Source organism: Pseudoalteromonas sp. UCD-33C (assembly GCF_001306895.1).
In the GTDB taxonomy this organism is placed as follows: domain Bacteria; phylum Pseudomonadota; class Gammaproteobacteria; order Enterobacterales; family Alteromonadaceae; genus Pseudoalteromonas.
Map to the genome: position 1 here is coordinate 1 of NZ_LJTB01000004.1, position 57,671 is coordinate 57,671.

The window sequence follows — 57,671 nt, forward strand, 5'->3', positions numbered from 1 at the left end:
CTGGTTCTTCACATTGATATAGCAAAAGCTAAGCGTCTAAATAATAAAGCGATTCTTATTAGATGGCACAAATTATTCAAAAGTACATTCCTTTGCCAACGGTTCTTAAATGGCGAATTACTAACACAAGCAGAGCTTTCTGCGGTTAATACCAGGGTAAATTTATATCGTGAGAGGCTCAGCAGTATTAGTTGGTTTATGCGAGTCCTTAACGAGGGTATTGCACGAAAAGCGAATCAAGAAGATGAGTGCAAAGGACGGTTTTGGGAAGGTCGCTTTAAATCACAAGCTTTACTTGATGAAGCTGCACTTGCTGCATGCCTTGCTTATGTAGATTTAAATCCTGTTAGAGCAAAAGCGGCTGATTTACCTAAGCAATCTGACTACACCAGTATTAAATCTAGAATTAATGCAGCTCAAAATAATAAGCAACCAAAACCGCTTATGCGCTTTGCAGGTAGACCTCGTAAACATATGCCTAAGGGACTACCATTTGAGCTCAAAACATACCTGCAACTTGTTGATTGGACAGGCCGCTCAATACGAGAAAATAAGCCTGGGAAAATCCCAGATAATACGTTACCAATACTTGAAAGATTAAACATTTGTGCAGAAAACTGGCTCACACTTACTACTTCCTTTACTCGCTCATTTAAAAATACTGCAGGTAAAGAACAAGCAATCACAGCTTATACAAATCACATGAAGCGAAAACGAAGAAGCTCTATAGCTAATAGCTTAGCCTTATTTACTTAGTTACACATTCGACACTAGAAATCAATTTTACAAATCCAATCCTTTTAATTCTAGAAGCATAACAACTATTGCAACTAGCACTGACCAGTGTGTAAAACTAAAAAAATAACTCAGCACATAAGACTGAAATTTAATTAATGACAATGAAAAATCACTATTTTTATAGCAATTCAACTTGTTCTGAATAATTCACATCTATCTTTAGCTGATTCTTATTAAAAATAAGTTGGGTGTCTGGTTAAATATTTAAGTTGGCTGTCTTTTTAAAAATTAACCAAACCTTATTGTAGCGAGGTGTTAAGATGGGTGTCTAATTATAAAAAGAAACCTATTCTGATAGTAGCTAAGTTATGCAAGGCAGTAACGTAAATGCATTATCTATTGGTATAGTTAGCAATTTGCCACACGAACAATTCAATGCATAGTTCCACCCAAAAACAATAACAATTAAGCATGTGGGTGCAACAAAAATATCAAAAAACTTAAATACTGAAAAATTAATGCAAAAAGCCACATTTGCGGTTGACATCAGTTTCCAAAACGCTTAAAAATACTCCTAACATTTTTTAAACAGCAGCCATCTAGTCGGCTGTGCATTTTTTAGAAGAAAATTAAAAAATAATGAATATTCGCCGTCACCTTTTAGTCGTCAACGTCCTCGTACTGGTCTTAGTTACAAGCCCAGCGGGAGGCTATTAAAAGGTGAAAGCACGCTTTTTAAAAAACCCCCGCCATATGCGGGGGTTTTTTTATGCATTTATGCTTGCACACACAGAGGAATGAGGATGAGTACAACTGAATATAATGGATCCGAACTAGTTGTTCGGGCACTTAAAGAATTGAATGTTAAGTATATTTTTGGCTACCCTGGCGGGTCTGTTCTTGATTTATATGACGCGTTATTTCAACAAGAAGATATTGAACATATCTTAGTACGTCACGAACAAGCCGCAACTCATATGGCTGATGGTTATGCCCGGGCTACTGGTGAAGTCGGTGTGGTGCTAGCCACTTCTGGCCCTGGCGCTACAAACTGTGTAACAGGTATCGCGACAGCGTACATGGATTCTATCCCAATGGTGGTGTTATCTGGCCAAGTTCCTACTGGTTTAATTGGTGATGATGCATTCCAAGAAACTGATATTGTTGGTTGTTCTCGCCCTATCGTAAAGCACAGCTATAACTGTCGTAGCGCAAAAGATATTCCAACAATCTTAGCTAAAGCATTCTACTTAGCCAGCACAGGCCGCCCTGGCCCGGTTGTGGTTGAATTACCTAAAGATATGCTTAACCCTGAGCTAAAGTTTCCATTCGAATTTCCAAAAACAACTGAGCTTCGAACTTATAACCCGAACACTAAAGGCCACTCAAAACAAATTCGCAAAGCAGTTAGCGCAATTTTAGAAGCTAAAAAACTGGTTATTTACTCAGGTGGCGGCATTATTCTATCAAATACCTCTGAGCAACTAACTCACTTGGTTGAATCATTAAATGCGCCAATCACTAACACCTTAATGGGCCTAGGTGGTATCAGCGGTACTCACCCTAACTTTATTGGTATGTTAGGTATGCATGGCAGCCTTGAGGCAAATAAAGCCATGGCAAATGCAGATGTTATTTTGGCTTTAGGCGCTCGATTCGATGATCGGGTAACGAATAACGTTAAAAAATTCTGCCCTAATGCCACGATTGTTCATGTTGATGTTGACCCAACCTCTATTTCTAAAACAATTAAAGCGCACATCCCGGTTGTTGGCTGCTTGAAAACAGTGCTTGAGCAGTTACAAACGGCGATTGATAAGAGCCCTATTTCAATTGATCGTTCGGCACAAGAAGACTGGTGGCGTCAAATTATTAGCTGGCGTGAACAAAAATGCCTAAGCTACAGCACTGATGGCGATAAAATCAAACCACAAGCCGTTATCGAGGCAATTTACAAAGCAACCGATGGAGATGCTTACATTAGCTCTGATGTAGGTCAGCATCAAATGTTTGCAGCTCAGTATTATCCGTTTAAACACCCTCGCCAATGGATCAACTCTGGTGGCTTAGGCACCATGGGCTTTGGATTACCTGCAGCAATGGGCGTTAAGCTTGCCTTCCCTGATAAAGAGTCTATCTGTGTAACGGGTGATGGTTCTATCCAAATGAACATTCAAGAGCTATCAACATGTTTACAATACAATTTAGCTGTGAAAGTTGTGTCGTTGAATAACCGCTCACTGGGCATGGTACGTCAATGGCAAGATATGATGTATTCAGGTCGTCACTCATCTTCTTACATGGAATCACTTCCTGATTTCGTAAAATTAGTAGAGAGCTATGGCCACGTAGGTATTCGCGTTGATCATATTGATGAATTACAGCCTGCTATTGAAAAAGCCATGTCTATTAACGACAGACTGGTATTTTTAGACATCTGTGTAGATGAAAAAGAACATGTTTACCCTATGCAAATCAAGCTAGGGGCAGTCGATGATATGTGGTTACGTAAAGGAGTAAAAGCATAATGCGCCGTATTTTATCAATCTTATTAGAAAACGAACCTGGCTCGTTATCCCGCATTGTAGGCTTATTTTCACAGCGTGCTTACAACATCGATAGTCTGACTGTTGGCACAACTGACGATCATTCTCTTTCGCGTATTACCATTACAACCATGGGTGATGATCGCATCGTTGAGCAAATCACCAAACAAGTGAACAAGCTTGTAGATGTTCTAAAGATTATTGACTTAACCGAAATGGCACATATCGAGCGTGAGCTGTTATTAGTGAAAGTTTTTGCCCAAGATGAAACCACTCGAGCAGCAGTAACGCGTGTTGCTGATGTGTTCCAAGGTGCTATTTTAGATATGGGGCGCCACAGCTACACACTACAACTTGTAGCGAGCACAGAAAAGATTGAATCTTTCCTTGATACCCTGCGTCATGAATCAGACATTATTGAAGTTGTACGTTCAGGTGCTGTTGGTATTGGTCGTGGTGATAAAGCGTTAAAGGCATAAGTCTTTTTCGCTATCGCAACAAAACGCCAGTTACAAAAAAAGGGCTATAAGCCCTTTTTTCAATAATTAGTAAGTTACCCTATTAAGGATTAACTTGGTCTTTAAGACCTTTACCCGCTTTAAAGCTTGGGATAGTTGCTGCTGCGATTTGGATTTCTGCACCAGTTTGTGGGTTACGGCCAGTACGCGCTGCGCGCTCTTTTACTGAGAAAGTACCGAAACCAACTAATGCTACTGAGTTACCTTCTTTAAGAGAGCTAGTAACTGCGCCAGTGAATGCATCTAGTGCACGAGTTGCTGCCGCTTTTGAGATTTCTGCATCAGTAGCAATTTTTTCAACTAATTGAGCTTTATTCATTGTTAGATTCCTATTCGTTATTATTTTGCCTTCGCAAAACCTATCTTTATGCATTTTTGAGAAGTTAGCAACAGCAAATTGCTATTTTTACGTAATTTATTCAAAAATGACTACTATTTAACTATCAATCACAAGGTTAGTGACATCAGTATTAATAAAGACTTAATTTAACTTCCATCACAAAATTTTATGATAGCTAAACCATCATTCAATTTTCTCGATAACCAAGGTAACTTCCCCGACCTCAAAGCCAAACTTATCAATAGCGGTACGGTTTATCAAGCGTGATTGTGTTACCAAGTACATCCAATCATCGAAATTTACCACTAAAGTACTACCATCATATGGAAGCTCGACAGAATATGTCCAATGGAACACGCTTCCATTGCTCTCACCCTTTGCTTCGCCAATCACATCTGATGCTGTCCCTGTGATACTGCCATCATCATTAATGGTGATATACCAAACACGGGTTTGCGTTTCGCCATCATCATAAACAAATTGCTCGTCAATCACTCCCTGATTGCCGTTCCAAGATGCTTGCATGTCAACTACCAGCTTACGTGTTAACTCGCCCTTGTGGTCTTGCACAACGCCGTAGGCTTTGAGCTCACCACTAAAAAACTGCTTAAAGTCAAACTTAGGCTCTGTTCCTTGATAATAATCAACATCAGGCGCAGAGCAGCTGGTAATTAACAGTACCATAGCGAAAATAAAGAGTGCTTTGAGCTTAATCATGTTTCCCTCCAATAAGCTGTTTACGAAGTGATGGTTCAGACGTGTCGGCGCTTAACCAAATTGCTAAGAAGTTGTCAGCGAATCTTTTATCATCGATTTGCCCTAGCTCTTTGTCATTAAAGTAAAAAGTACCAATTCCTTGTTCGTTTGTTTGAAAAGACAACGAATCGTTTTTTTTGATATCAGGCCAAAGAGCTAGTAACTGTTTGTCATAAACACCTACCATGTCATTGAGCTTTAAATGTTGCCATTGCTCGTTGGTTGCTTTGACGATGTCTTTCGCATCGAAATCCCGCAAATAAGTGAGTGTAAGTTTGCTGGGGTGTTGGCCAAACTGATACGAGCCCGATGGAGTCTCTAATTTAGCGTTATAAACATCCCAAAACAGATACTCCATTTTCGCTTGGCCCACCGTTTTAAAGCCATTTGCATACACTCCCGCAGAGAACAATAACGCAGCAAATAAACTTAAATTAAGTGACTGTTTCATCAAATAATCCTTAAAGTTGTGTTATCAAACACTACGAAAAACCACCTAAAACTGATCATTTAGCCGCTAAAAATCGCCTATTAATAGCGATTATAGCCATAAACATACTTGCCCAACCCAAACCATAAACCAGCCAAAACTGCCAAAGAACGAGCTCAGTATTAAGCACTTCAAAGCGCATTCCAGCGTAGTAACTAGCAGGAGCGAATAACGCGCAAACACCCCAAGCAATATACCAAGGCAGTTTTTGTAGAAACTGCATCGAAGTATTAATGGTTAAAAGCAGTGCAGCCCAAAGTACAACAAGCCATAAAGGAAAGGGGCTTACTTTAAAGGCAAGTAAATTAAAGCTGCTGGCGAGCCATTCATAGCCCAGAGCGAGAGGCAAGCCACATAAAAGTAGCCAACTATCTTGCTGGCGTTGCTTTGATAGGTAAATCATCAAAGCGACAACAGCTAAAGCGGGTATCAGAGAATTATGCTCAAGGAGTAAGGCCATAAACCAGACTCCTTGAAACAAAGCAAAATTAATAATCGAGCGCGATATCATCGCCAGAATGGCCAAAACGAGGTTTACGGGCAACTAAATGAACTGTACTGATAGCACGGGTTCTAAACGCACCTTCACAGTAAGCTAAATAAAATAACCATAAACGATAGAATCGCTGGTCAAATTTGACTTTATCTATTTCAGGCCAGCTAGCGACAAAGCGCTCGCGCCAATCAGCCAGTGTTCTTGCATAGTGAACACCAATATCTTTTACACTATGCACAACCATGTCTGTTTGCTGCTTTATTTGCTTATTCATTTCGTCTAAGCAAGGCAAACAACCACCCGGGAAGATGTACTGCTGAATGAAATCGGAATTTTTAAGGTAGTGGCTGTAACGCTGATCAGCTATGGTGATTGCTTGAATAAGCATGGCACCACTGTCTTTTAGTAAAGACTGACATTTTGCAAAAAAGCCAGGCAAATACTCATGACCGACAGCTTCAATCATTTCGATTGATACAAGCTTATCGTACTTGCCCTCTAAGAGGCGGTAATCCTGCTTTAATAAAGTAATTTTATGCTCAAGGTTAAGCTCTTTAACCTTTTGTTCAACATAGGCATATTGCTCATCAGAAATGGTGGTCGTTGTTACATGGCAATCAAAATGTGTTGCTGCATAAATCGCAAAGGCGCCCCACCCTGTGCCAATCTCAATCACCGAATCACCTGGTTGTAAATCAACCTGCTCACAAATCAATGCTAGTTTGTGCTCTTGGGCCTGTTCAAGGCTAGCTTGTTTTGAAGGGTAAACAGCACATGAATACAACATTTCGTCACTTAAAAATGCACTATATAAGTCGTTGCCTAAATCATAGTGCGCCGCAATGTTCTTTTTTGAACCACTTGCTGAGTTTTTATTTTTAATGTGATTAACTCGGTGCACAATGCCACTCAAAAAGGCGAATTTTTTCTCGAATGCATCTAGCTGATCTTGATTAAGAGCAAATATTTCAATAAGTTTAGTGAGGTTGTCACAATCCCAATAGCCAAGAATATAAGCCTCTCCGGCCCCCACACTGCCAGATAACGCAAATGACTTATACATAGCAGCATCATTTACCGTGACCGTTGCATGTAAATCACTTGTAATGTCACCGAATTGCTCTTTTTGGTTACCCTCTTTTAGGGTAATGCAACCTACATTGATACTGTTGAATGCACCTATTACCAGTTTTTTATAAAGCTTTGTCATCCAGCCGGTCGTTTGGGCTTGTGTTAAATTTGATACTTTTTCCATCACATCACCTAGTTGAATTCTCTTGTTTGCCCGAGTGGCCAATAAATGGCACACGTTTGCAAAACAACTTCAAAGCATGAAGGTAAATACCTTTAAAAATACTTAACGTCATAGCCGGAAACTGTTTAAGCACGGCGCTAACCTGCTCTTTCGTGAGAGGCTGCTTTTGCAAACGCAGGGTTGCATCAAACAAAAGAGTGTCGTCTTTTTTATTTTCAATATGAATCATGGTGTTATCAGAATTCATTCTAATATGCCAATGATAGTTCATATCTAAGTTCATGAAAGGTGATACGGAGAAAACCTTTTTAAAGTTCACTTTTTTTTCAAGGGGTACGACATAATAATGACGCTCATTCCAAGGCGTATTGCTCACTTCAGCAAGCATGTGAGTGAAATCGCCATGACCAGTTTGAAAGAAGAAAAAATTAACCGGGCTAAAATAAATTCCTAAACAGCGCACCTGTCCGAGCATAAAAACATGGGTAAATTCATCGTCAATCCCAAGCTCTTTAATTTTATTGAGTGCACGCTGCTTGAGTGGCAGCTGCATATCGGTTTGATAATTAAAATAGTCGCTCTGATTAAATTTAAGCGCCTTAAAACCACTTAAGCCAAGCCAAGGATGAACACCATTAAGTTCATAAGGCTTAGCTAAATCGACCCACATCATATAAAGCGGGTACTTAAAGTGATGCTCTTTGACGGCAAAGCGCCTGTGGCGAACATCACCTACATATATGGCGCTATTCAAACTCGACTCCGAGTTGCTTTGCCACATTCACAGCACTTCTTACACCGTCTTCGTGGAAGCCGTTGTACCAGTACGCACCGCAAAAATAGCTATTATTTTTACCGTCTATAAGAGGCTTTTGCTGCTGAGCGGCAATCGACTGTTTATTAAATACCGGATGATGATAGGTAAACTCGCGTAAAATTTTGTCTTTTTTAATGCCATCAAGGTGGTTAAGCGTGACACAAAATTGCGTGTCGCTCTTAATGCCTTGCAAAATATTCATCTGATAAGTCACAACAGCAGCTTTGTCTGTGTTGTTATTTAACAGATAATTCCAGCTCGCCCATGCGGCTTTGCGTTTAGGTAGCAGTGTAGTATCAGTGTGTAGTACCACTGAATTAGCCGTATAAGGTATAGCTGCGAGAACGCTTTTTTCGTCTTCGCTAGGGTCTAATAACAGCTTTAAAGCTTGATCTGAGTGACAAGCAAACACAACTTTGTCGAATGTTTCACTATGACCATCATCGAAATGGACATGCACACTATCATCTTTTCGAGATACCGAGCTGATATTACTATTTAAACGAATTTTATCAGCAAAACCTTGGATCATAGGTTTAATGTATTCGCGAGAGCCACCCGGAATAACATACCACTGCGGGCGATTAGTGATATCCAACAAACCGTGGTTATAAAAAAACTTAACAAAAAACTCTACGCCAACTTGTGCCATTTCTTTAATGCTTGTAGACCAAATAGCAGCGCCCATCGGCAAGATATAATGAAAACGAAAGAACTCGTTAAAGTCATGCTCGTCTAAAAACTCGCCTAGAGTTTGATTTTCTTTATAATTTTTTTCAGCATGTAATGATTTACACACATCATTAAAGCGCACAATGTCTTTTAAAAGTTTCCAGAATTTAGGGCGAAAGATATTGCGCTTTTGTGCGAACAAACTCCAAAAAGTATGGCCGTTATATTCAAAGCCGGTTTGTTCGTTATGCACACTAAAGCTCATTTGCGTTTTCTGACGCTCAACACCCAAGCGCTTAAGTAGTTTTTCAAAATATGGGTAAGTTCGGTCGTTAAAGACAATAAAGCCTGTATCAACAGCGTACTCAACGCCATCAACTTTTACGTCTATGGTTGCAGTATGGCCACCTATGTAGTCGTTTTTCTCAAATACGGTTACATCGTAGTGCTTATGCAATAGGTGCGCACAGCTTAAACCCGCTATGCCAGATCCAATAACAGCCACTTTTTTCAACGTGATAATCCTTTTGCAAGCTTCAGCCAAAGTGGCGTAGGAAGCATTCTTAAAAATTTTAAAATGAAGGTAAAACGGTGCGGAAAGTGCACTTCTTTGCGCCTTTTCGCGACCCCTTTATAAATATAATTTGCCGCTTTTTCTGCACTCACCGCCATTGGCATTGGAAAGTCATTTTTGTCTGTAAGCGGCGTTTTAACAAAACCTGGGTGAACTAAAGTGACATCGATATCTTTTAAATCAACCGCCAAGCTATTGGCTAAATAACTTACACCGGCTTTAGACGCACCATATGCTTGGCTGCGTGGTAACGGTAAATAAGTCACACTAGAGCTTACGATTACAAGCTGACCACCGGGCTTTATTTTTGGTAATAACGCCTCCAGGCAATAGCCCATACTGAGTAAGTTGGTCGTGATCACCCGCTCAAACAAACTGCTGTCAAAATTGCGAGCATCATCAATGTATTCACAATTGCCAGCATTGAGAATAACCCGGTCAAATTGTGTATAAGCCACTGTGCTCGAACGAATATCTTGAAGGTCGGTTGCGTCAAACTGGCAAGACTCTATATTTTGATGCTGGCTCAATTTAGCAAGCTTTTCTGTATTTCTACCGCATGCAATGACCTGTTCATTATTGTCTGCATAAAGCTTTGCTAATGACTCGCCAATACCTGAGGTAGCACCTGTAATTAATGTCGTCATTATGCACTCGCTCTTTTATCGATGTATTTCACAGCCGAGCCAAGCACTGGAATATGCCTATAAAGCATAGCGCCTACATCAAAATAATCGCGGTGATTAATTATTTTATTGCTAGCAAATTTTAAACGGCTATGACCCGCAACCGAGATTGCTTTGCCTTTGTTTAGCTTTGGATGGCGATAATACATGGTCCAATAGATAAAAGCGGTGTCGTCTTTGCTCTGAATATTTTCAGTAACATAGCTGTCTTCGATAGCGAATTCACAAGAAAGCACATTGGCGTAGAGGTTTTTGAAATAGTCACGCAGCTCCCCAAGACCATTTACTGCATGCAAAGGATCTGCAAACTGGATATCTGGGTGATAAATTTCATCCAGTAACTGTAAATTGTCTTTATTGAGTGATTGATAAACATCAATAAACCTATCAAGGATCGCCTTGTCCATGTCACACCTTAAATGCGTTTAGCGCTCGCTCTCGCGCGGCTTTATGATCAACAATTGCTGGCCAATAACTGCTCGACTTACCCTGTTTCGCTAAATAATCATGCGGAAAATGGATTTGTTTAGCAGGTATTTTTTCCAGCTCTGGTAAATATTTACGGATAAATTCACCATCTGGATCAAATCGCTCGCTTTGGGTGATAGGATTAAAAATTCGAAAATACGGCTGAGCATCACACCCCGTACTTGCAGCCCATTGCCAGCCACCGTTGTTAGATGCAAGGTCGCCGTCTATGAGATGCTGCATAAAAAAGCGTTCGCCTTTACGCCAATCAATTAATAAGTGCTTAGTTAAAAAGCTCGCGACCACCATGCGTAAACGGTTATGCATCCAGCCAGTTTGCAGTAGCTGCCTCATTGCAGCATCGACTAACGGGTAGCCTGTTTTACCTTCGCACCATGCTTTAAAGTCGCTTTCATCATCACGCCACTTCACGGCGTTGTATTTCTCATTAAAGTTATCGTATTTATTTAGATTTGGATAGATAGCGATAAGATGACGGTAAAACTCACGCCAAATCAGTTCGTTAACCCAACAAAACAAGTTACTTTTACTACTTCGCAGTACATCTGGGTGGCGCTGCTGGATCAGTGCCAATAGTTGATGAACGCTAATAATGCCAAGTGCTAAGTAAGGGCTTAAACCTGAAGTGCCTTTAATGCTTGGGATATCACGCTGGTCTTGATATGTTGCTAGCTTCTCTTCAATAAAGCGCGCGCAAACGTGGCTGAGCGTTTCATCATCGACAGGCCACTTTTCTGAGTTGCCGTCTGAGGCTAATAACTCACTTGGCTGCCACTCAATGGGCTCGAACATCTCTGGCGGCTCAGCAAAATAAAAGTGGGTGTCTTGATAAACTTTTAGCCATGCATTTTTAAATGGCGTGAATACTTTAAACATTTCGCCGCTTTGATTCTTGATACTCCCTGGCGGCGCAATTACATCGCCGTCGTATGCGCAAAAAGCAATCCCTTTACTATCAGCGTACTGTAAAAAGGCATTATCTCGGTTTACTTCATTAAGCTCATATTCGTTGTTAGCGTATACATTTTTTACTTGGTGTTGCTCGCAAAATGACGCTAATTTTTCAACACAACCGGCGTAATCAGCTGCATCAATAATATGTAATTCAATACCTTTACTTGCTAAAAGCTTCCCCAAGAAGCTAAGCCTACGCTTTAATAAATCTAGCTGAATATCAGCCACATCATGCTTTTGCCATTGCTTTTCAGTAATAAAAAATACCGCATTTCTGCAACCATTTTCGATTGCCTGATACAAAGCGTCGTTATTAAAAAGGCGCAGATCGCGCCTAAACCAAAATAATGTATTCATTAAATTCCGTAGCGTAGTTTTAATTCGTTCGGATAGGGGTCAAGATACACTTGCTTAGCAAGATACTCGTTTGGGTGCACTTTTAAATGATGCTTAATTAACGTAAGAGGTACGTAAAGTGGCACTAACCCTTGGCGATATTCATCGATGGCATCACGTAGTTCTTGCTTTTCAATCTTAGAAAGCGATTTTTTAAAATAACCTTGCAAGTGCATTAATGTATTAGCGTTATTTTTACGTGAAGCTGGTTTTTTAAGGGCTGTCATTAACCCCAAAATATATTCATCAGCCAAAGTTTGGATATCTTCGCCATCAAAAGTACCAAGCAGATTTCCTAAGCTACGGTAAGCTTCGTAGTTATGAGCCATCAATAAGTACTTATATTGGGCATGAAACTGAGTCAATCTATGTACTGTGAGTGGTTGTTCGCTTAATGTTTGCCAGTGCTTATAGGTATAAACACGCATTACAAAGTTTTCGCGAAGGTGCATATCATTTAAACGACCGTTTTCTTCGCAAGGTAACAATGGGTTATGTGCCATTATTTGCTCTGCAAAAAAGCCGATACCTTCTGAGGTATTTCCCGTTCCCGCTTCGTTGTAGATTTTAATACGTTCCATTCCGCAACTAGGGCTTTTGGCACAAAATACAAAGCCGCTTAAATCTGCAGTTTGCTCTGTCGCAACACGTTTACCGTATTCTGTTAATTTAGGGCCAACATCGCCAGTGCCATCTGGGCGGCACACTTTAATAGTATCGCCAACACGCACTTGACGAATAGTTGGTCGAGGGATTGGCAGGCCTACCGCTACTTCAGGACAAAACTTTTTATACTCAACATGGTTAGCCAACTCATCCATGCAAAAATTAGATTTTTTGTGCCCGCTGTCAAAGCGAACTTTGTCGCCTGCTAAGCAGGCGCTTAAACCAATTTTAATTGTCGATTGCTGCATATAAACTCTACTAATAGATAAGATTACCAATTGGGTTCAGTAATTTACTAATACCTTTATTGAAGTGTAGGGCACTACTAACAACTGTAAAGCACAAGCACCCTTCAATCGTTTTAGGTGTGTGATTGTGACGACCATCTAACATCATAAAGTCACCCGGTACATAGTGTCCGTCTTCATCACTAAACTCCCCATCTAATAATAAAGTGAGCTCAAATCCAGTATGAGTGTGCTCAGGTATTTCACCACCCGCATCAATATGAAGCAGGCTTGCTCGTAATGGGCCATCTTCTAAATCAATACGAGAGCGGGCAAGTTTGCCTATTTGCATAAAATTGCTGTGGCCAATGCGTGTAAGTGCTCTAGGTAAAGTGTAGGTTTTATCTTTAACATCAACTGACACCTGTTCTTGCTCGTACACTTCATCAATTGATTCATCAGCGGTGATGGCATCAAAAAGTGTTTTATCGAACATATCATCCAAGTCGGTAGCTGATTCAGTAAAAACATTATCAGCATTTTTCGCTTCAAGCGCAGCGAGTTCGTTTTGACACACAGGGCACATTTCAACATGAATAGCGACTGCAACACTCAAAGTGGCAGGTAGATTACCTTCACTGAACTTGGCAAGCAATTCGTTGCTAGGATGGTGCTTAATCATGGTGATCTCCCATTTCATTGCGTAACTTCTGCAAGGCTAAGCGAAGACGAGATTTCACTGTGCCTACGGGAATATTTAAATGCTCAGCAAGCTGCTCTTGCGACATATCTTGAAAGTACACCCCGCGCACAACTTCACGTTGCGCAAGCGGTAGTTTATCAAGGTACTGTTTGATCTGTTTATCTTCTAAGTGGTCACTGAATTCGTGCTGGCCCGGCTCGGCTTCATCTATCAATGGCCAGATATCTTCACTAATGCACTCTTCTTTGCTGCTCTTCATTTTTCTTAGCATATCGAAAGAGGCATTACGCATTACTGTGTATACCCAAGTTGTCGCTGCACCTTTTTCTTTGTGGTAAAGGTGTGCTTTACGCCAAACTGAGGTTAGTGTTTCTTGAACTAATTCCATCGCTTGTGCTTCAGAACCGAACTGCTTTATTCCAAAACGTTTAATTTTTGGTGAGAAATATTGGAAAAGTATTGCAAACGCACGTTTATCACGGTGCTCAGCAACAGCAAATAAAGCATCAGCAAGCTCTTTGCTTGGAGTATCTGGCATGGCAGAGTATTGACCTGTGTTAGGTTTACAACCTGTTTGAAGTTGTTGACTTACCATCTTTATGTCATCCAATTATTGTCGTTTAAAGTAATACGGCAAATAGTTGATGTTAGATCACATTAATCAGTAAATTCGTTGTTGATTAGAGTATGGAGGAAACTTAGCAAGTTTTCAAAGTTAGATTTATAAGCAAGTTGTTGTTTTTTAACTAACGATATTGGCAAAATTTCAAGCCAACGGGCAACAACCCAAGCAAGGTTATCGAATTGTGGGGCTTTATATAGGCCTGCTAAATCCGGCTGATTTGCAAATACAGCACGAAGTGTGTCACTCAATAAAGTGTTTTCGTCATTAATTGGCGTGCTTACGTACCATGAAGGTGACGTAATTATTTCGATGTCAGCATGTCGAAGTTGCTGCTTATCCTGAAAAGCGTTATGCATAGACACTGCATGCTCAGCATAAACATCAATTAATAATCGACCATTATCATCTTGATTGAAGTCGGTTATTTGCACTAAACAACCAATTTCGGGCAAGTTAAGATCTGTATCGTGTTGGTAAGTGCACAGCACAAAACCAGTGTTATCTTGTACAGCTTCTTTGACCATCGTTAAGTAACGCTGCTCAAAAATTCTTAGCTTGGTGAACCCTTCAGGTAAAATAAAAACCGGTAAAGGAAAAATCGCACGCTTCATAAAGTCTACTATTCTAAAACCACATGCCTTTAATTACGTGCGCTTTTAATCCGCCGATCAATATTTCATGAAATCTTAATATCTACTTTGTACCTTAGAAGTTGAACCATTGTGCAACGTTACGAAATAATTCGATAGATGCATATGCACTGAGTAAACTCAAAACCGGTGCAACCATAAGTAAAAATAAGCTGATTTCACTACTCATTGTCTTGTTTCCTTACTGCTTGTTTGTTGCTTTCGGAGCTTGAGCAACTTTTAACTCTTCTTCTTTCGAAGCAATTGCATCTTCACTCATGTAAGTATCTAGTAACTTTTGAGCATCAAACTCAATGCTGTTCATTACACTTTCCTTCAGCTCGTTACTCGCTTGTTGAACATAGCTTTTAACAGATTGTGTAATTGTGTTGCTGATATCTAATTCAAAGTCAGTAGCACTTGCTTGAGTTGACCCTAATACAAGTAACGCAGCAGTAGTTAATTTAAGTGAGTTATTCATAGTGGTATTCCTTGTCTCTTTAAGTAATTAGTCGTAATTACTTAATCAAAGGTTGTGCCACCCTGAAAATAAATTTTAAACCATTGATTTTTAATAGATTAAAAATTAATTTATTTTTTAAGCTTATTCAGTATTGGTTAATAAAACCAACGAATTTAAATGTTTTGACCAATATTTAGCGAAAAAATAAGCATTGCCATTTTCAGCGCACACTTGTACACTGAAAATGTTTTATTCACTCATTTTTAGTAGATAAGTATGACAGAGCAACTCCCTTATTCACGCCAAGAAGAACAACTTAACGTGCTTACTCACGGCATGGGAGTCCTGTTTGCAGTATATGTACTGTGGGACTTAGTTTCACAATCTAAAGCTGTGTCAGCTACGGTAAGTGCCATCGTGTATGGCTCAAGCCTACTGGTATTATTTTTAGCCTCGACCTTATATCACGCCAGTACCAGAGAGCGTATACGAGCCATTTATAAAAAATGTGACCACTGTGCGATTTACTTGCTTATTGCAGGTACCTACACGCCTTATTTGGTTATTTCGTTATCTGGGGCTTGGGCAATTGCTGCTTTGGTGTTTATTTGGACTTTAGCGCTTGGTGGTGTTGCATATAAATTACTGGTCAAAAACACGAATAAAAAGGTCTCACTCGCTACCTATTTATTAATGGGCTGGTTTGCATTAGCACTTGTTTATCCACTTTATTTGAACCTTGATTTAAGCGCTTTATGGTGGCTGCTAGCTGGCGGGATTGCCTACAGTTTAGGCACTGTGTTTTACAGCGCTAAAACCCGCCATTACAGCCATGCAATTTGGCATGTATTTGTGCTAGTTGGATGTGTTTGTCACTACTTATCAATTAGTTTGTATGTTTATTAGTCCCATTGATGCAGGCGCATATTAATTTTAGCCTTATTAAAAGTAACACCTTCACTGAGTAGTTTTTGTCGTTGCTCAAGGTGTTTATTGCTGCCTTCTGGAAACGATATTTTACCTTGGCTATTAACCACCCGATGCCATGGAATGCTTGAGCCCTCGGGCATCACTTTTAATAACCGCCCCACTAACCTTGAGTTATTAGGATATCCCGCAAGCTTTGCTACTTGCCCATAACTGGCAACTTTCCCCTCAGGAATGGCACAAATAATGGTATAAATTAAATCTTCTTTAGTTGCCTGCTGCACGACTCGACTCCAAATACTGTTTACTGACCTCGCTAAAATCCTGCCAAATGGCTCTTGCAACAGGGCCATGATGAACCGAGTGCTGTCTAAATACACGAATTTCTGCACCAAACTGGTGTTCACGATCGATAATTTTAATTTGTTGTAATAAACCAGCATCGATTTCTGCTTGGCAATGTTGCAAACTGATCATTGCCCAGCCCGCACCAGAGAGCAAAAACGACTTAACACTGGTTATATCGTCAATTTTCATTAATGCAGAGCCTAGCGTATAAGAAAGCCTATCACTGTCAAAACTCAAGTCGCTTTCAAACATGGCCAAACACGGGTAGTTTTGAATATCAGCAAAGCTGATTTCACTTGGCACTACATCAGGCGCGCTAACAATACCTATATCAAATTTACCAATCGGTAAACTTTCGAGATCCCCTGTTGCATGAAACAAATCAAACCAAGGGCCAATTCCTAAATCAGCCTGATGGCTATTAACCTGCTCTAGAGATACAAAGCGCTTACCTGAAGAAATACTAAACTCAGTACTAGCAAAACGTTTGAAGGTTTGGCTGATCACTTGGTTATAACTATTTTGATGGCAAAGTTGCTCGTAGCATATTTTGTAATTGGCTTCATTACCTAGTGCCAGCTCTTTAGCAAGTGAGCTTAACTCACTGTTTGCATTAAGTAATTGCTTGGCTTCACGATAAAAAATACGGCCCTTCTCAGTTAAATGTAACCTGTATTGGCTTCGGTCTAGTAGCTCAAACCCTAGCTCTGATTCTAGCTTCTTAATAGCTAACGTGAGCGCAGGTTGAGTCTTATGTAATTTAAGTGCGGCTTGGCTCAAACTAGTGCTTTGCACAATAGCATCTAGAATGATTAATTGATTTAAATTCATTAATGGCAAACTATATAAATAAAATTTATGCTGTTTCTAAAATTTAATAATTTTTATTTTATATCTTTGCAGCGTATCCTGCAGCAAATTTATGCTTTCTTATCTATGGAGAAGACAATGAGATTGGCAACCGCCGCGTTAATGAGCAGCATGTTTTTGCTTCTTGCGGCATGTTCAGAGCAAGCACAGCAAGATGAAGCAGAGCCGGTAGTACGTCCTGTTAAACTTTTTAATATTGGCAATAATTCAGAACAAAGCATTCGCAGCTTTCCTGCTGAAGTTGTTGCTAACCAAGGTTCTTATCTCGCTTTTAGAGTAAATGGTGAGTTACTTGAGTTCCCTGCTCTTGCGGGCCAACACGTTGAAAAAGGAGAGCTTTTAGCAAAACTGGATCCTGAAGATTTTCAACTGCAGTATGAAGAGCGTAAAGCACGTTTTGAACTTGCAGCGTCTCAACTTGAGCGGGTGCAAAAGCTTTTTAATCGCTCCATTGCCAGTCAATCTGAGTTAGACCAAGCCCTTGCCAATAAACAGGTTGCTGAGTCAGCGCTAAAAATTGCCAAAACCAACCTAGATAATAGTGAATTACGCGCGCCGTTCGCTGGTACTGTGGCAAAGGTGTTTGTGAAAAACTTTGAAAATATTCAAGCAAAACAAAACATTCTTCGCCTTGAAACCCGCGACCTGATGGATGTGGTTATTCAAGTACCTGAAAAGCTCATTGCACGTATCGATAAAGACGTACATTACCAACCAGAAGTTGTATTTGATGGTTACCCAAACAAGTCATATCAATTAACCATTAAAGAGTTTGATACCCAAGCCGACCCAATTACTTTAACGTATAAAGTTGTGTTTTCATTACCTGTGCCAGAAGATTTTAATCTACTTGCCGGTATGACTGGCCGCGTTGATATAGACTTAAGCAAAATCACCAGCTCACAGTCACCTTATACATTACTGCCTGTTGAGGCGGTATTCTCAGAACCTACTGAGTCTGAAAACAACAACAGCTATGTGTGGCTTTATGACGAAAACACAGGTTTAGTGCACAAGCAAGCTGTTGAAGTTGGCCAATTACACCGTGATGGCATTGAAGTACTCTCAGGTATCAAAGAAGGGCAAATCGTTGTGGCTGCTGGTGTGCACTTTTTAGAAGAAGGCATGAAAGTGCGTCCATGGCAAAAAGAGCGAGGCTTATAATGAGCTTTGCTGCACTCGCTATTGAAAGAAAAGTCATTAGCTGGATGTTCGCGCTGTTTTTACTGATTGGTGGAACCGTCGCTTACTTTGGCTTAGGACAACTAGAAGATCCTGAATTCACCCTAAAAAAAGCCATGGTGATCACCCTTTATCCGGGCGCGTCACCACAGCAGGTTGAAGAAGAAGTCACCTTCCCTATTGAAAATGCAATTCAACAGCTACCGTATGTTGATTACGTAACCAGTATTTCATCACCGGGTAAATCGCAAATTACCGTCGAGATGAAAAGCAATTATCGTAAACAAGACTTACGCCAAATATGGGATGAGTTGCGTCGTAAAATCAATGATCAAGCATCGTCGATGCCCTCTGGTGTTTATCCTAGTAAAATTATGGATGACTTTGGTGATGTATACGGAGTGATGTATGCAGTCACTGGTGATGGTTATTCTTACGATGAGCTTAAAGATTACGTTGATTATTTAAAACGTGAACTGGTTTTAGTCGATGGCGTTAGTAAAGTAACCGTGGGTGGTGAGCAACAAGCACAAGTCATGGTTGAGATTTCAACCCGCAAACTTGCCCAGTTAGGTATTTCGCCTAATCGTATTTATCAGCTTTTACAAACTCAAAATAGCGTGTCGAACGCAGGTAAAGTGCGCGTTGGCGATGAATCAATTCGCTTACACCCAACCGGTGAATTTAAAGACGTAAAAGAGCTCGAAAACCTACTCATTTCGAAACCAGGTGAAAATGAGCTTATTTACTTGGGTGATGTTGCTACCGTTTTTCGTGAGTACGCCGAAGTCCCTAACAATATTATTCGCTATAACCAGCAACAAGCATTACTGGTTGGCGTGTCATTTAGCACAGGCGTTAACGTTGTTGATGTAGGCGCAAATATTGATGCCCATTTAGCGTCACTTGAATATCAACGACCACATGGTATGGAAATAAACAGCGTTTATAACCAACCTGCCGAAGTTGAAAAGTCAGTAAGTGGCTTTATTATCAGCCTGCTTGAAGCCGTTGCTATTGTTATAATCGTGCTTTTAGTCTTTATGGGCTTTAAGAGCGGTGTATTGATTGGTGTAATACTCCTGCTAACGGTATTAGGTACCTTCATTTTCATGAAGTTATTTGCCATTGATTTACAGCGAATTTCGCTTGGCGCCTTGATCATAGCCCTAGGGATGCTGGTTGATAATGCCATTGTCGTAACCGAAGGCATATTAATAAACCTCAAGCGCGGACAAACAAAACTGCAAGCGGCGACTAACATTGTTAATCAAACCAAGTGGCCATTACTGGGTGCTACGGTTATTGCTATTACTGCCTTTGCGCCGATTGGCTTGAGTTCAGATGCCAGTGGTGAGTTTGCTGGCAGCTTGTTCTGGGTGTTGTTTATTTCATTGTTACTAAGCTGGATCACAGCCATTACTTTAACGCCTTTCTTCGCTGATTTAATGTTTAAACAAGCCACTGAAAAACAGCCGCATCACGATGAAGACCCTTATCAAGGTGTTATTTTTAATGTTTATAAAGGCGTGTTACATACAGCAATGCGGTACCGTAAAACCACGCTACTGCTGATGGTGATCCTGCTTGTTAGCTCAGTTTATGGCTTTAAATTTATCAAGCAGTCGTTCTTCCCAGCATCGAATACTCCTATGTTTTATGTTGATTATTGGCATACGCAAGGCGCTGATATTCATACCACTATGGATGGTGTTGCAAAGCTCGAAAAATTCTTACAAGCCGACCCACTGGTTGAAGAAATAACCACAACGGTTGGTCAAGGTGCACCGCGTTTCATGCTGACTTACGCACCTGAAAAATCATACCCTGCTTATGGGCAATTGATTATTCGAGTAAAAGACCGCGAAGCTGTTACAACCATGATCAAAAAAGTACGCGATTACCAACACGAGCATGTACTTGATGCTCAGCTTAAAGTTAAACGTATGGAAATTGGCCCATCAACAGATGCAAAAATTGAAGCGCGCTTTTCTGGTGCTGATCCTGTGGTACTTCGCCAATTAGCAAAAGAGGCAAAAGACATTCTGCATCAAGATGCGGGGGCATTTAATATTCGTGACGATTGGCGTGCTCGCTCGAAGTTAATTCGTCCACAATTTAACGAGCAAAAAGCCCGTCGTTTAGGGATTGCTAAATCTGACCTTGATCAGCTGCTGTTAACTAGCTTATCGGGTAAACAGGTGGGCGTTTATAAAGACGGCACACAAATGCTGCCAATTATTGCTCGCTCACCTGCTGAAGAGCGTTTAAACGTTGAAAGCTTACGTGACTTACAAATTTACAGCCCAGTGTTAGGTGTGTTTGTACCGGTGACACAAGTGGTTGATGATTTTGTTGTTGAGTGGGAAGACAGCTTGATCATGCGACGTGACCGTAAGCGTACCATCACTGTAATGGCCGACCACGATGTTATTGGCGATGAAACTCCAGCGAAGCTGTTTGCACGTGTTCGCAAAGACATAGAAACTATTGAACTACCTCGTGGCTATGAATTGCAATGGGGCGGCGAGTATGAGTCATCAACAGATGCGCAAAAAGCTATTTTCGGCTCATTACCGCTAGGTTACTTAGCCATGTTCGCTATAACTGTATTGCTGTTCAATTCAGTTAAAAAGCCTTTAGTGATTTGGGCAACAGTGCCACTAGCCATTGTAGGTGTATCAGCTGGTTTATTACTAATGAATGCAGCATTTAGCTTTATGGCATTGCTTGGCTTACTGAGCTTAAGCGGTATGCTCATCAAAAACGGCATTGTATTAGTCGATCAAATTAACCTTGAACTCGATAGCGGCAAAGACCCTTACAAAGCAGTGTTTGACTCTGGTGTAAGCCGTGTTCGTCCTGTAGCGATGGCTGCAATTACCACCATCTTAGGCATGATCCCACTGCTATTTGACGTGTTCTTCCAGTCAATGGCGGTAACCATTATGTTCGGTCTTGGTTTTGCGACAGTGCTGACACTAATTGTTGTGCCTGTGCTCTATACCATGCTGTTTAAGATCAAAGTACCTAAACAGCGTCACGCTAATTAATACAGATTGACTCTCAACCTAAAGCCCTATCAGCAAACTGTTAGGGCTTTTCTTTATTACCTTTTATTTTAATAAGCAAAAAGGTAATAAAATCCGCCACAGCCAGCAAATAAAAATAAACAACACCAAAAATAAAAGCGCACTGGTTCTTGGTGCTTATAAATGGTGCTAATGCTCCCTGTATAACTTCGGCTACCTACACGAATTTTATTCGTTAATAACCCCAACACCCCATAACCAACAAACAATAGGGATGCAATAAAGATAAATGCATTCTGAAAGCTAGCCATTGATAACCCTGTTTATTAGTCGTGAAAATTGGTCAGCTATCAATTTTTAACTTATTTATTATTCTCGGTAAAGTCGGATGCCGAGAGCTCGCCTGTGTCTAGCATAAGTATTTTGTTATTTAAGGTGGGTGTCTAGTTACTTTTAAAGTTAAAGTGGATGTCCATTTAAAGTGGGTGTCCATTTTTGATGTTCTGGTTGTGGTTTTAAATAAAGTGAGTGTCTGTTTAATGATTATCTTTAAAGTGGGTGTCCATTTATGGTGGTCTAGCTATGGTTGTGAATAAAGTGGCTGTCTGTTTAACTAATGGCACTGATTGTACTGCAAATGTCAGCAAGTGCTCATCAGTTCTACTGAGGTTAACTGTGCTTGATAGCTTTTTAAAAGGTAATATATGATAAATGGAAAGACGCGCTTCTACTTATTTTTTATTCTCACACTCATCAAATAAATAGTAATTACGAAGATAAAAAAAGAGAGAACTCCAAGATAAAACATTTCTTCACTCTCCATATAGATATTCATCGAAAAGACGCCAAAAATGACGGTAGAAATATAAAATAGCCAAGTCGCAAGCCCACTTCTTTTCCTCGCAAATAACTTAAAATATATAAATCCCAAAAATGAGATTACAAGAAAAGTAAATAACATTTATTTTTTCACCTGATTCAAACCATCAACAACCTTTTAAAAAATACTATGCAGATAAAACCAGTACAGCCTACCCAAATATCAACACTAACTACCTAGAATTAGCGCCAGCTTTATTCAATAAATCAACCTATCAGTGAGAGTACCTTAGCAAGTATGCTCTAAGCTGCCAAAAGGTTTGTTTAAAGTGGGTGTCTATTTAATGCTTAACCTATCAGCTTGTGTGCTAACCTATTGCTGCTTATTTAAGACTTGAAGGGCTAAGATGCGTAGAAAAGTACTTTACTTATTGATTGCAATATTCAGTGGTACCTTAAGCGCCAATGAAAATACATACTATCAGCATGAGTCTAATGTAGCTTTTCACGTTGCCGTTGAAAGTTTATCTGATGCTGTTTTAGCAATTGAAGGACAAAATGGATTGATATTTAACTCAAGATGGATTTTTGGGGAAATAGGCACACCAATCGCATATTTGTGAAGGGCAACAGTCACCCGATTTAGAGCTCGGGTGTGATTCTGTTTCAAGTCCGACTGTTGAATCTCATTACGACTTCTACAAAACAGTCAGATTGCTCTTTATTTTAGACCTAAGCTAATTGTGAATGGATTCAAATTGATTGAAGCAAGTGTTAAAAACAATAAAGTAACACTATTACTATTTGAAGATGACAATACAAAAGAGCTGTTCTTTGTAAGGAAACATCAACTTATCGATATTATCGCGAAAAAACTCACTAAAAAAGAATTTCAACAGAAAAGAGACCGTCTTGAAGCTGATGCCACTGACCCTAATGAAGGCTGAGGTTGCACTATATATCATTAAAGAACCCTGAAGATTACGAGTAAATACTAGCCAGGGCTCTAATGCGCTGAGCTTACTTTTTCAGACTTAATGTGCCTGTGCGTTTAGTACTGCTACGCTTAGTTTGATTTGGTTTTGATGAATGTGAATTGCCAGCCTTTGCTCTTGATTGACCTTGCTTAGCATCACTGCGTGCTTTTTTCACGTATTTAGAAAAGTCGCGCTTTTTTTCTTCTTCATTACGTGGCTTTTGCTTAGCACGAGCTTGCGTTGGCTGTTTGTTTTCATCAATTGAACGCTCTTGTGTTTTACCTGAGTCGGCAATTGAGTTATTGATCTCAGCCATTTCTTGTTCGGTTAAGTGACGCCACTGCCCTACTTTTAAACCCTTTAGGGTCACGTTCATAATTCGTGTGCGCTTTAAAGTCACCACTTCATAGCCTAAATATTCGCACATACGACGTATTTGGCGGTTTAAGCCTTGTGTTAGTACAATGGTAAATTGCTGTGGGCCAGTTTGCTTGACCTTACACTTTTTAGTAACGGTATCGAGGATAGGAATACCGTTTGCCATCTTATTCACGAACTGGCGATTAAGTGGCTTATCAACTGTCACTACGTATTCTTTTTCATGATTATTACCAGCGCGAAGAATTTTATTAACGATGTCGCCTTCGTTAGTTAAGAAAATTAAGCCTTCTGAAGGTCTATCTAAGCGTCCGATTGGGAAAATACGTTCTGGGTAATTAACTGCTTTAACAATATTGCTTTGGATTTTTCGCTCAGTCGTACAAGTAATACCAACTGGTTTGTTATAGGCAATATAAACCAGCTTAGGCTTTGCTTTTAAAGGTTTGCCATCTATAAGTACATCATCGGCGTCACTAACTTTTACGCCCATTTCTGGCAAGTTGCCGTTAACAGTAACACGACCTTCTTCAATATATTTATCTGCCTCACGGCGTGAACAAAAACCTGTTTCACTGATAAATTTATTTAATCGCTTTAACTCTGTCATGGCACACTTCTGTCTGGATTTTAAAGCCGCTAGTTTATACCAGAAGGCTTTACCAAGCTAGGTAGAATCTAGGCTCTTTCATTGCACTTTTAGTGTAGTGCTGCGTTTTTGGGCTTTTCGCTCAATAAACTATGTAGTGTATCAAAATCGAAAGCGTACTCAGTGCTTTTGCTGTTTTGCAGTAAGAAGGTTTCAAAAGGGATAACCGACCAGTCTTTGATGTTTCTTAGCCAGCTGTAACTTTGAATATTGTGCTTTGTGATCACCCCAAGCTGAAACTTAATCGCATCGTGATTTTGCCAATAAGGGTTACCATTATGATGATCGATAACGCTAATTAGTGCCCACGCTCCCATCATAAAATGCCCGCCAACACTGGCTGTGAGTTTTTGTTGTTCTATTAAGTCTAAATTATCATCAAGCCAATCAATGCCACCAATGAAATAGGCTTTATCTTTTTTACCTTTTACTGCTTCTAGGGCACCTTGCGCCATCAAATCAGACGCACACCAAATCACATTCGTATCTGGGTATCGTTGTAATAATCGGCTCACTTTATTCTCGGCTTCTTGCTTATTCCAACTGGCATACACAACTTGCTCAAGCTCAACATCTTGTTTTCGTAAATAATGAACAAGGCCGTCACTACGGGTGTCAGATTCAGTGCCATAATGGCCATTGATAGCGACAAAGTGAGGCGTTTGCTTTGTATTTATTGCCTCATCAAGTAAGGCTTTGCCAAGTTGTTCACCCGCTTTGAAGTTATCGTGAAATACTTCACCTAACCAATATTTAAAGCGCTGACGGGGTTTACCGACTTCGTCTCGCTCTACGCCAACAATCGTTTCTTCGAGAGTGATAAAATTTACTTTGTGTTGTTCAAGCAAGCTCATTGACTGCTCTGCGCCACCTGGGTAATTGATTAAAATTGCGTAATCAGGTTTAGGGTTATATTGCAGGTATTGTTTTAGTTCGGCTAATTGAATGTGGCGATTTCCACCACCATAAATTGTTGTGAGGGAAACATTATTTTGCTTGGCAGCAACCTGCATCACATCAGTCACTTTTTGCCAAAATACATCGCTTTTAACAGAGGGATTAACTAACAGCACAGAGAATTGCTCGCCAGCATAAAGTGGTGAACAGCAAAGCAATGTAAAAACCAACAAGCAAACTCGCATTACCACTCCGCTTTGTTTTTCTTTGATTGTAGTATACGAGGAATTATCTAGACAATTTCCGCCAAATTAATTCACACGGACCATGTGTAAAGTACTGACTATACACTTTACAAAAAAACAATTGAAAAACAAGCACAACAGCAATAACCAACCAATAATCTATGCGATCAAAATTAAGTGCTGCGCTTGGGTATGCGACTTTAAAAAACAGGATAAAAATCACTGTTTGCATTAGATATAGCGTTAATGACATGCGTCCAGCTTGCTGTAGCAGTAACCAGTTACTGGGGGAATTTTTAACTATTTTCACAATGATGTGGCAATAACAAATGGCCATAGCTAAAGCAGCAAGCCAATTAATCGGTTCAGCAATCGCGTACATGAATACACTTTGGTCAGGCTCTATCATCAACCTTAGAGCCGTAAAACTTATCGCTGCAGCAGTAATCAACTTAAGCTGAGAGTGTGTTAAACCTTTAACAAATACCCCTTGTTTATATAAATAAACGCCCACCAGCATTAACCCTGCAGCCATCCACATAGTGATAAGCGGCACAGCAATAAGCATTATTATAAAAATCAGAAAGTTACTGACGAATCCTGCAAAATAAGAAGAGTAAGCCGCGTCATACGCCATTAAAAAACTCTCAGAGCTTCTCGTTACAGGGCTAAACTCTGGCTCTATAAAGGAGAGTAAAAATGAAATGAAGGCACCAAGAAGTAAAAACAGCATGCCCATACGCAGTATTTTTTCGTCATCTTGCTGACTAAATTTAAGCGTTAACCAGCCTGCACAAGCATAAATAAACAAAATATCGCCAGCCCAAAATAAAAAACCATGGACAAGGCCTATACATGCCAAAACTTTTAGCCGCTTATGTTGCTTCTCGACGCTTTGCCAAAGTTGCCATTGAATAACTAAAGACGCACCGAATAACAGGCAAAAAAGGCTTCTAAAACGCCCATCAATAAACACTGTATTGATGGTGTAAATGAGTGAATCTGAAAATGGTGGCGTAGCACTTGGGGTATAGTCATACTCAAACACAGCAAAGGTGTAGATGTTCATAAACATCAAGCCGAGTACCGCAATACCCCGTAAAACATCCATATTTATATTGCGCATAAATCCCTTATAGGTTTTGCCTGCAGCTATCGCTCCAATTTACCGCATTTTCGTATATCTTGGGAAGGTCAGCACTTTCAATACTTAAATAGGCAACAGCCTGTTCAAGTGCCCACCAACTGCCAGTTTCGTAAGCTTTGACAGTTTCTAGTATGTAATAGAGGATATTTTTTTCTTGCATGAGAGCAGCATGAATTTCGTCAGGAAACGGCAATCGATCCAATAGCTTTTCCATTGGCTGATCTAATATGGCATCGAGCAACGAAAACAGTCCCGTTAAAAATGCCTCACCTGTTTGTTGCTTAGCAACACGCTGCGCTATTAATTCGCAAAAGCGCGCTCTAACAACACAAAGCCGAGTAAGCTCGGCTGGTTTTGACTGGGCACTGTGGGCAGTAATAATTAGGCTAACAAACTTTTTCAGTCGTTCATGGCCTAAATATACAAGCGCTTGTTTTAGAGAACCAATTTTGCTTTTAATAGGAAACACGCCGCTATTAATTAAGCGCAGCAATTTATAAGCAAGTGCGGTATCTAACGAGAACAAGCCCGCAATTTCACTTATATTTGGATCTGGGCGCATGACTTCAGCATAAATTGATAATACCAGCGCGTAATTGTAATCAATATCGCGATGCTGAATCATTTTGGGTTTAGCAAAGAAATAACCTTGAAAGAAATCAAAGCCCATTTTATAGGCTTTGTCGTAATCATCGGCTGTTTCAAGCTTTTCTGCCAAAAGCTTTATTTTTTTATGTTTTTTAAGCTTATTTACAACAGGGGCAATTTCTTCAAAGGGTGTTTGTTGAACATCAAACTTGATAAGACGAATAAGTTTTAAAAAGCGATCCCACTCAGGTTGGTAGACAAAATCATCCAGTGCCAACTTGTAGTTGTTGTGAAAAAGCTCGCGACAATATTCGTAATTTTCGTCGGTAGGTTCCATAGTTTCGAGTAACTCAATCACCACATCTTGAGTTGGCAAAAACGCGCAAAGGTCCAGCTTCAAAGACTCTGGACCTATGTTAATTAATGCTTTTTTGCCCGACGTAATATGTCGGGTACCTAAATTGAGCTGGTTTTCCATAATGAGTCGAGCCGTTGCCGTACTCTCTGACACATCAGGAAAACTATTTTTTAAACTATCTCTAAATAGTAGCTCATAGGCGACAACTTGTTGACGACGATTAAAGACCGCTTGCCTAGCAACAAATACAGCCACTTTACCTACTTTTTATATTTTATCTCACACTAAGTAATTAATAGCTGAAATTGACAAAAAAGTCACTTAATTACCATGAATCACGCATTTTTTATTGATATAAGCCTGATAAATAGCCTTCTGCAACAGATTGCCACGTAAAACGGGCATTTTCAGCCTGTTCACATATTGCACACCATTGTTCTGGTTGTGATTTTTTAAGCTCAAGCGCATCGCTAAAACTAGTAACAAGTTCGTAGCTTTGTGATGCTAAACTCTCACCTTGAAAACTAAAACCACTCACATGATGCTCTACCGTATCACGCAAACCGCCAACACCGTGGACTAAACATGGCTGACCTGCTCGCATTGCTAACATCTGACTGATACCACATGGCTCAAACGAACTTGGCATTAAAAATAAATCGCCTAAGTGATACATATATTCGCCAACAAAATGTGCGTACCCTTTTAAAAATAGCAGGTTTTCTTGGCGAGCCATAACCGATGTCATAATTTGCTCAAGTTCAGCATCCCCTGAGCCTAAAATAATCATATAGCCGTTATGTTGTTTTAAGCGCTGACACAACTCATCTAACACCAGTCCTTTATCAAAAGGCTGGCGAAGTAACAGTGCTTTTTGGTCCGTTAAACGGCCCACACTGGTTACTAATGGCCCTGAAAACGGCTGAGTTTTAAATTTAAGTAAGCGTTGATGCGCTATGTAATAGCTTGAATCTAAAACCGGACTTTTTGCCATCCATTGAAATAATGCATTTTCGGCATGTTGATAAAGGCTCGCTAAACTAATGTCCTCAAGCTTCATTCCAGGGTATTCGCAACCATTAAGAATGCCCACTACGCGGCCTTGTTCATAAGCAGCTTGTAGGTCAGCTTCAAGCCCCTCACCACCAAAGAAGCCTTTTTCAGCATCACTAGGGCGCAATACTTCTTGGCAATACGTTGGCGAAACGAGGTGTACTTTATCAACCAGATTAATTGCTGTACGCATTGGATTAAAGCAATCAAAATAACGCGGATCGCATAATCGTTCGCCGTTATAGCCTAAGCTTGGGAACCACGCTTCTAGGCTTGAGCTATCGCCTTTAAAAGGACGTATCCCTTGCAATGCAAGGTTATGTACTGTGTAAGCTAAAAATAAGTGCGATAGTTTCTTATAACGGCTGTCTGTTTTTAGTAATAGAGCAACACAGGCACTGTGCCAGTCATGTAAATGCACAACATCCGGCGTGCGGATAAGCCCTTGTAATAAGGCCTCGCAAACAGCAGCGTTGAAAAGAGCAAACTTACTTGCATCGGTTGCAAATGGTCGGCCTGGTTCATCATTACAATAAACAGCACCATTATGGCGGCTAAATTCCCAATGAGATATAAGTAGTTGCGTTACACCTTCATCACTTTGAGCGAGCTTCCACACATCCAGTTTTTGCATTTGACCTGCAAATGGCACATGTACTACACCTATGTGATGACGCTCTAAATAATCAAAGCCATAATCAGGGATCACCACATCAACAGTAAGGCCTTTTTCTACTAACGCTTTAGGACAATCTCTAACAACATCCGCTACACCACCGACTTTTGCATTCGGTAATGCATCATTCTCTGCAGCTACCATCAATACATGCATGCTTTGCAGTACTCCATAAAACTGTTATACCAATCAGCAATAATACTTAATTAAGCGAATTGGTATTATTCAAATATAAATAAGGGAGGGACATGCCCTCCCTTTTTCATTTAACGCGATTGCTTAAGCAAGTCGTTTATTATCTTGTTCTTGTTGTTTTAACTTTTTTGCAAGTTCATTCAACATATCACGAGTTACCAACACAATTCCTTTTTTCGAGACTCTAAAGCCATTTTCTTTGTCAGCTTTGTGATCGTAGCCAATTTCTAGACCTGCTGGGATCTCACAATTACGGTCAATAATAGCACGCCTAATTCGGCAATTTCGCTGTATTTTCGCACCAGGTAAAATCACAGACTCTTCAATTTCACAGAATGAGTGAACATATACATTCGAGAACAGCAGTGACTTTTTAACTTTAGAGCCAGAGATAATACAGCCACCCGAAACTGTTGAATCAACAGCCATTCCACGTCTGTCATCATCATCAAAAATAAACTTAGCAGGTGGTAACTGCTCCTGATAAGTCCAGATTGGCCATTTTGGATCATAAAGGTCAAGCTGAGGCTCTGGCATTACCAGCTCCATGTTAGCTTCCCAGAATGAATCAAGCGTACCCACATCGCGCCAGTATGGTTGACCATCTGTGTTAGAGTCTCTAAACGGATATGCAAACACGTTATGCTCTTCGATGATAGCTGGAATGATATCGTGACCGAAATCACGGCCTGAGCCTTCCGTTTCTGCGTCTTTTTTCAATTGTTCAAATAAGAACTCAGTATTGAAAATATAGTTACCCATTGATGCTAAGCAGGTTCCTGGTTTACCCGGTACAGACGTTGGCTCAGCAGGCTTTTCATCAAAACGACGGACACGATTACTTTCATCAACCGTCATTACACCAAATGTATCTGCAGCTTCTTCGCAAGGTACTTCAATACAACAAACCGTCATATCAGCACCTGTCTCAACATGTTTTGCTAACAAACCGCCGTAGTCCATACAATATACGTGGTCACCAGAGAGGATCATGACATACTTAGGCAGTTCATGACGGATGATATCCATATTTTGGAATACCGCATCAGCTGTACCGCAATACCACTCGTCACCATATCGCTGAGATGCAGGTAAAATCTCTACAGATTCACCCAATTCTTTCTTAAAGTGACCCCATGCACGGTTTACGTGACGAATTAACGAGTGCGACTTATATTGAGTAGCAATACCAACTCGACGAATACCTGAATTAATACAATTCGACAATGGAAAGTCGATTATTCGGTGTTTACCACCAAAATAGACAGCTGGTTTAGCACGCCAGTCTGTTAATTCATGTAAACGTGAGCCACGTCCACCGGCAAGAATTAGGGCATACGTTTCTCTGGTTAAACTACTTATGTATCGGTTTGCATAACTTGGCATAACTCTCTCCGTCTTAAGCTAGCTGCTTTTCTTCTGTGTGTTTTGCTGTGCACTAGTGTCCAGTAATGGCTCCAAATGCCAGATATCTTCACTGTATTGACTAATGGTTCTATCGCTCGAAAACATGCCACTGGCTGCAGTATTCAAAATACTCATTTTGGTCCAGTGAGCTGTGTCTAAGTAGGCTTGTTCAACTTGCTCTTGTGCTTCTACAAAGCTGGCAAAATCATGAGCAACTAACCATGGATCGTGCGGGCTCTTAATCGCCGCAATAATGTCGTCAAATAAATTAGGCTCAAACAAATTGAAGTGACCGCTCTCAAGTAATTGCATTACTTTATAGAGGCTGTCAGTTTGGTGAATAATCTGCTCAGGATTATAGTGCGCTTTGATATCATCAATTTGCTCTGCACGTGCACCAAATAAGAAGAAGTTGTCAGCACCCACAGCATCACGAATTTCGATGTTAGCGCCATCTAACGTACCTATAGTCAATGCGCCGTTCATCATGAACTTCATGTTACCTGTGCCAGATGCTTCTTTACCTGCTGTAGAAATTTGCTCAGATAAATCCGTCGCTGGGCAAATAGTTTCCATTGCTGTCACGTTGTAATTAGGTAAAAAAGCAACTCTTAAATACGGTTTAGCAAGCGGATCTTTGTTGATCACTTCTGCTACGTTATTAATTAATTTAATAATTTTCTTCGCCATGTAGTAACCTGGTGCAGCTTTGCCGCCCAATAGCACACAACGAGGAACAATGTTTGCTGTATCGCCTTGGCGAATACGGTCGTAAAGGTGAATAACGTGCAATACGTTTAATAGCTGACGTTTATATTCGTGAATACGTTTCACTTGCACGTCAAACATCATTTCGGCATCAAACTCTACGCCACAGCGGTTTTTCACTAACTCAACAAGGCGTTGCTTATTGCTGTGTTTTACAGCTTGCCATTGTTTATGGAATTTAGGGTCGTCATATAAACGACGTACCTGACTAACTTTACTAAAGTCTGCAACCCATTCATCACCAATATGTTGATTAAGCAGTTTAGCCAACTCAGGATTACAATGTGCTAACCAACGACGAGGTGTTACACCATTGGTTTTGTTGTTAAACTTCTCTGGCCATAGCTGATAAAACTCATTGAATAGGCCCGCTTTAAGTAGCTCAGTGTGAAGTGCAGCTACACCATTCACCGAATAGCTACCAACAATCGCTAAATATGCCATGCGAATTTGTGGCTCAGGGCCTTCTTCGATAAGCGACAGCGCACGTTGTTTTTCAACATCACCTGGCCACGCTAACGCAACTTCAGCTAAGAAACGCGCATTGATTTCGTAGATTATTTCTAAGATACGCGGTAATAATCGGGCAAATAAAGATACTGACCACTTCTCTAATGCTTCAGGAAGTAAAGTGTGGTTTGTATAAGCCATGGTCTTAGTCGTGATAGACCACGCTTCTTGCCAATCTAGCTCATACTCATCAACCAAAATACGCATAAGCTCAGCGACAGCAATGCTTGGATGTGTATCGTTTAATTGAAAAACATGGTAATCAGCAAAATCAGAGAAGTCTTCGCCATGTTTGCTAACCCACGTATCAATGATGTCTTGTAAGCTCGCTGATGATAAGAAGTACTGCTGACGTAAACGCAGTTCTTTACCATTCTCGCTGCTATCATTTGGGTAAAGTACCATGGTGATTTGTTCAGCTAAGTTTTTACGCGCAACCGCTTCTGAGTAACTACCTGCGTTGAATTCGCTCAAATCAAATTCGTCTGTTGCTTCTGATTTCCATAAACGTAAGGTATTTACAATATCATTCTTGTAACCCGGAATTGGCACATCATATGGCACAGCTAAGACATCGTGAGAATCTAACCATTGACGGTGCTCACGACCATATTTATCAGTATAACTTTCAACATGACCAAAGAATTTTACGCGCTTTGATTGTTCAGGTGCACTTAGTTCCCACGGGTGTCCTTCACGTAACCAGTTATCTGGTTGTTCAATTTGATGACCATTTTCAATAGCTTGATTAAACATGCCGTATTCATAGCGAATACCATAACCAACCACAGGTAATGCAAGGCTTGCACAGCTATCTAAGAAGCATGCAGCTAAGCGCCCTAAACCACCATTACCAAGACCTGCATCATGCTCAGCCTCAGCAACTTGCTCGAGCTCTGTGCAATATTCTTGTAACGCTTTAGCGACTTGCTCATCTAAGTCTAAGTTCAAAATCGCATTGCCAAGTGCACGCCCCATTAAAAACTCAAGTGATAAGTAAGCTGTTTTACGGCGTTTTTGTTCATGGATTTGCTGTTTGGTCACACGGCAACGAGCAACTAATCGGTCACGAATAGTTAATGCTAATGCATGGTATAAATACAGCTGTGATTTACCCACTTTGTCTCGCCCAAGGGTGTAATAAAAATGGCGTGATAAGTCATCATCTAGCGTACTTTCATCAACTGTAGGCGCATCCTGCCAGCCCTTTACAATACATACTTGATCGGCATTTTTAGCCATGATTTAGATCCTCTGAATTGGCGGTAAAAACCCAGCTGCTCATTGCAGCAATCTGGTGTTCCTTATCAACAAATTGTGTTGACATAGGATGAATGCTGGTCAGTGCTAACTGCCACTTTCCTTTTTCTAAACTAGGAAGTTGGCAAGTTACCGGCTCTGCTCCTGCATTTAATATGATCAATAAAGCTTGATTTGTATGCTTGTCGGTCAGGCTGTATATCAACACTTGGCGATCACCTTGATGCCAATCGTCTTGTTGCATATTGGAGCCTGATTCGGTGAACCACGCTACGTCATAACGCGGGTCATTATCGTGAACAAAAAAGCGATGTTTAAAAATACTGAACTGCTTGCGAATGCGCAGAACATCGTCAATAAATCGAGTTAGAGGATGACTGAATTGTGAGTCTTTCCATGCAAGCCAGCTTGTGCGATTATTTTGACAATAGGCGTTATTGTTACCGCCTTGTGAGTGTGCCATTTCGCTTCCTAATGAAAGCATAGGCACGCCTTTAGAAAGTAACAAAGTTAACAGCATATTTTTTTGTTGTTGTAAGCGTAATTTGCTCACTTGTGGATCGTTGGTAAACCCTTCGACACCACAATTGAATGAGTGATTGCCACTGTGGCCATCACGATTTTGCTCACCATTAGCTTCGTTGTGTTTATGCTCGTAGCTGACTAAATCAGCCAGCGTGAAGCCATCATGACTGGTGATAAAGTTAATACTGTTAAGTGGCCCACGTAGGTTGTGCTCAAACAAGTCAAACGAACCATGTAAACGTTTTGCAAGCTCGCCAATTACGCCCTGCTCTTGTTTCCAAAAGCGTCTTATCGTATCGCGATACTTATCATTCCATTCACGCCAAGGCGCAGGAAAAGCCCCTAATTGGTAACCACCTGGGCCAATATCCCACGGCTCTGCAATCAGTTTAACTTGGCTTAGTACTGGGTCTTGATTAATCGCTTGGAAAAACGCATGTGCCTGATTAAAGCCATTAGGGTTACGCGCTAAAATGGTCGCTAAGTCAAAACGAAAGCCATCGACTCCCATCACTTCAACCCAATAACGCAAGCTATCAAGTACCAGCTGTAAAGAGCGAGGCGAATCAATATTTACGGTGTTACCACAGCCGGTATCATTAATATAATGCTGGGGTTTATCAGCAACGGTGCGGTAGTAACCTAGATTGTCTAAGCCACGTAGCGACAAGATAGGTCCATCTGTGCCCGCCTCTGCTGTGTGGTTATAGACCACGTCGAGTATTACTTCGATATCTGCTTTGTGAAGCGCCGCCACCATTTCTTGAAACTCGCTAATATCATCATTAACCAGATACTCTTTATGCGGTGTAAAGAAATTAAGTGTGTTGTAGCCCCAGTAGTTTTGTAAGCCTTTGGCTGTTAAAAACTGCTCACTGATAAAAGCATGAACGGGTAATAACTCTAAGCAAGTCACACCAATAGTACGTAAATGTTCTATAAAACTAGGGTGGCTTAAACCTAAAAACTTACCTTGTAACGGTTTTGGGATCTCAGGGTGGCGGCAGGTTGCACCAACCACATGACACTCATAAATTACCGTTTTTCCCCAGCAGTGATTCGGTTTTTTACCTGTGTAAGGTGCCAGTTCACGGACTCGTGATTTTGGCATATCAATGGCATTATTAACCTGACTTAACTTTCCTACAGGCATTTGCCCATAGTGACGTTCACTCCAAGTAAACTCACCATACAAATCTCGGGCATACGGGTCTAACAGCAATTTGTGATTATTAAAAAATAGTCCTTTTTCGGGTGCGTACTCACCATCAGCGCGAAAGCCATACAAGGCGCCACTTTTCAAAGGGCTCACTTTCAGTGTCCAGATGCCACCTTCGTTCATATGCATCGCAAGGGTAAGAACTTCTGAATGACCGCTGCTATCAAATAAGCACAGAGACATATGTTGTGCTTGTGGTGCGTACACAGCAAAGTTTACGCCCTCACCAACAACAGACGCCCCTAAAGGTGAGCTCACACCGACTTCTAGTTCGACACTATGACTCATCGCTCACCTTCTTAAGGTAAATTGTCGCAAGGCCTGGCAAAGAAACACTAATACTTTGATTAAAGCCATGACTTTCTTTCGCTTGGCTTACAATTATTTGCTCTGCATGATTAGTTGCTTCAACGCCAGAACCAAAATAATCCTCTTTGTCGGTATTCAAAATAACTTGATAGGTACCAGCTTTTGGCACACCAATCACGTAGTCGTGATACACCTGCGGCGTTAAATTACAGATCACCACCACAAAGTCTTCAGCTTTTTTTGCATAGCGAATAAAGCTAAACATACTTTGCTCAGCATTATTGCTATCAAGCCACGCAAAACCCGCAGGGCTTGTATCCTGCTCGTATAAAGCTGGCGTGCTAGTGTATACAGCATTTAAATCTTTAATCGTTTGCTGCATACCACTGTGGCTAATATGTTCAAGTAAATGCCAATCAAGCGATTGGTCGTGATTCCACTCTTTACGCTGGGCGATTTCTGCCCCCATAAACAATAATTTTTTACCTGGATGCGCCCACATAAAGGCATAATATGCACGTAAGTTCGCAAACTTTTGCCAGTCATCCCCTGGCATTTTTTCAATTAATGAGCCTTTACCATGCACCACTTCATCGTGGCTAAGCGGTAGAATGTAGTTCTCGCTGTAGGCGTAAACCATTGAAAACGTCATTTCATGGTGGTGATGCGAACGGTAAATTGAATCGCGCTGCATATAATGCAAACTGTCGTTCATCCAGCCCATGTTCCACTTATAACCAAAACCTAAACCATCATGGTCAACTTGGCGCGTAACACCTGGCCATGCTGTAGACTCTTCGGCCACCATCATAATGCCCGGATTTTTTGCATAGCAGCGCATATTGACTTGTTTTAAGCACTCAATGGCGCCTAAGTTTTCTCTGCCACCGAATTGATTTGCAACCCATTGCCCTTCTTCACGGCTATAGTCTAGATAAAGCATTGAGGCAACCGCATCCACGCGCAAACCATCAATGCCAAATTCATGCAGCCAGTACATTGCATTCGCAATTAGGAAGCTACGAACCTCTGCGCGGTCATAATTGTAGATATAGGTATTCCAATCAGGGTGAAAACCTTGTCTAACATCGGCATGTTCGTATAAATGGGTGCCATCAAAGCGATGTAAACCGTGAGGATCACTTGGGAAATGACCAGGTACCCAGTCCAGTATGAGACCAATATCTGCTTCGTGACATTGCTCGACAAAGTAAACAAAATCTTCAAAGCTGCCATAGCGACTGGTTGGGGCAAACAATCCAACAGGTTGATAACCCCAAGAACCATCAAATGGGTACTCGCTGATTGGCATTAATTGTAGGTGCGTAAAACCGAGCTCTTTTGTGTAAGGAATAAGATTATCAGCAAGTTCACGCCAAGTGAGATAGCGCTCGCCATCATCTCGTCTTTGCCAAGAACCCGCATGCACTTCATAAATACTAACAGGCGCATCAATACTGTTTCGTTTTGCACGATTTGCTAACGCCTTTTCAGAAAGCTGAATACCTGTTTTTAGCTTTTGTAGCACTGACGCCGTACCCGGTGCTTGTTGCATCTTAAACGCAAATGGATCGGCTTTATCAAGCACTTCTCCTGTTAGAGTGGTGATAGCAAATTTATAGCATTGATGCTCTTTAAGCCCAGGAATAAATAACTCCCATACCCCACTGGCAGGATGAAAACGCATAAAATGACGATTACGCTGCCAATAGTTAAATTCACCAATAACCGATACACTACTGGCATTCGGCGCCCACACTGTAAAGCGAACACCATCAACGCCTTGTTGAGTCACAAAATGTGCACCAAAATGTTGATACGCATGCTCTAAACTGCCTTCATTAAACAGATACATTGCCTGTTCATCTAAGCTGCTTTCAAAGCTGTACTCATCGTATTGTTGATGAGTAAATTCATTGCTATAGCTAACATCTAGCTGGTAGTCAGGCTTAGTTTTTGATTTAATATTTGCGATAAATAAATGACTATCACCTTGTTGCTGCGCAACGATTTTTTCTGTGCCAAGCAGAATCGAAACACTGCTTGCGCCAGGCAAAAAGCAACGAATTTCATAGCTGGTAGGGCCACTTTTATGCGCCCCAAGAAAGCTGAAAGGATCTCTAAAACAACCACTGGCTAATGCATCGATTTGTTTTTGATAAATAACAGGTTGTGCACTTTGCTCTTGACGAACACGACTTCGCATTATTGATTCCTTATCGAAATTAAATTGGCTAAGAATGACTGTTGCGCTTCGATAATCTGCGCCGCTGGACGCGACAATAAACGCCGCCAATTTGGGTACTCTTTATCAGTACCGGGGATATTTACAGGCAGTATTTGCTGATCTAAGTCATCTATTTGAATAGTAAATAGCTTTGCTGGTGCTGCCGCTAATGAGGATGCCAACGCTTCATAAACCGTAAAGGCATCTGTTTCTAACGATAAATGCTGATTTGACTCTCGTGCTATAAAATTAAGCATACGATGCTTTTCAATGTTTCTCGCATCGAATTGAGCCCGAGTTTGCTCATCATCAAGCAAACCATATTGTTGTTTAATCGTAATATCATGGCCAATCCACCAGCCTTTGAATGGTGGTACGTCATGGTTGGCTATCATTAAAAGACTATGAGGAGCAAAATGCTCAGCCGCTAAAAACTCACCTTGGTGATCCTTTTCAAAGTAGAACAACCCGTTTGAATAGATTGCACTTGCTTTTAATGCTTCACGCACTTCATTAGGTACCACGCCTAAATCTTCGCCAATAACCACACATTGATTGAGGTGAGATTCAATCTTTAGAATTGCTAATAGTTGTTCAAAGGGATAATAGACATAACAACCATCTTGCTGGGAATTATTTTCAAAACACCACCAAAGTCGGCGTATCGCCATAACGTGGTCAATTCTAAGTCCACCAACATCTTCCATATTGGCGCGGATAAGTGAGCGATAAAACGCAAAATTGTCTTTACTTAACTTCTGTGGATTAAGTGCCGGCAAGCCCCAATTCTGACCATGTTCAGCCCAAGGGTCTGGCGGAGCTCCAACATGTGCATTTTCGGCAAATAATTCATTTTGGCTCTTGAACTCACTGCCATCACCTGCACAGCCAACGGCTAAGTCATTAATAAGGCCAATTGCCATACCACTGTCACGGGCAGCTTGCTGGCAGATATTTAATTGAAGATGAGCTTGCCATTGTAAATAGCTAGCATAATCACGGTCCCCAACCAACATGGTCGACAGGCTGTGTTTATGGGTTTCACAAAAACGAGTGAACTGCTGTTTTCGCTCTGCTGAGCCAAATTCACAAAAGTGTTGATATAAACAGCTAAACACTTGATATTTAAAGTCACTAACTGATGTATAATCAATGTAAGTCGCATCGGTTTGCGGTTTATCCGCTAACAATTTAATAAGTGCATTATTATTTTTTGCGTCTTCGCATAATGACACTGCAATATACAGCGGGTTCAATAACGCTCGGCTATTTGGACTATAGGGACTCGCCCTCTCAGGGCTGTGTTCAAACAGTAAATGCAGTGGATTAAGCAACACATAATCCATGTTTTTAGTCGCGGCTGCTTTAATAAGCTTTGTTAAGTCAGCGAAGTCACCAATTCCTAACCCCTCTTCATTGCATAAGCTATAAAGCTGAATGGATAAGCCCAAACGCTTTTTGTCATCAATAGAGAAGCTTTCTTTAGGTGTGATCCATAGCTGACTGTGAGATTGCTGATCTGCCACAGTAATGAGTGCATCATGATAACCAATTGGCATTTCAGGAACTGGCAATGCAAGCTCAAGATAACGAATACCGTTTAGACCATAATCACCAAGAATAGCTAAACCTTGTAAGTTTTCACAAGTAAAGTGAATATCAAGCGAAGGCACGCTTAGAGTACATGAGCGTGATAATAAACGCTCATCAACGCGTACTTTCAAAATTGGGTGGTGTGCCTCAATAATGCTTGTATGAGGCAACAAATTCAGCCATGTACCTGCATCTAATGCAAAATTAAGTTGGTTAATTGCATCAGTATCCTGAGTATCTACACCACAACAACTAAGTGCCTGCATGCGTGTACTTTCATCGAAAATAACATGCTCACCAGTGTATTTAGTATATTCATAGCCTATGCCATGCAGGTAATATAACTGCGAAAGTGACTGCATCAAAACACCTAAGCGCGTTGGGTATTAACAATGCTGTTATCAGTACCAAAACCGTTAGGAATATAACCATCTGCTTGGTGGTCATTGTCCCATGTTTCGCCATTGATTAAGTAACGGAAGTGAAATTCTTGATCTAGCGGTAAGCGCTGCTTGCATTTGAATACTTGTTCTTTTTTATTAAACTTCATTGGCACTGGCTGCCAATCTGTAAACTCTGCAACTAATTGCACATCATCAGCGTCAGGGTGTTGGAATTCAAAGGTAACTTCTGTTTCGTCTTTAGTTTTAAAAAAACGTTTACTTAGCATAGTGGGCTCCAATTCAACCAATTGGTAAATTAATCCTTGCCACAGTACCGCATTCGACGACTCATTCAGCGGAAGCTGTGCGTTTCAGGTTTCTTAACTTGCTTACTAAAACATCAAGTTTGTATCTAGTAAACCAAACCTATATTTACGCATTATGACAGTGCATCTGTATGTTTTTCGCACCACCATAGTGCATAAAACACACAAAAACTACAACAATCATATTGCTGTATTATTACGAGCAATAACTGAACCAAGTTGATAATAAAATATACTTTATTTTCAGTACCTTTTTTATCAACCTTATTCGCAACTTATAAAAAAGTAGATAACAATTTAGATTGGGTAAAGTGAATAAAATTGAAGTGGAAAGTTAGAGCAATCACACTAAAATAAACACTACTTCTTTCGTCAAAAATACACTGCCAACTATTTATAAAAACAAGACAAAACAGATTTACATCGTATAGCCCTGTTAAATAAATTAACAAACATGATGGTAATAAAATCTTTATTTTTTGACTGGTTATTAATTTTTTATCACAGGAAAACTTATAAAACGCAACGAAAATTTAATTTTATAAACCAGACGCTAATCCCGCACTACCCAATTAACTTTTTTAAAAATTATCTCAGTGCATATACAAACACAATAAGTAGAAAAGCGTAAATTCGAACGGACTACCAATCCCTGAAAGCATTAACAGTGCTGCTTTTCAGCAATGTTATAACCACTTTTTTCTGACCACAAGAATAGCTAGCTTAAAACCTGTTTCGGATAAAACTAGCAAGCCATAGCAAAAGTTGGTATATAACATTTAAAAATTAACAATTAACCGAAAAAATAATAAATTCCACACACAGCCATAAGAGATAATAAAATAAATACAAAGTAGTGACTTATTGTTTAGCTAAACAATAACCATAAACACTATTAGTATGAAAGTATCTAAGCATTTTTGTCGGAAACAGTGCTAAAGTTTGCTCGATGAATAGCAATAATGCAGTATAAAAGTAAGGCTTCAATTAATTAGCATAAGAAAAAAATTTTAGAGCATTAACACTAATGACTATGAATTTTCACATTCTATACTCATCCATGCCCCAAAGTATGAGAAAGGTTTTGTCTAATCTAGATACAAACAATATACTCGATGTATTAACTGGTGAGGTTTTATTGTAAAACAAAGACACCACAATGGTAGTAATGTATGGCCAATGCTCTTCGAACTTTATCAATAAGTATTATAACTTTAATAGCTTTTATATACGGCTTAAATATCTTCTTGACTAAACAGGTCAATGATTTGATGTACGCGCCAAAAGGCTTAGAACTACATACCTTTCAAGGTACAGATGTTACAGTGGTAACAGCTCCTTGGTACAACCTCGTATTAAGTGGCCAGCATTTAGTTTACGATAATAATATTTCTTATATTGTTATTAATACAACAAATGAGTCAGTCGTAACAGCTGCGACTTCTGATCTTATACTCACTACATTATTCTCACCGGTAAACATTATCATTTTAATCTTGTTAGCATTAGCCATCAGTTGGTTAGTTAACTTAAGATTTCAAAATAATCATGAGAAATACGCTCTCAAGATGCTCAATACTAAATCAATTGAATTACTCAATAGTCTAAACTTAGCCAGTGAATCAGGTCTAAACAAGCATACACAACTTGAACAGTTACAAGTAAATTTTCAAACACTTACAACCCATATAACTAATTACACACGTGAATCTGAAGTCAGTATTTATCAAGATAAGTTAACCCACCTTATTGACCGACATGCCTATATAGAACACCTTGCCAAACAATTGAGACTTGCTGAGATGGATAAATTCAGCTGTGCATTACTATTTATAGATTTAGATGGATTCAAACAGGTAAATGACTCTTTTGGTCACAGTTTTGGTGACGATGTGTTAATTCAAGTAGCAACACGCTTGAGCAGTGTTTTACGCCACCATAAAATAAGTAATATTTCCCCAATTAGTCAACTAGAACAAAACTTAGCGCGCCTTGGTGGTGATGAGTTCTCTATTTTCATTAACTTAAAAGATGATAAAGACAAAGCACTAGAGGTTGCACAAAATGTACTGCACGAAATCGAACGTGATTTTGTTTTAGGTAACAAGCTAATCAAAATTAGCGCTAGTATAGGTATTGCGGTTTACCCAGATAGTGCATCCACCCCACAAGCATTACTGCAAATGGCTGATGTAGCAATGTATCGAGCCAAAACAGATGGTCGTGGTATTTTTAAAGTCTATTCTCCTGAAATGGGTAAAAAGATTAGGCGCTATCATTACTTGCTAGAAGAGATGCGTCTTGCTATTGCTAGCAGCAGTTTTCATTTGTCTTTTCAACCTATTGTACATGTAGATGATTGTGCAATTGACTACTTTGAAGCATTAGTTCGCTGGGATCACCCTGTTGAAGGTTCAATCACGCCTGACGAGTTTATCCCCATTGCTGAAGAGTCTAATCTGATACTAGAACTTGGTGATTGGATCATGCTGGAATCATGTAGACAAATGTCTGCTTGGTATAATGCGGGGATGAAGAAAGTGTCTATTTCTGTGAATATATCTGGCGTGCAATTAAAGCATTACGATATTTATGAGTGGGTTATGGAGAAACTTGCCAAAACAGGGCTGCCTGCAAAAGCGCTGATGCTAGAAATAACCGAATCAACCTTAATCAAAGCAAGCAACAAGATTATTCAATCGTTAGAAAAACTCAGAATTGAAGGGATCACCATTGCGATTGATGATTTTGGTACTGGTTTTAGCTCGTTAAGTACCCTTGCAGATTTACCTATCGATGTGATCAAACTCGATAAACTGTTTGTTGCGCAAGCTAACGATAACCTTAAATATAATGAAATCATGCACTCTGTCAGCGAGCTTGGCCGAAAACTCGGCCTTAAAGTTGTCGCCGAAGGAGTTGAAGAACTCGCTCAATTTGAACTAGTTAAATCGATGGGCATAAACAGTGTTCAAGGCTACCTAGTGAGCCACCCTGAGTCGTCTGTTAATGTTGGCCACAAAGTATTGCAAGATAACATTAACTTTATGTCTGTTACTGGAACAGGGGTTTGGAATATACAGCAACCGCTTTAGTAAGTTATACTAAACACATTATTCAAAGCCATTCCCTTGTTAATGTTAAAAAAAAGCTTACTTACAGTTTTTATCTTGTCAGTCACCATCATTGGAATACTGGTTGGCTCTTCTATTTATACCCTTTACAGCAAAAAACGTTTAACTGTTGACCCAAAACTGAGAGAAATCTCCGGTATTGAATTTGATAAGTTCAATCGACTTTGGGCCATTAATGACAGCGGTGACCAACCAAAACTATACCGTCTTAATGAAGATGGCTCTATAGCAAAAGAAATTTTAGTAACCAATGCTAAAAACATTGACTGGGAAGATATGACACAAAACAAATTTGGTCACTTCTTTTTGGGGGACTTTGGCAATAATAAAAACGATAGAAAATGGTTAACCATTTATAAAATAGAAAACCCTATCGATATCAAAAGCGACACCACAGAAGCAGAGATAATCAAGTTCACTTATCCTGAAATGGATGGCAGCCCTATTCAACCAGAACAACGTAATTTTGATTTAGAAGCCTTTGTAGCCCTTGGCCGACACCTCTATTTATTTACTAAAAATCGCACTGAGCCATTTGATGGTATTACAAAAGTGTATAAAGTTGGCGATCATGCGGCTAACTTTGATGCACAATTAATAGATTCGTTTCAAACTTGCACCACAATGGAAAAACTTTGTTGGATCACTTCTGCGGCTCTGAGCCCTGATAGAACCAAGTTAGTTCTACTAGATTCAACCAGCATTTGGTTATTTGAAAATTATCAAGGCGATAAGTTTTTTTCAGGGGATGTATCGCGCATTGACTTAGGCATTGTTACACAAAAAGAAGCCATCACTTTTTACGATGACAACACAATTGTTTTTACAGACGAAGAGTTTAAAGGCATTGGCGGTAATGCCTATGTCATTAAGCTCGATGAAGTCGAAAAGAAGGTCATCCGCAAAGCGCCCAAAACCAATCAATAACCAAACACATTATTTAGAGAGCGCTTTTTCGACATCTACACCTAAAATCAGCACTCCCATGTGCTGATTTTCCTTATCAAATATGGGCACGCTAAACTGCACCTGAAAGTGTTTGGTCGACTCATCAAATTCCACTGTATCAATGTAATAGTCATCATCTTGCTGGTACATATTTAAAAATTTGGCTTCATCACCCTGCCAATAGTCTGTTGTGACTTCACTAATAATGACATTTTTACCTTGTTTATCAGTGACAATTATTTCTGTAATGACACCTTGCATCTGCTTTTGCCATACTTGTAAGAATTGTGAACCTTCAAGTTTTAGGTAGCGCTCTGCCAGTATAGATGTATTGTCACGGACTTGTTGCGCCCACTGATGATCAAGCTGTTCGAGATCTTGCTGCGCGAGTGGTTGCTGATTACTTTTAATTACTGCTTGCTGCACCTGTTCTGAATTCGCTAATTGCTGTATTTTTTCTAAAAGCCCTTGCACTAAAGTAAGTTTTTCAATTTTTGACAATACAAAGGGACTTTGTGAGCAACTACTTATGTGACTGTTAAAGGCATTTAAAAAGTCAGGAAACTCCTCGAGTGTTTTATTTGCTGCAAATAAACCCAAAGGCACATAACGATAGAATGTTTGCGTGTATTCATCTGGCTTAATCTGTAACTGCACAGCATTGAACTCAAACTCTTCTAAATCAAGCAAGATTCTATCTACCCGTTGCTTTTTAAATACTTTTATAAGCTCTTGCGTGGTGTTAACTTCGACTTCAATTTTCCGATTTGTTAATTGATACCAATCAGCCTGATGACTCCCTCTTACGACGCCATAACGAAGTTCGTGTTCAGCTATTGAAGCCGAATCTGCGTGGGTAAACCAGTACCAGTTTTCTAAAAACATCGGGGCAGAAAGCTCACCATACTCTTGCATTTGCGATAACAGGTTTGCAGTAAAGTAACCATCGAGCCGATTCAGCTGCACTTCCCTTTTAGCCCTTAACCAAGGTAACTTCTGCAAGTGAAATGGCACATTGATTTGCTTGAAAATACATTCAACATGCGTAATTGCGTTGTGTGGTGCGTTAATTGGTAAGTTAGTACCTAACTGAAAAGGCTGAGCTACAGTGAGTGACAGCAATAATGAAGCAAGCATCAATACAAGCCTAAATAACTAACGAGTAATAGTTATTATAGACAAAAGAAGCGGTTTTACCTGATTAAGGGTTAACGCTTAAACTTTGTCTCTAAAATCACAGATGACGTTGTTCGCTCTACGCCATCTAAGTTACCAATGTCATCTAAAAGGTGACTCAGCTTTTCAAGGTTTTGTGCTTGCACAACAGCAATCAAATCAAATTCACCACTAATTGCATAGAGCTGTGAAATAGCATCAATTTGCTTTAGTTCAAGATTCGTTTTGGTGGTCAGTTTTTGCTTCACTTTAATCGAAACGTGGGCAGATACCATTTGGCTCAAATAGGCATCACCATAGTCAACGCTATAGCCTTTGATCACCCCTGTTTCTTCTAATTTTAACATTCGGCTTTGAACAGTTGAGCGCGATAAATTAAGCGCTCTCGCTAGGTCAGAAATACTCGCACGCGCGTTGGTTCTTAAGATAGCTAATAGTTTTTCATCTTGTGAAGTTATCACTTTGACTACTCTTTTCGTTAATTTGCTTTTTATTTTAGTCATTTTTCACAAAATAGCACTGCAAATTTAAGTCCCTAACCCAGATAATAAGAAAAATAGATAAGAAAAATAATCTCATCGTGCTTAATTAGGCAGGAACGGCTTAACTGACCTATTTTTTGCAATTTAACTTTTTTCATACTAAGCCAGATTTAGGTGCAATAAATGCAAGTAACAAGAGAACTTTTTAACGACGTAATGGTACCAAACTACAACCCATCAGAGGTGATTCCTGTTCGCGGTGAAGGCTCACGTGTTTGGGATCAAAACGGTAAAGAATTTATCGATTTTGCAGGTGGTATTGCCGTTAATTGTTTAGGCCATTGTCACCCAGCTCTTGTCAATGCCCTAAAAGAGCAAGGCGAAAAAATTTGGCACTTATCAAACGTAATGACAAACGAGCCTGCACTTCGCTTAGCTAAAAAGTTAACTGACGCTACATTTGCAGATAAAGTGTATTTTGCAAACTCAGGTGCAGAAGCTAACGAAGCGGCATTAAAATTAGCGCGTCGTTGGGCATTAGATGTACACGGCGAGCAAAAGAACCAGATCATCGCATTTAACAAAGGTTTCCACGGTCGTACATTCTTCACTGTTACCGTAGGTGGTCAAGCTGCTTACTCAGATGGTTTCGGTCCTAAGCCTGCCGCCGTTGATCACTGTGACTATAACGATTTAGCTGCTTTTGAAGCGCTTATCAGTGACAACACATGTGCAGTAATGATGGAGCCACTACAAGGTGAAGGCGGTATCATTTCGCCAACGAGCGATTTTATCAAAGGTGTTCGCGCGTTATGTGACAAACACAATGCTTTGCTTATTTTTGATGAAGTACAAACAGGTGTTGGCCGTACAGGTGATTTATACGCATACCAAGGCTTAGATGTAACGCCAGATATTCTTACTACAGCAAAAGCGTTAGGTGGTGGTTTCCCAATTGGTGCGATGATCACAACAGCTAGCATTGCAGAGCATTTAAAAGTAGGCACACATGGTTCTACTTACGGCGGTAACCCACTTGCATGTGCTGTAGCAGAAGCGGCATTTGATACTGTTAATAGTGAAGAAGTACTCGCTGGTGTTAAAGAGCGTGAACAGCTTTTACGCGATGGCTTTGCAGCAATCAACGAAAAATACGACGTATTTAGTGAAGTTCGTGGTAAAGGTCTATTATTAGGTGCAGTTCTTAACAGCAAATTTGAAGGCCGTGCACGGGATTTCCTAGTAGCAAGCACTAAACACGGTTTAATGAGCCTTGTTGCTGGTACAAACGTTGTGCGCTTTACGCCATCTTTAGTGATTCCATTAGAGGATATCAAAGAAGGTTTAGCTCGCTTTGAAAAAGCGGTTGCAGACGTTGTAAACGGTTAATCCTAGTTGGCGCATGCTTTAGCATGCGCCATTGGAGTGCACTTAATGCAAGTATTACGTCCTATAACAGCAAATGATTTTGCTGCGTTAAAACAAATTGCTGTTGAATCTGGTCATGGTTTTACCTCTTTACCGGTTGACGACAATTTACTACAAGAAAAAATTGAACGCGCTGAACGCAGTTTTGCAAAAGATATTAATAAACCACAAGACGAAACCTATTTATTTGTATTAGAAGACAGTGAAACGGGTGACGTTATCGGCACAACAGCTATCGAAGCTGCTGTAGGAATGTCGGTTCCTTTGTATCATTACCACCAAGGTAAAACTGTTCACCATTCACCTACTCTCAACGTATATAACACGGTTGATATTCTGAGTATGTGTAATGACTATACGGGTTGCTCTGAAATTTGTACCTTGTTCTTACGTGAGCAAAACCGCAAAGGCTTAACGGGTCGCTTTTTATCACGTTCTCGCTTTTTATTTATGGCCCAGCACAGCGAACGTTTTGCTGACACCATTATTGCAGAAATGCGCGGTGTAAGTGATGAAGACGGTCACTCACCTTTTTGGCAGTGGTTACAAGAACACTTTTTTAGCATTGAGTTTCCGCAAGCTGATCACTTAGTGGGTTTAGGCGATAAAGTTTTTATCAGCGAGTTAATGCCTAAGTACCCTATCTATGCCAACTTACTGAGCAAAAAAGCACAAGCTGTGATTGGTAAGGTTCATGAAAAAACCAAGCCTGCGCTAAAACTTCTAGAAAAAGAAGGGTTTGAGCACCGTGGTTATGTTGACCTATTCGATGCAGGGCCAACTGTTGAAGCAAAGCTTGGCAATATTCGTAGTGTTCGTGAGTCACAAGTGTGCCCTATCACGATTGGTGAGCTTGCGCATATCAATGAGCAAAGCTCAGATACATTAGCTATCTGCAACCATGGTGTGAATGACTTTAGAGCCACATTTACCAAACATGCTCATTATAACCACGCCAAGCACACCTTAATCATCAGCCAAGAAGTGGCAGATGCACTTAAATTAAAACAAGGGGATGCAGCACGGTTCTTCCGTTTGTAACCACTTAAGGAGTTTAAAATGAGTGTCACAACTCAACTTATCGATAATCAATGGCAAGCTGGCCTTGGTCATGATTTTAGTTCAATCAACCCAAGTAATGGCGAGGTTGTTTGGCAAGGTAAAACAGCCACGGCTGAACAAGTCGCTGATGCAATAAAAGCAGCTCGTAGTGCGCAGCTGGGCTGGGCTGATATGACTCTTGAAGAGCGTATCGTTATTCTTGAAAACTTTGCTGCAGAGCTTAAAGAGCACAGCGAAGAGTTTGCAACGATCATCGCCCGTGAAACAGGTAAACCGCTTTGGGAAACACGTACTGAAGTAGGTGCAATGACGGGTAAAATCGCCATTTCAATTAGAGCCTATAACGAACGTACTGGGACCACAGAAAACCCAATGCCTGGCGCTAAAGCGTTTATTCGTCATAAGCCACATGGTGTTGTTGCGGTGTTTGGTCCTTATAACTTCCCTGGTCACTTACCAAATGGCCATATTGTGCCAGCTATTTTAGCGGGTAATACAGTTGTATTTAAGCCATCAGAACTTACGCCTCATGTTGCTGAGTTCACCTTAAAGCTTTGGCTAAAAGCAGGCTTACCAGCTGGTGTCATCAACCTTGTTCAAGGTGAAGTAGACACAGGTATTGCTCTTGCATCTCACCAAGATATTGATGGCTTATTCTTTACGGGTAGCTCAAATACAGGTCACCTATTACATAAGCAATTTGCAGGTCACCCAGGTAAGATTTTAGCGCTGGAAATGGGTGGTAATAACCCACTGATCGTAAAAGATGTCGCAGATGTAAGTGCGGCTGTTCACGACATTATCCAGTCTGGTTTCATTACTTCTGGCCAACGTTGTACCTGTTCTCGTCGCTTATTCATTGAGAACTCGGCAAATGGCGATGCAATTTTAGAAAAATTAATTGCTGCAACAAAAAATATCAAAGTAGCCGACAGCTTCAGCGAAAATCAACCGTTCATGGGTGCAATGATCAGCGAAAAAGCGGCTTTAGGTATGGTTGCAGCTCAGCAGCAGTTACTTGATATGGGAGCAACCTCACTTGTCGAACTTAAGCTTCTTGAACCGGGTACTGGTTTTGTAAGCCCTGGTATTATTGATGTAACGGCTGTTAAAGATATGCCTGATGAAGAGCACTTTGGTCCTCTTATCAAGGTTTATCGCTACACAGATTTCGATAGCGCGATTAATGAAGCAAATAACACCTCATTTGGTTTATCTGCTGGTTTATTAAGTGATGATAGCGATGACTACCAGCATTTCTTAAAACGTATTCGTGCCGGTATCGTTAACTGGAACCGACCAATTACAGGCGCATCAAGCGCTGCACCATTTGGTGGTATTGGTGCCAGTGGTAACCACAGAGCAAGTGCCTATTACGCTGCTGACTACTGTGCATACCCTGTTGCTTCTGTTGAAGCCGAAAAAGTTAACTTACCACAGACCCTTGCGCCGGGCTTAATTATTGAATAATTGTTTGGCGGCCTCGCCGCCTTAATTGAAGGAATTAAACATGCACACAGATGTAAACGCCCTATTTGAAAACTTATGGGACAACTATTTATCAGTTACGCCATCGGCGGTAAAAGTACATGAGTTACTTGGCTCAACACAAAAAGATGACGTGATTAACGATCACATCGCACTGCGTACTTTTAACCATGAAAAAATCGGTTTAGAAAAACTAGCTGCGCACTTTTTAGCTGTTGGCTACAAAGAATGCGGCGAGTACCATTTCGAAGCGAAAAAACTATACGCAAAGCACTTCGAACATTCAGATCCTAAGCAACCTAAAGTTTTCATTTCTGAATTACTTGTTGAGCAATGCTCAGAAGAATTACAAGCTATCGTTAACGACATGGTTGAACAGATTGACGAAGAAGCTGTAACAGCGGATAATTTCCTATATTCAGGTACACACTGGCAAGTAAGTTCAGACACTTACAAAAAGCTGCTAGCAGAAAGCGAATACGCTGCATGGATGTCAGCATGGGGTTACCGTGCTAATCACTTTACTGTGAGCATCAATGAGTTGGCTAAATTCGATGATATCGAAAGTGTAAACCAAGCACTTAAAGATGCAGGTTTTGCGCTAAATACATCTGGCGGCGAGATCAAAGGTTCACCAGAAGTATTACTTGAGCAATCTTCGACTCTTGCTGATGACAGCGAAGTTGAATTTAGCGATGGTGTTGTTGCCGTACCGAGTTGTTTTTATGAGTTCGCTCTGCGTTATGCAAAACCAGATGGTGAGCTATACACAGGTTTTGTGGCAGCATCAGCTGACAAAATTTTTGAGAGCACCAATGCTCGATAATTAGCACATACCAATTCGCTAAGTACAAATAAGCGAGTTGGTATACAAGGATATGTATGAGACTAATTGCGTTTATCGTAATTCTATTTACCCTAAACACAGCAAAGGCAACAGAAAAACCCAAGCTTACAATTTTGTCTCATGCATATTTTGCCAGCGAAGCAGATAAACTCAGTATTAACCTCCACCTTGCTGCGGTTATCAATCCAGCCCTTGCTGATGAATTCGATATAGACGTCGACTTTACTAATCATGCGCGCTTAATGAAGCGCTTATCTAGTGATGAAGCCAGTTGCACCTTTAACGCAATCAAAACCCCTGAACGGGCAGAGTCCATGGTATTTTCTAAAATACCCACCTATATGCATATGCAGCGTCAAGTCTATGCACTTAAGAGCACCTTAAAGTCAGGTTCTGCGCCTATTTCTGTCACTAAGCTTCTCAAAAACAAAGGTAGTTTTGGCATTATTGGCTCCACCAGCTACCGTGAACTCGATGATGTTTTTGCTAATAAACAATACAACGTTGCGGCTATTTATGGCGAAAATGCATTTTTACAATTAAGTCGACTATTACTCAATAAGCGTATTGATTACATTGTTGCTTATAAACAAGCACTTGAAGCGCACATACCTGCTCATGAACTAAGTCAACTCACATCAAGACGTATTGCTGAATACCCTGAATTTATTAATGGCTTTTTTACCTGCAGTAAAACCACGGCGGGTTATCGTGCCATTGCACTTATCGATGATTATATGAAAAGCGCAGAAATGGCAGCCTATATTCAGCAATTACACAGCCAAAGTAATCACCCTGATGACGCAAATGCCATGCTTGATATTTATTCAAAAAGTTATGGAATACGCTTTGAAAACAGTAACTAAGTGACTATTAATTACTGTACAAAATTAATTCAAAAAATATTTAAAAAATACTTGCGCAAATAAAAAAGCAGATCTATTATCTCGCCGCTTCTTGATGATAGCCAATCCGAGTACATTACAAACCCAGTTTGTAGCAAGGCGATAGAGCAACTATCCAAGAGTGTATTTGATTGCACAGAACATACTGTGCGCTTGATAACACTCAACTGACTCGGACTTCCATTTTTTTCCGAGCAGTTGCTTAATTGCCGGAGAGTAAAATGGCTATTTCAACACTTACACAAGACTTAACAATCAAAGTACCTGCAGCGTCGGTTGCTGCAAACGAACCAGTCGCACAACCATCAAACCAATTTATTGAGCAACTTGTTGCACAACATGGCGCGCCATTAATGGTGCTAGATTGTGAATCTGTTCGTCACCAATACCGTGCATTAAGCCGTGCGTTACCTGGCGTTGTTTTACACTTTGCATTAAAGCCACTTCCTCATCCTGCGGTTGTTCGTACGCTTTTTGAAGAAGGTGCCAGCTTTGATTTAGCAACCAGCGGTGAAGTTGACTTAGTCGCCAGCCAAGGCGTACCAAGTGATCGTACTATTCACACGCACCCAATCAAACGTGATCGTGATATTCGTGATGCACTTGAATACGGTTGTAATGTGTTTGTGGTTGATAACATCAACGAATTAGAAAAGTTCATTGCATACAAAAACCAGGTTGAGTTACTTGTTCGCTTAAGTTTTCGTAATGCGGAAGCATTCGCTGATTTATCGAAAAAATTTGGTTGTAGCCCAGCAATGGCCGTTGAAATCATTAGCTATGCGCAACAATTAGGTATTCGTATCAAAGGGTTGTCGTTCCATGTTGGCTCGCAAACAGCAAGCCCAGCTAAATATGTCACTGCCATTGCTGCATGTAATCAAGTGATTAACGACGTAGCCGCATTAGGATTACCTGCGCTTAGTACGCTTGATATTGGCGGTGGTTTCCCTGTGCCTTACAACAAAGACGTGCTGCCAATTGAGGAATTTTGTGCGCCAATTAATGATGCCTTAGCACAGTTACCAGAGACAGTTCGCGTAATTGCTGAACCTGGTCGCTTTATTGTAGCCAGTGCTGTAACCAGTGTTGCATCAGTAATGGGTCAAGCAGTACGTGATGGCAAGCCTTGGTACTATTTAGATGATGGAATTTACGGCTCATTCAGTGGTTTATTGTTTGATGAAGCCTCGTACCCTATCGACTCGTTCAAACAATCAAACGAACGTGTTGAGTCAGTGTTAGCAGGCCCGACTTGCGATAGCATCGACGTAGTAAGTGAGTCAATCATGCTACCAAAATTAAACAATGGTGATTTAATCATCAGCCGTATGATGGGTGCTTACACATTAGCAACCGCAACAGATTTTAACTTCTTCAAACGTGCAGAAGTTATCGTACTGAATGATGTAGTTCATGTTGACGCACTCACCGGTTAATCGTTTCCTCGACTAAAAGCATGTAAGGCAACATGCTTTAACTCTTAAAATGCAGCTGCTCATTCCAGCTGCATTTTTTTATTTCTTTGTTTAAAGAAAGAGTGGTTTGTAATCGTTTTCTAATTGTTCAAACGACAAGTTACCAATAAAACGGCCAAAGCTTAGCCAGGTTGCTAGGCCTCGTAAGTCTTTAAAGTGTGGTGGAATAAATTTAGGGTCTTCAATCACACCTAAATCATGTAATTGCGATATCAGTCTAAAATCATCAATTGAGATTTTACCGACCAATAACAAGTGCAATTGATCAATTCGACCTAACTGAATGGCAACTCGTATAAGGTTATACACCAACACGAAACCTTTGATATAAGCGATATCTTTTGTAAAAGGTAAGCCTGTTGCTGTGCTGCCTCGAAACACCCGCTGAGTAAGTGTATAACTGTCGTCTTTACTCAAACCTTGCGCTACATAATCACGATAAATATCAACAAACTCCGCGCCATCAATAACCTTAGTAATACCTTGAATACGGTTCACTAATTTTGCTAAACGTCGTGGCGTCGACTTTAAGGTAATAATTTCGGTCAATACCGCAAGGCCTTCTTGGGTCACTGTAGAGCTCGGTGTGCCTTTACTTAAACAAGTTAAATATGGCTGAGCAAGACCATTTTGCGTGGTTCCGACATGGATCCAGCCTTCATGTACTTCAAGAATATCTAGCTCTCTTTGAGAGAATTTAACATCTTGATTAAGTTTAATATTATTTGCACCTGCTGCAGCATCACTCACAATACCGTCACTCAGAATAACCTCAACATCGATACCCGGCATCGTTTGAGCCACTTGTGATGCTAGAATTTTCACCGCATCTTGTGCATCTATGTTTTTTGGATCATCCGGTAAAATATCCGCATCAAGCATATTTTTTAGCGGCTGCTCAAGCATGGTTGCAAGCTCAGAAAGTGAAGGCTCCCCAGCATGGAATAAATCTTTTGGATGACCGAACAGCTCAACAGACAAATCATGAAATTCAGGAGTACCACGATACTCAATCATACTGAGTACTGTTTTATATTCAGTGCACATCTTGCTCATGTATTGGGCAATTGGGTTTAGCTGCCCTAACTGGCTGATGATATCGCGATTTAAATCAGAAAACGCGCGGCGCAACTCGCTTGGTACAAAACCAAGATCACGCTGTTGGTAATAGGCTTGATCAACCGATGGGTTCTTTTGGCATTTATGCTTAAAAAACTCTTCTTTGATTTGTTTATCCCAGTTGATCGCATCAAGGATACGAATGGGTGTTTGCAATGCGATTAATCGGTCAGATAACTCGCGTGTTTTTGCTAATAATGCCTTATCTATCATGCTCTAGGCTCACTGTAAAATGAGCCTTGAGCATAGGCTAAATTTGCATAATTACAAAGCAAAATTAAGCGGTTTTGAGCTAAAATTTAGCATGCTTAGAAACTATTTTTCCATCGTTGTAGAGAAGTAAACTGGGTACTGAATTAATGCCATTTTCGATAAATAAATCATTACCATAATCGATAGAAACCGGCATAGTTGCAGCGAATTTATCAACATATTCTTGCACTGCACTTTGATCAGTCCACAGCTGACTCACTTTAACCTCGACATCAATTCCTTGCTCAGCCAGCTTATTAACGTGTTGCTGCGCTAGTACACACTGTTTTGCCATTGCAGGGCGCGTGTCGGCTAAGTACCAGTCGCACCACGTAGCGGTGAACAGCACGGCTTTTTTACCCTGTTTCGGAATAACCAAAGGAGTCGCTTGGCTTTGCTTTTCGCCTAGTAAACGCGCTTTATCAACTTTGCCATTGTGTGATAACAAACGTAATGTGTTATCAAGCGGTTTATCTGCTTCGTGGCCTTGAAAAATCACCTTTTTATCACTATCAATCAACACATGAAACGGGGTGCCCATAAATTCATAATGTTTAGCAACTTGGGCTGTGTGATCAGTAAATAGTGGCATAGTGAGTGAAAAGCGCTCTTTAACCTTAGCAACAGCGTCTACGTCATCATTAAGGTCAATATTAATTGCCACAAATTGAATTTTATCGCCATATTGCTCATATGCATGCTGAAAATGTGGCATTTGCTCCATACATGGCTTGCACCAAGTCGCCCAAAACTTTAAGTAAACGGGCTTCTTGCCTAAGCTACTGTCAAGTTTAACTATTTTCCCCGCTTCATTTTCTAACATCAGGGGAGCTGTATTTGCTGATATGCTTTTGCTTACAAGCAACAAGCTTGTTAGTAGTATCAGGGGTATAAACTTATATTTCATTGTGTGTCCCTCAAATAAAATCTATCTTAAGTTTAAGGTAAGAGAAAATATTGTAAATTTTCGACATCTGCTATCTAAATATGATTTTAGTGATTTATCGCAAAGTAAGGTTTTAAAAACACACAGCACGTTTAATACCTGCATAAAATAGCACTAAACTTTTTATAGATCTGAAACGTATTACTTCAAAAAGGAGTCATCATGAAAAATGAGCTAGACGGTAAATTAATTCTATCTGTGTATGAAAAAATCATTCAACACGGTGAAGATCATGAAGATGGAAAGCTTTATGAGGGTATTTGCGCTTTTTCGGATATCGATGGTTATACGGTATATCTAAAAGGCAGTGGTGTGTTACTGCGCTTTGGCTTTCATAATACCTATCACCTTGACTATCAACATGAAAAGAACAAAGAAGACTTTTTAAAGAAAGTGCTTTATATCGCAGAACAGGAACTGTAAAGAAGCAATGAAACGACGGGTGAAAGCTGAGTCAAAGCAACAGCAGGCATTTATCAACCAAGTTATTAATGAACTAAAATCTAACCCAGGTAAGTTAGATATTATTCGCGAAAACCTTAGCTACTATCGCGAACAACAGTTCCTTAAGCGTGGCTTTTTGCTTGCTATTGAGCGCTTTGATTGGGTATTTGAAGCAAGTAACGATGTAGATCAAATCTGTGCGCAAATTTTAGCCGATGATTACATTGGCAAACGTTTGCGCCGCTACCCCTTGCTATATAAGGGCGTATTGGAACGTACCTATTAGATATCCCACCGCTAAAACATGATCTGTCCGGTAAAAAATGCTAGGTTAGCGCCATTTTGAAATAATGAGAACTGGACATGTCAAAAACTATAAACTCTCACAACACCCATGAGGGTGGCAATAATGGGTTGTTTAACCGATTTTTAGCCACCGTTGAATTTTTGGGTAATATGCTCCCTCACCCTATCACTTTATTTGCAATGTTCTGCGTTGCCATTATAGTTTTTAGCGGCATTGCCGATTGGTATGGTTTAAGTGCTATCGACCCACGCCCAGAAGGTGCTGCTGGTCGCGATCCTGATGGTGTTATTGAAGTTGTCAGCCTACTCAGTGCTGAAGGCCTTCAGCGCATCGTTACTGGCCTTGTTACAAACTTCACTAGCTTTGCACCACTTGGGACGGTACTGGTTGCTTTATTAGGTGTGAGTGTTGCAGAGCACTCAGGTTTACTCTCTGCTGCTATGCGCGGCATGGTAATGGGCGCATCAAAGCGTTTAGTTACTTTTATGGTGGTGTTTGCTGCGATTTTATCAAATACGGCATCAGAACTTGGCTACGTCGTACTAATCCCATTAGCAGCCATGATATTCCACAGTCTTGGTCGTCACCCTCTTGCCGGTCTTGCTGCGGCATTTGCCGGCGTTTCAGGTGGTTACAGTGCCAACTTATTACTCGGCACCATTGACCCGCTACTTGCAGGTATCACTACACCTGCAGCACAAATGATTGATCCGAACTACCAAGTTGGCGCTGAAGCAAACTGGTATTTCATGATGATTTCAGTATTTCTAATCGCTACTCTAGGTACGTTAGTTACAGAGAAAATCGTTGAACCTCGTCTTGGCAAGTACAACCCAGATGAAGCAAGCAATGATTTGCCAAAGAACGACATTGCAGGGCTAACCGATAAAGAAAAGTCAGGTCTAAAATGGGCGGGCGTTTCTCTGTTAGTGGTTTCATTATTACTTGCTTGGACAATTGTTCCTGAAGATGGCATTTTGCGTAACCCAGAAACAGGCCTTGTTGCACACTCGCCATTTTTAAAAGGCATTGTGGTATTTATCTTTGTAACTTTCGGTATTCCAGGCTTTGTTTACGGCCGAGTTGTTGGCACCATGAAAAACGATAAAGATGTCATTGATGCCATGAGTAAAAGCATGAGCTCGATGGGGATGTACATTGTGCTAGTTTTCTTTGCAGCACAGTTCGTTGCCTTTTTTAAATGGACCAACCTAGGTACGATTTTAGCCATTAACGGTGCAGCTCTTTTGCAAGCATTAAACCTAACAGGCCCTGAAGTATTCGTGCTATTCATTTTAATGTGTGCATTAGTAAACTTAAGCTTAGGCTCTTCATCTGCACAATGGGCTGTCACAGCACCAATCTTTGTGCCAATGTTAATGCTAATAGGCTACGCACCAGAAACCATTCAAGCGGCGTATCGAATTGGTGACTCGGTTACTAACCTTATCACCCCAATGATGAGTTACTTTGGCTTGATACTGGCTGTTGCCACTAAGTATAAGAAAGACATGGGTATTGGTACATTGGTTGCGACCATGCTTCCTTACAGCATGATCTTCTTTGTTGGTTGGGTTGCGTTATTCTATTTATGGGTATTTGTTCTGGGCTTCCCAGTTGGCCCTGAATCACCAATTTATTATCAGCCTTAATCTTCTTAGAGAGGTAAAAAGCCAAGCATTAGCTTGGCTTTTTTGTACCTGAGATTGTTGAAAGCTAACTTTATGACTATTATTAAGACATTAAT

The 57,671-nt window shown here is 40.4% G+C and carries 52 protein-coding genes; 19 read left to right on the forward strand and 33 right to left on the reverse strand.

Features of this window, described 5'->3' with window-relative positions:
• The 3 genes from AOG26_RS10045 to ilvN all read left to right on the forward strand — a co-directional run.
• The coding region (locus tag AOG26_RS10045; RefSeq protein ID WP_054562351.1) for a hypothetical protein at positions 1-756 on the forward strand (756 nt) is incomplete at its 5' end.
• A 785-nt stretch (positions 757-1,541) separates the two neighbouring features.
• The gene (locus tag AOG26_RS10050; protein ID WP_054562352.1) at positions 1,542-3,266 is read left to right on the forward strand and encodes an acetolactate synthase 3 large subunit; all 1,725 of its coding nucleotides are present in this window, start codon (positions 1,542-1,544) and stop codon (positions 3,264-3,266) included.
• On the forward strand, positions 3,266-3,763 hold the full coding sequence (gene ilvN / locus AOG26_RS10055; RefSeq protein WP_054551998.1) for an acetolactate synthase small subunit: 498 nt from the start codon (positions 3,266-3,268) through the stop codon (positions 3,761-3,763). The genes AOG26_RS10050 and ilvN overlap by 1 nt, the downstream gene beginning before the upstream one ends.
• 82 nt (positions 3,764-3,845) lie before the next feature.
• On the opposite strand, the gene AOG26_RS10060 is transcribed toward ilvN, so the two are convergent.
• The 15 genes from AOG26_RS10060 to AOG26_RS10130 all read right to left on the reverse strand — a co-directional run bounded on the left by AOG26_RS10060 (position 3,846) and on the right by AOG26_RS10130 (position 15,058).
• Positions 3,846-4,121: an HU family DNA-binding protein gene (locus tag AOG26_RS10060; RefSeq protein ID WP_004586404.1), complete on the reverse strand. Its 276-nt coding sequence runs from the start codon at positions 4,119-4,121 to the stop codon at positions 3,846-3,848.
• Positions 4,122-4,325: 204 nt separating this feature from the next.
• Entirely contained in the window at positions 4,326-4,859 is a 534-nt protein-coding gene (locus tag AOG26_RS10065) for a DUF3833 domain-containing protein (RefSeq protein ID WP_054562353.1), read from the reverse strand.
• Positions 4,852-5,349, reverse strand: a complete 498-nt coding sequence (locus AOG26_RS10070) for a chalcone isomerase family protein (RefSeq protein ID WP_054562354.1) — start codon at positions 5,347-5,349, stop codon at positions 4,852-4,854. The genes AOG26_RS10065 and AOG26_RS10070 overlap by 8 nt, the downstream gene beginning before the upstream one ends.
• A 55-nt stretch (positions 5,350-5,404) precedes the next feature.
• On the reverse strand, positions 5,405-5,899 hold the full coding sequence (locus AOG26_RS10075) for a DUF2878 family protein (RefSeq protein WP_054562355.1): 495 nt from the start codon (positions 5,897-5,899) through the stop codon (positions 5,405-5,407).
• Positions 5,877-7,139, reverse strand: a complete 1,263-nt coding sequence (locus AOG26_RS10080; protein ID WP_054562356.1) for an SAM-dependent methyltransferase — start codon at positions 7,137-7,139, stop codon at positions 5,877-5,879. The genes AOG26_RS10075 and AOG26_RS10080 overlap by 23 nt, the downstream gene beginning before the upstream one ends.
• A 4-nt stretch (positions 7,140-7,143) precedes the next feature.
• Positions 7,144-7,893 carry a DUF1365 domain-containing protein gene (locus AOG26_RS10085; RefSeq protein ID WP_054562357.1) on the reverse strand — a complete coding sequence of 250 codons (750 nt, stop codon included), beginning with the start codon at positions 7,891-7,893 and terminating at the stop codon, positions 7,144-7,146.
• Positions 7,886-9,142, reverse strand: a complete 1,257-nt coding sequence (locus AOG26_RS10090; RefSeq protein WP_054562358.1) for an NAD(P)/FAD-dependent oxidoreductase — start codon at positions 9,140-9,142, stop codon at positions 7,886-7,888. The genes AOG26_RS10085 and AOG26_RS10090 overlap by 8 nt, the downstream gene beginning before the upstream one ends.
• Complete coding sequence (locus AOG26_RS10095; protein ID WP_054562359.1) at positions 9,139-9,849, reverse strand: SDR family NAD(P)-dependent oxidoreductase; 711 nt, start codon at positions 9,847-9,849, stop codon at positions 9,139-9,141. The genes AOG26_RS10090 and AOG26_RS10095 overlap by 4 nt, the downstream gene beginning before the upstream one ends.
• Complete coding sequence (locus AOG26_RS10100; protein WP_054562360.1) at positions 9,849-10,295, reverse strand: nuclear transport factor 2 family protein; 447 nt, start codon at positions 10,293-10,295, stop codon at positions 9,849-9,851. The genes AOG26_RS10095 and AOG26_RS10100 overlap by 1 nt, the downstream gene beginning before the upstream one ends.
• Before the next feature lies 1 nt (position 10,296).
• Entirely contained in the window at positions 10,297-11,688 is a 1,392-nt protein-coding gene (gene phrB, locus AOG26_RS10105) for a deoxyribodipyrimidine photo-lyase (protein WP_054562361.1), read from the reverse strand.
• Positions 11,688-12,641, reverse strand: coding sequence for a YbgA family protein (locus AOG26_RS10110; protein WP_054562362.1), 954 nt, complete (start codon positions 12,639-12,641; stop codon positions 11,688-11,690). Before AOG26_RS10110 ends, phrB begins: the two co-directional genes overlap by 1 nt.
• Positions 12,642-12,651: 10 nt before the next feature.
• Entirely contained in the window at positions 12,652-13,302 is a 651-nt protein-coding gene (locus AOG26_RS10115) for a ChrR family anti-sigma-E factor (protein WP_054562363.1), read from the reverse strand.
• Complete coding sequence (locus tag AOG26_RS10120; protein ID WP_054562364.1) at positions 13,295-13,918, reverse strand: sigma-70 family RNA polymerase sigma factor; 624 nt, start codon at positions 13,916-13,918, stop codon at positions 13,295-13,297. Before AOG26_RS10120 ends, AOG26_RS10115 begins: the two co-directional genes overlap by 8 nt.
• Positions 13,919-13,980: 62 nt before the next feature.
• Positions 13,981-14,559, reverse strand: a complete 579-nt coding sequence (locus tag AOG26_RS10125) for an LON peptidase substrate-binding domain-containing protein (RefSeq protein ID WP_054562365.1) — start codon at positions 14,557-14,559, stop codon at positions 13,981-13,983.
• Between the two features lie 220 nt (positions 14,560-14,779).
• Positions 14,780-15,058 (reverse strand): hypothetical protein, encoded by a 279-nt coding sequence (locus tag AOG26_RS10130; RefSeq protein WP_054562366.1) that lies wholly within the window; start codon positions 15,056-15,058, stop codon positions 14,780-14,782.
• Between the two features lie 258 nt (positions 15,059-15,316).
• Here AOG26_RS10130 and trhA point away from each other — a divergent pair, with 258 nt between their 5' ends.
• Entirely contained in the window at positions 15,317-15,946 is a 630-nt protein-coding gene (trhA, locus tag AOG26_RS10135) for a PAQR family membrane homeostasis protein TrhA (protein ID WP_054562367.1), read from the forward strand.
• On the opposite strand, the gene AOG26_RS10140 is transcribed toward trhA, so the two are convergent.
• Positions 15,943-16,251 carry an MGMT family protein gene (locus AOG26_RS10140; protein WP_054562368.1) on the reverse strand — a complete coding sequence of 103 codons (309 nt, stop codon included), beginning with the start codon at positions 16,249-16,251 and terminating at the stop codon, positions 15,943-15,945. The genes trhA and AOG26_RS10140 overlap by 4 nt on opposite strands.
• On the reverse strand, positions 16,235-17,146 hold the full coding sequence (locus AOG26_RS10145; RefSeq protein WP_054562369.1) for a LysR family transcriptional regulator: 912 nt from the start codon (positions 17,144-17,146) through the stop codon (positions 16,235-16,237). Before AOG26_RS10145 ends, AOG26_RS10140 begins: the two co-directional genes overlap by 17 nt.
• A gap of 117 nt (positions 17,147-17,263) precedes the next feature.
• Between AOG26_RS10145 and AOG26_RS10150 the strand changes: the two genes are divergently transcribed.
• Together AOG26_RS10150 and AOG26_RS10155 are read left to right on the forward strand one after the other, a co-directional pair.
• Positions 17,264-18,349 (forward strand): efflux RND transporter periplasmic adaptor subunit, encoded by a 1,086-nt coding sequence (locus tag AOG26_RS10150; RefSeq protein WP_054562370.1) that lies wholly within the window; start codon positions 17,264-17,266, stop codon positions 18,347-18,349.
• Positions 18,349-21,420, forward strand: coding sequence for an efflux RND transporter permease subunit (locus AOG26_RS10155; protein ID WP_054562371.1), 3,072 nt, complete (start codon positions 18,349-18,351; stop codon positions 21,418-21,420). The genes AOG26_RS10150 and AOG26_RS10155 overlap by 1 nt, the downstream gene beginning before the upstream one ends.
• 68 nt (positions 21,421-21,488) lie before the next feature.
• On the opposite strand, the gene AOG26_RS10160 is transcribed toward AOG26_RS10155, so the two are convergent.
• Positions 21,489-21,710, reverse strand: coding sequence for a hypothetical protein (locus AOG26_RS10160; protein ID WP_054562372.1), 222 nt, complete (start codon positions 21,708-21,710; stop codon positions 21,489-21,491).
• Positions 21,711-22,625: 915 nt separating this feature from the next.
• On the opposite strand from AOG26_RS10160, the gene AOG26_RS10170 reads away from it, so the two are divergent.
• Positions 22,626-22,841 (forward strand): hypothetical protein, encoded by a 216-nt coding sequence (locus tag AOG26_RS10170; RefSeq protein WP_054562374.1) that lies wholly within the window; start codon positions 22,626-22,628, stop codon positions 22,839-22,841.
• A gap of 135 nt (positions 22,842-22,976) precedes the next feature.
• The gene (locus AOG26_RS10175) at positions 22,977-23,165 is read left to right on the forward strand and encodes a hypothetical protein (protein ID WP_054562375.1); all 189 of its coding nucleotides are present in this window, start codon (positions 22,977-22,979) and stop codon (positions 23,163-23,165) included.
• Positions 23,166-23,238: 73 nt separating this feature from the next.
• Here AOG26_RS10175 and rluF read toward each other — a convergent pair whose 3' ends face one another.
• The 11 genes from rluF to AOG26_RS10230 all read right to left on the reverse strand — a co-directional run bounded on the left by rluF (position 23,239) and on the right by AOG26_RS10230 (position 39,869).
• Positions 23,239-24,183 (reverse strand): 23S rRNA pseudouridine(2604) synthase RluF, encoded by a 945-nt coding sequence (gene rluF, locus AOG26_RS10180; RefSeq protein WP_054562376.1) that lies wholly within the window; start codon positions 24,181-24,183, stop codon positions 23,239-23,241.
• An 89-nt stretch (positions 24,184-24,272) separates the two neighbouring features.
• The gene (locus tag AOG26_RS10185; protein ID WP_054562377.1) at positions 24,273-25,364 is read right to left on the reverse strand and encodes an ABC transporter substrate-binding protein; all 1,092 of its coding nucleotides are present in this window, start codon (positions 25,362-25,364) and stop codon (positions 24,273-24,275) included.
• A 43-nt stretch (positions 25,365-25,407) separates the two neighbouring features.
• Complete coding sequence (locus AOG26_RS10190) at positions 25,408-26,490, reverse strand: DUF418 domain-containing protein (protein WP_082401600.1); 1,083 nt, start codon at positions 26,488-26,490, stop codon at positions 25,408-25,410.
• Positions 26,491-26,497: 7 nt separating this feature from the next.
• Entirely contained in the window at positions 26,498-27,712 is a 1,215-nt protein-coding gene (locus AOG26_RS10195; protein WP_054562379.1) for an EAL and HDOD domain-containing protein, read from the reverse strand.
• A gap of 91 nt (positions 27,713-27,803) precedes the next feature.
• Positions 27,804-29,342, reverse strand: a complete 1,539-nt coding sequence (locus AOG26_RS10200; RefSeq protein ID WP_054562380.1) for a glycogen synthase — start codon at positions 29,340-29,342, stop codon at positions 27,804-27,806.
• A gap of 123 nt (positions 29,343-29,465) precedes the next feature.
• Positions 29,466-30,767 carry a glucose-1-phosphate adenylyltransferase gene (gene glgC, locus AOG26_RS10205; RefSeq protein WP_054562381.1) on the reverse strand — a complete coding sequence of 434 codons (1,302 nt, stop codon included), beginning with the start codon at positions 30,765-30,767 and terminating at the stop codon, positions 29,466-29,468.
• Between the two features lie 18 nt (positions 30,768-30,785).
• On the reverse strand, positions 30,786-33,308 hold the full coding sequence (locus AOG26_RS10210; RefSeq protein WP_054562382.1) for a glycogen/starch/alpha-glucan phosphorylase: 2,523 nt from the start codon (positions 33,306-33,308) through the stop codon (positions 30,786-30,788).
• Positions 33,301-35,358 carry a glycogen debranching protein GlgX gene (glgX, locus tag AOG26_RS10215; RefSeq protein WP_054562383.1) on the reverse strand — a complete coding sequence of 686 codons (2,058 nt, stop codon included), beginning with the start codon at positions 35,356-35,358 and terminating at the stop codon, positions 33,301-33,303. Before glgX ends, AOG26_RS10210 begins: the two co-directional genes overlap by 8 nt.
• A complete protein-coding gene (glgB, locus tag AOG26_RS10220) occupies positions 35,348-37,585 on the reverse strand; it encodes a 1,4-alpha-glucan branching protein GlgB (protein ID WP_054562384.1) in 2,238 nt (745 codons plus the stop codon). Before glgB ends, glgX begins: the two co-directional genes overlap by 11 nt.
• Entirely contained in the window at positions 37,585-39,561 is a 1,977-nt protein-coding gene (gene malQ, locus AOG26_RS10225; protein ID WP_054562385.1) for a 4-alpha-glucanotransferase, read from the reverse strand. Before malQ ends, glgB begins: the two co-directional genes overlap by 1 nt.
• An 8-nt stretch (positions 39,562-39,569) precedes the next feature.
• Positions 39,570-39,869, reverse strand: a complete 300-nt coding sequence (locus AOG26_RS10230) for an isoamylase early set domain-containing protein (RefSeq protein ID WP_054562386.1) — start codon at positions 39,867-39,869, stop codon at positions 39,570-39,572.
• A gap of 1,310 nt (positions 39,870-41,179) precedes the next feature.
• On the opposite strand from AOG26_RS10230, the gene AOG26_RS10235 reads away from it, so the two are divergent.
• The gene (locus AOG26_RS10235; RefSeq protein WP_235575480.1) at positions 41,180-43,003 is read left to right on the forward strand and encodes a putative bifunctional diguanylate cyclase/phosphodiesterase; all 1,824 of its coding nucleotides are present in this window, start codon (positions 41,180-41,182) and stop codon (positions 43,001-43,003) included.
• A gap of 42 nt (positions 43,004-43,045) precedes the next feature.
• The gene (locus tag AOG26_RS10240) at positions 43,046-43,969 is read left to right on the forward strand and encodes a hypothetical protein (RefSeq protein ID WP_054562388.1); all 924 of its coding nucleotides are present in this window, start codon (positions 43,046-43,048) and stop codon (positions 43,967-43,969) included.
• Between the two features lie 9 nt (positions 43,970-43,978).
• On the opposite strand, the gene AOG26_RS10245 is transcribed toward AOG26_RS10240, so the two are convergent.
• Both AOG26_RS10245 and AOG26_RS10250 read right to left on the reverse strand, forming a co-directional pair.
• Positions 43,979-45,127, reverse strand: coding sequence for a hypothetical protein (locus AOG26_RS10245; RefSeq protein WP_054562389.1), 1,149 nt, complete (start codon positions 45,125-45,127; stop codon positions 43,979-43,981).
• Between the two features lie 71 nt (positions 45,128-45,198).
• The gene (locus AOG26_RS10250) at positions 45,199-45,627 is read right to left on the reverse strand and encodes an Lrp/AsnC family transcriptional regulator (protein WP_054554593.1); all 429 of its coding nucleotides are present in this window, start codon (positions 45,625-45,627) and stop codon (positions 45,199-45,201) included.
• Positions 45,628-45,831: 204 nt separating this feature from the next.
• Between AOG26_RS10250 and AOG26_RS10255 the strand changes: the two genes are divergently transcribed.
• The 6 genes from AOG26_RS10255 (at position 45,832) to AOG26_RS10280 (ending at position 52,817) form a co-directional block, all read left to right on the forward strand.
• Positions 45,832-47,037 carry an aspartate aminotransferase family protein gene (locus AOG26_RS10255; RefSeq protein ID WP_054562390.1) on the forward strand — a complete coding sequence of 402 codons (1,206 nt, stop codon included), beginning with the start codon at positions 45,832-45,834 and terminating at the stop codon, positions 47,035-47,037.
• A 45-nt stretch (positions 47,038-47,082) separates the two neighbouring features.
• Positions 47,083-48,117, forward strand: a complete 1,035-nt coding sequence (astA, locus tag AOG26_RS10260) for an arginine N-succinyltransferase (protein WP_054562391.1) — start codon at positions 47,083-47,085, stop codon at positions 48,115-48,117.
• 18 nt (positions 48,118-48,135) lie between these two features.
• Positions 48,136-49,608: a succinylglutamate-semialdehyde dehydrogenase gene (astD, locus tag AOG26_RS10265; protein WP_054562392.1), complete on the forward strand. Its 1,473-nt coding sequence runs from the start codon at positions 48,136-48,138 to the stop codon at positions 49,606-49,608.
• Positions 49,609-49,648: 40 nt separating this feature from the next.
• Positions 49,649-50,452, forward strand: a complete 804-nt coding sequence (locus AOG26_RS10270) for a DUF1338 domain-containing protein (protein WP_054562393.1) — start codon at positions 49,649-49,651, stop codon at positions 50,450-50,452.
• 56 nt (positions 50,453-50,508) lie between these two features.
• Complete coding sequence (locus AOG26_RS10275; RefSeq protein ID WP_054562394.1) at positions 50,509-51,339, forward strand: hypothetical protein; 831 nt, start codon at positions 50,509-50,511, stop codon at positions 51,337-51,339.
• A 260-nt stretch (positions 51,340-51,599) separates the two neighbouring features.
• Positions 51,600-52,817: a type III PLP-dependent enzyme gene (locus tag AOG26_RS10280; RefSeq protein WP_054562395.1), complete on the forward strand. Its 1,218-nt coding sequence runs from the start codon at positions 51,600-51,602 to the stop codon at positions 52,815-52,817.
• Between the two features lie 90 nt (positions 52,818-52,907).
• On the opposite strand, the gene AOG26_RS10285 is transcribed toward AOG26_RS10280, so the two are convergent.
• Positions 52,908-54,188, reverse strand: coding sequence for a flavohemoglobin expression-modulating QEGLA motif protein (locus AOG26_RS10285; protein ID WP_054562396.1), 1,281 nt, complete (start codon positions 54,186-54,188; stop codon positions 52,908-52,910).
• A gap of 79 nt (positions 54,189-54,267) precedes the next feature.
• Positions 54,268-55,134, reverse strand: a complete 867-nt coding sequence (locus AOG26_RS10290; RefSeq protein ID WP_082401601.1) for a TlpA family protein disulfide reductase — start codon at positions 55,132-55,134, stop codon at positions 54,268-54,270.
• 201 nt (positions 55,135-55,335) lie between these two features.
• On the opposite strand from AOG26_RS10290, the gene AOG26_RS10295 reads away from it, so the two are divergent.
• The 3 genes from AOG26_RS10295 (at position 55,336) to AOG26_RS10305 (ending at position 57,576) form a co-directional block, all read left to right on the forward strand.
• On the forward strand, positions 55,336-55,596 hold the full coding sequence (locus tag AOG26_RS10295; RefSeq protein WP_054554528.1) for a DUF3081 domain-containing protein: 261 nt from the start codon (positions 55,336-55,338) through the stop codon (positions 55,594-55,596).
• A 7-nt stretch (positions 55,597-55,603) separates the two neighbouring features.
• Complete coding sequence (locus tag AOG26_RS10300; RefSeq protein ID WP_054562398.1) at positions 55,604-55,903, forward strand: hypothetical protein; 300 nt, start codon at positions 55,604-55,606, stop codon at positions 55,901-55,903.
• A 77-nt stretch (positions 55,904-55,980) separates the two neighbouring features.
• Positions 55,981-57,576, forward strand: a complete 1,596-nt coding sequence (locus AOG26_RS10305; RefSeq protein WP_054562399.1) for an AbgT family transporter — start codon at positions 55,981-55,983, stop codon at positions 57,574-57,576.
• The last annotated feature ends 95 nt before the right edge of the window (positions 57,577-57,671 follow it).

Excerpts from the sequence above, each read along its gene's own strand:
- AOG26_RS10185 (WP_054562377.1), bottom strand. The coding sequence starts at position 25,364 with ATGCGAGTTTGCTTGTTGGTTTTTACATTGCTTTGCTGTTCACCACTT.
- AOG26_RS10125 (WP_054562365.1), bottom strand. The coding sequence starts at position 14,559 with ATGAAGCGTGCGATTTTTCCTTTACCGGTTTTTATTTTACCTGAAGGG.
- AOG26_RS10160 (WP_054562372.1), bottom strand. The coding sequence starts at position 21,710 with ATGGCTAGCTTTCAGAATGCATTTATCTTTATTGCATCCCTATTGTTT.
- glgX (WP_054562383.1), bottom strand. The coding sequence starts at position 35,358 with ATGAGTCATAGTGTCGAACTAGAAGTCGGTGTGAGCTCACCTTTAGGG.
- trhA (WP_054562367.1), top strand. The coding sequence starts at position 15,317 with ATGACAGAGCAACTCCCTTATTCACGCCAAGAAGAACAACTTAACGTG.
- AOG26_RS10200 (WP_054562380.1), bottom strand. The coding sequence starts at position 29,342 with ATGCATGTATTGATGGTAGCTGCAGAGAATGATGCATTACCGAATGCA.
- AOG26_RS10305 (WP_054562399.1), top strand. The coding sequence starts at position 55,981 with ATGTCAAAAACTATAAACTCTCACAACACCCATGAGGGTGGCAATAAT.
- glgC (WP_054562381.1), bottom strand. The coding sequence starts at position 30,767 with ATGCCAAGTTATGCAAACCGATACATAAGTAGTTTAACCAGAGAAACG.
- AOG26_RS10110 (WP_054562362.1), bottom strand. The coding sequence starts at position 12,641 with ATGCAGCAATCGACAATTAAAATTGGTTTAAGCGCCTGCTTAGCAGGC.
- astD (WP_054562392.1), top strand. The coding sequence starts at position 48,136 with ATGAGTGTCACAACTCAACTTATCGATAATCAATGGCAAGCTGGCCTT.
- AOG26_RS10065 (WP_054562353.1), bottom strand. The coding sequence starts at position 4,859 with ATGATTAAGCTCAAAGCACTCTTTATTTTCGCTATGGTACTGTTAATT.
- AOG26_RS10300 (WP_054562398.1), top strand. The coding sequence starts at position 55,604 with ATGAAACGACGGGTGAAAGCTGAGTCAAAGCAACAGCAGGCATTTATC.
- AOG26_RS10115 (WP_054562363.1), bottom strand. The coding sequence starts at position 13,302 with ATGATTAAGCACCATCCTAGCAACGAATTGCTTGCCAAGTTCAGTGAA.
- glgB (WP_054562384.1), bottom strand. The coding sequence starts at position 37,585 with ATGCGAAGTCGTGTTCGTCAAGAGCAAAGTGCACAACCTGTTATTTAT.
- AOG26_RS10095 (WP_054562359.1), bottom strand. The coding sequence starts at position 9,849 with ATGACGACATTAATTACAGGTGCTACCTCAGGTATTGGCGAGTCATTA.
- AOG26_RS10210 (WP_054562382.1), bottom strand. The coding sequence starts at position 33,308 with ATGGCTAAAAATGCCGATCAAGTATGTATTGTAAAGGGCTGGCAGGAT.
- AOG26_RS10285 (WP_054562396.1), bottom strand. The coding sequence starts at position 54,188 with ATGATAGATAAGGCATTATTAGCAAAAACACGCGAGTTATCTGACCGA.
- AOG26_RS10190 (WP_082401600.1), bottom strand. The coding sequence starts at position 26,490 with ATGCGCAATATAAATATGGATGTTTTACGGGGTATTGCGGTACTCGGC.
- AOG26_RS10075 (WP_054562355.1), bottom strand. The coding sequence starts at position 5,899 with ATGATATCGCGCTCGATTATTAATTTTGCTTTGTTTCAAGGAGTCTGG.
- AOG26_RS10050 (WP_054562352.1), top strand. The coding sequence starts at position 1,542 with ATGAGTACAACTGAATATAATGGATCCGAACTAGTTGTTCGGGCACTT.
- AOG26_RS10290 (WP_082401601.1), bottom strand. The coding sequence starts at position 55,134 with ATGAAATATAAGTTTATACCCCTGATACTACTAACAAGCTTGTTGCTT.
- AOG26_RS10130 (WP_054562366.1), bottom strand. The coding sequence starts at position 15,058 with ATGAATAACTCACTTAAATTAACTACTGCTGCGTTACTTGTATTAGGG.
- AOG26_RS10270 (WP_054562393.1), top strand. The coding sequence starts at position 49,649 with ATGCACACAGATGTAAACGCCCTATTTGAAAACTTATGGGACAACTAT.
- astA (WP_054562391.1), top strand. The coding sequence starts at position 47,083 with ATGCAAGTATTACGTCCTATAACAGCAAATGATTTTGCTGCGTTAAAA.
- AOG26_RS10255 (WP_054562390.1), top strand. The coding sequence starts at position 45,832 with ATGCAAGTAACAAGAGAACTTTTTAACGACGTAATGGTACCAAACTAC.
- AOG26_RS10100 (WP_054562360.1), bottom strand. The coding sequence starts at position 10,295 with ATGGACAAGGCGATCCTTGATAGGTTTATTGATGTTTATCAATCACTC.
- rluF (WP_054562376.1), bottom strand. The coding sequence starts at position 24,183 with ATGACAGAGTTAAAGCGATTAAATAAATTTATCAGTGAAACAGGTTTT.
- AOG26_RS10245 (WP_054562389.1), bottom strand. The coding sequence starts at position 45,127 with ATGCTTGCTTCATTATTGCTGTCACTCACTGTAGCTCAGCCTTTTCAG.
- AOG26_RS10150 (WP_054562370.1), top strand. The coding sequence starts at position 17,264 with ATGAGATTGGCAACCGCCGCGTTAATGAGCAGCATGTTTTTGCTTCTT.
- AOG26_RS10060 (WP_004586404.1), bottom strand. The coding sequence starts at position 4,121 with ATGAATAAAGCTCAATTAGTTGAAAAAATTGCTACTGATGCAGAAATC.
- AOG26_RS10280 (WP_054562395.1), top strand. The coding sequence starts at position 51,600 with ATGGCTATTTCAACACTTACACAAGACTTAACAATCAAAGTACCTGCA.
- AOG26_RS10295 (WP_054554528.1), top strand. The coding sequence starts at position 55,336 with ATGAAAAATGAGCTAGACGGTAAATTAATTCTATCTGTGTATGAAAAA.
- AOG26_RS10235 (WP_235575480.1), top strand. The coding sequence starts at position 41,180 with ATGTACGCGCCAAAAGGCTTAGAACTACATACCTTTCAAGGTACAGAT.
- AOG26_RS10230 (WP_054562386.1), bottom strand. The coding sequence starts at position 39,869 with ATGCTAAGTAAACGTTTTTTTAAAACTAAAGACGAAACAGAAGTTACC.
- malQ (WP_054562385.1), bottom strand. The coding sequence starts at position 39,561 with ATGCAGTCACTTTCGCAGTTATATTACCTGCATGGCATAGGCTATGAA.
- AOG26_RS10070 (WP_054562354.1), bottom strand. The coding sequence starts at position 5,349 with ATGAAACAGTCACTTAATTTAAGTTTATTTGCTGCGTTATTGTTCTCT.
- AOG26_RS10120 (WP_054562364.1), bottom strand. The coding sequence starts at position 13,918 with ATGGTAAGTCAACAACTTCAAACAGGTTGTAAACCTAACACAGGTCAA.
- AOG26_RS10275 (WP_054562394.1), top strand. The coding sequence starts at position 50,509 with ATGAGACTAATTGCGTTTATCGTAATTCTATTTACCCTAAACACAGCA.
- AOG26_RS10145 (WP_054562369.1), bottom strand. The coding sequence starts at position 17,146 with ATGAATTTAAATCAATTAATCATTCTAGATGCTATTGTGCAAAGCACT.
- AOG26_RS10240 (WP_054562388.1), top strand. The coding sequence starts at position 43,046 with ATGTTAAAAAAAAGCTTACTTACAGTTTTTATCTTGTCAGTCACCATC.
- ilvN (WP_054551998.1), top strand. The coding sequence starts at position 3,266 with ATGCGCCGTATTTTATCAATCTTATTAGAAAACGAACCTGGCTCGTTA.
- phrB (WP_054562361.1), bottom strand. The coding sequence starts at position 11,688 with ATGAATACATTATTTTGGTTTAGGCGCGATCTGCGCCTTTTTAATAAC.
- AOG26_RS10155 (WP_054562371.1), top strand. The coding sequence starts at position 18,349 with ATGAGCTTTGCTGCACTCGCTATTGAAAGAAAAGTCATTAGCTGGATG.
- AOG26_RS10080 (WP_054562356.1), bottom strand. The coding sequence starts at position 7,139 with ATGGAAAAAGTATCAAATTTAACACAAGCCCAAACGACCGGCTGGATG.
- AOG26_RS10170 (WP_054562374.1), top strand. The coding sequence starts at position 22,626 with ATGCGTAGAAAAGTACTTTACTTATTGATTGCAATATTCAGTGGTACC.